Source organism: Wujia sp. (genome assembly GCF_056872695.1).
In genome coordinates this window covers 1-57671 of sequence record NZ_DBMFCD010000013.1, presented here as the reverse complement: position 1 = coordinate 57671, position 57671 = coordinate 1, and the positions used below count along the sequence as shown (strand labels likewise).

43 protein-coding genes and 1 other annotated feature (1 of these 44 running past the window's edge) are annotated in these 57671 nt (G+C 44.6%); of the genes, 36 read left to right on the top strand and 7 right to left on the bottom strand.

The window, feature by feature from the left end:
- Positions 1-792, bottom strand: partial view of an AraC family transcriptional regulator gene (locus ACZQK9_RS11600; protein WP_483270666.1) — the 5' portion only. Its footprint begins 96 nt before the window's first position; the window shows 792 of its 888 coding nt (coding positions 1-792); its start codon is at positions 790-792; its stop codon lies beyond the left edge, outside the window.
- Between the two features lie 135 nt (positions 793-927).
- On the opposite strand from ACZQK9_RS11600, the gene ACZQK9_RS11595 reads away from it, so the two are divergent.
- The 22 genes from ACZQK9_RS11595 (at position 928) to ACZQK9_RS11490 (ending at position 29742) form a co-directional block, all read left to right on the top strand.
- A complete protein-coding gene (locus ACZQK9_RS11595; protein ID WP_483270665.1) occupies positions 928-3186 on the top strand; it encodes a glycogen/starch/alpha-glucan phosphorylase in 2259 nt (752 codons plus the stop codon).
- 239 nt (positions 3187-3425) lie between these two features.
- On the top strand, positions 3426-4757 hold the full coding sequence (locus tag ACZQK9_RS11590) for an ABC transporter substrate-binding protein (RefSeq protein WP_483270664.1): 1332 nt from the start codon (positions 3426-3428) through the stop codon (positions 4755-4757).
- A 98-nt stretch (positions 4758-4855) separates the two neighbouring features.
- Positions 4856-5698, top strand: coding sequence for a carbohydrate ABC transporter permease (locus tag ACZQK9_RS11585; RefSeq protein WP_021984042.1), 843 nt, complete (start codon positions 4856-4858; stop codon positions 5696-5698).
- Positions 5698-6531 carry a carbohydrate ABC transporter permease gene (locus ACZQK9_RS11580; RefSeq protein WP_021984043.1) on the top strand — a complete coding sequence of 278 codons (834 nt, stop codon included), beginning with the start codon at positions 5698-5700 and terminating at the stop codon, positions 6529-6531. The genes ACZQK9_RS11585 and ACZQK9_RS11580 overlap by 1 nt, the downstream gene beginning before the upstream one ends.
- Before the next feature lie 32 nt (positions 6532-6563).
- On the top strand, positions 6564-7568 hold the full coding sequence (locus ACZQK9_RS11575) for a LacI family DNA-binding transcriptional regulator (RefSeq protein WP_483270663.1): 1005 nt from the start codon (positions 6564-6566) through the stop codon (positions 7566-7568).
- A gap of 32 nt (positions 7569-7600) precedes the next feature.
- On the top strand, positions 7601-9097 hold the full coding sequence (gene malQ / locus ACZQK9_RS11570; RefSeq protein WP_483270662.1) for a 4-alpha-glucanotransferase: 1497 nt from the start codon (positions 7601-7603) through the stop codon (positions 9095-9097).
- Positions 9098-9306: 209 nt separating this feature from the next.
- The gene (locus ACZQK9_RS11565) at positions 9307-10116 is read left to right on the top strand and encodes a TIGR02452 family protein (RefSeq protein WP_483270661.1); all 810 of its coding nucleotides are present in this window, start codon (positions 9307-9309) and stop codon (positions 10114-10116) included.
- Positions 10117-10212: 96 nt separating this feature from the next.
- Positions 10213-10728 (top strand): hypothetical protein, encoded by a 516-nt coding sequence (locus ACZQK9_RS11560; protein ID WP_238298052.1) that lies wholly within the window; start codon positions 10213-10215, stop codon positions 10726-10728.
- 567 nt (positions 10729-11295) lie between these two features.
- The gene (locus ACZQK9_RS11555; RefSeq protein WP_483270660.1) at positions 11296-12336 is read left to right on the top strand and encodes an alpha/beta hydrolase; all 1041 of its coding nucleotides are present in this window, start codon (positions 11296-11298) and stop codon (positions 12334-12336) included.
- 153 nt (positions 12337-12489) lie between these two features.
- On the top strand, positions 12490-13446 hold the full coding sequence (locus ACZQK9_RS11550; protein WP_483270659.1) for an L-lactate dehydrogenase: 957 nt from the start codon (positions 12490-12492) through the stop codon (positions 13444-13446).
- A 14-nt stretch (positions 13447-13460) separates the two neighbouring features.
- A complete protein-coding gene (locus ACZQK9_RS11545) occupies positions 13461-14228 on the top strand; it encodes a hypothetical protein (RefSeq protein WP_483270658.1) in 768 nt (255 codons plus the stop codon).
- Positions 14229-14384: 156 nt separating this feature from the next.
- Positions 14385-14768, top strand: a complete 384-nt coding sequence (locus ACZQK9_RS11540) for a hypothetical protein (protein ID WP_216507281.1) — start codon at positions 14385-14387, stop codon at positions 14766-14768.
- A 359-nt stretch (positions 14769-15127) separates the two neighbouring features.
- Positions 15128-16684, top strand: a complete 1557-nt coding sequence (locus ACZQK9_RS11535) for an ABC-F family ATP-binding cassette domain-containing protein (RefSeq protein WP_483270657.1) — start codon at positions 15128-15130, stop codon at positions 16682-16684.
- A 28-nt stretch (positions 16685-16712) separates the two neighbouring features.
- Positions 16713-17666, top strand: a complete 954-nt coding sequence (locus ACZQK9_RS11530; protein ID WP_483270656.1) for a hypothetical protein — start codon at positions 16713-16715, stop codon at positions 17664-17666.
- A gap of 307 nt (positions 17667-17973) precedes the next feature.
- On the top strand, positions 17974-19236 hold the full coding sequence (locus ACZQK9_RS11525) for a substrate-binding domain-containing protein (protein WP_021985018.1): 1263 nt from the start codon (positions 17974-17976) through the stop codon (positions 19234-19236).
- A gap of 92 nt (positions 19237-19328) precedes the next feature.
- Entirely contained in the window at positions 19329-20837 is a 1509-nt protein-coding gene (locus tag ACZQK9_RS11520) for a sugar ABC transporter ATP-binding protein (RefSeq protein WP_117781477.1), read from the top strand.
- 18 nt (positions 20838-20855) lie between these two features.
- A complete protein-coding gene (locus ACZQK9_RS11515) occupies positions 20856-22508 on the top strand; it encodes an ABC transporter permease subunit (RefSeq protein WP_483270655.1) in 1653 nt (550 codons plus the stop codon).
- An 864-nt stretch (positions 22509-23372) separates the two neighbouring features.
- The gene (locus tag ACZQK9_RS11510) at positions 23373-24977 is read left to right on the top strand and encodes a response regulator (protein WP_483270654.1); all 1605 of its coding nucleotides are present in this window, start codon (positions 23373-23375) and stop codon (positions 24975-24977) included.
- Positions 24978-25055: 78 nt separating this feature from the next.
- Entirely contained in the window at positions 25056-26897 is a 1842-nt protein-coding gene (locus tag ACZQK9_RS11505; RefSeq protein WP_483270675.1) for a cache domain-containing sensor histidine kinase, read from the top strand.
- Positions 26884-27858, top strand: a complete 975-nt coding sequence (locus ACZQK9_RS11500; RefSeq protein WP_483270653.1) for a substrate-binding domain-containing protein — start codon at positions 26884-26886, stop codon at positions 27856-27858. Before ACZQK9_RS11505 ends, ACZQK9_RS11500 begins: the two co-directional genes overlap by 14 nt.
- Positions 27851-28894 (top strand): galactose ABC transporter substrate-binding protein, encoded by a 1044-nt coding sequence (locus ACZQK9_RS11495; protein ID WP_483270652.1) that lies wholly within the window; start codon positions 27851-27853, stop codon positions 28892-28894. Before ACZQK9_RS11500 ends, ACZQK9_RS11495 begins: the two co-directional genes overlap by 8 nt.
- 233 nt (positions 28895-29127) lie before the next feature.
- A complete protein-coding gene (locus ACZQK9_RS11490; RefSeq protein ID WP_483270651.1) occupies positions 29128-29742 on the top strand; it encodes a DUF6553 family protein in 615 nt (204 codons plus the stop codon).
- Positions 29743-29749: 7 nt separating this feature from the next.
- Here the strand turns inward: ACZQK9_RS11490 and ACZQK9_RS11485 are convergent, their stop codons facing one another.
- A complete protein-coding gene (locus ACZQK9_RS11485; protein WP_483270650.1) occupies positions 29750-30613 on the bottom strand; it encodes an AraC family transcriptional regulator in 864 nt (287 codons plus the stop codon).
- A 246-nt stretch (positions 30614-30859) separates the two neighbouring features.
- Between ACZQK9_RS11485 and ACZQK9_RS11480 the strand changes: the two genes are divergently transcribed.
- Complete coding sequence (locus ACZQK9_RS11480; protein ID WP_483270649.1) at positions 30860-33898, top strand: glycoside hydrolase family 2 TIM barrel-domain containing protein; 3039 nt, start codon at positions 30860-30862, stop codon at positions 33896-33898.
- A 71-nt stretch (positions 33899-33969) separates the two neighbouring features.
- Here ACZQK9_RS11480 and alr read toward each other — a convergent pair whose 3' ends face one another.
- On the bottom strand, positions 33970-35139 hold the full coding sequence (gene alr, locus ACZQK9_RS11475) for an alanine racemase (protein WP_483270648.1): 1170 nt from the start codon (positions 35137-35139) through the stop codon (positions 33970-33972).
- 177 nt (positions 35140-35316) lie between these two features.
- Here alr and ACZQK9_RS11470 point away from each other — a divergent pair, with 177 nt between their 5' ends.
- From ACZQK9_RS11470 to ACZQK9_RS11460, 3 genes are read left to right on the top strand one after another with little or no spacing between them, the layout of a single operon-like run.
- The gene (locus ACZQK9_RS11470; protein WP_021985030.1) at positions 35317-35613 is read left to right on the top strand and encodes a hypothetical protein; all 297 of its coding nucleotides are present in this window, start codon (positions 35317-35319) and stop codon (positions 35611-35613) included.
- Between the two features lie 4 nt (positions 35614-35617).
- On the top strand, positions 35618-36814 hold the full coding sequence (locus tag ACZQK9_RS11465; protein ID WP_483270647.1) for an exonuclease SbcCD subunit D: 1197 nt from the start codon (positions 35618-35620) through the stop codon (positions 36812-36814).
- The gene (locus tag ACZQK9_RS11460) at positions 36801-40061 is read left to right on the top strand and encodes an AAA family ATPase (protein ID WP_483270646.1); all 3261 of its coding nucleotides are present in this window, start codon (positions 36801-36803) and stop codon (positions 40059-40061) included. Before ACZQK9_RS11465 ends, ACZQK9_RS11460 begins: the two co-directional genes overlap by 14 nt.
- A 183-nt stretch (positions 40062-40244) precedes the next feature.
- Here ACZQK9_RS11460 and ACZQK9_RS11455 read toward each other — a convergent pair whose 3' ends face one another.
- From ACZQK9_RS11455 to ACZQK9_RS11440, 4 genes are read right to left on the bottom strand one after another with little or no spacing between them, the layout of a single operon-like run.
- On the bottom strand, positions 40245-41138 hold the full coding sequence (locus tag ACZQK9_RS11455; protein WP_483270645.1) for an aldose 1-epimerase family protein: 894 nt from the start codon (positions 41136-41138) through the stop codon (positions 40245-40247).
- Positions 41139-41150: 12 nt separating this feature from the next.
- Positions 41151-42122, bottom strand: a complete 972-nt coding sequence (locus tag ACZQK9_RS11450; RefSeq protein ID WP_483270644.1) for a DUF3137 domain-containing protein — start codon at positions 42120-42122, stop codon at positions 41151-41153.
- Positions 42123-42146: 24 nt separating this feature from the next.
- Complete coding sequence (locus tag ACZQK9_RS11445) at positions 42147-42779, bottom strand: DUF3137 domain-containing protein (RefSeq protein WP_483270643.1); 633 nt, start codon at positions 42777-42779, stop codon at positions 42147-42149.
- Entirely contained in the window at positions 42776-43036 is a 261-nt protein-coding gene (locus ACZQK9_RS11440; protein WP_483270642.1) for a hypothetical protein, read from the bottom strand. The genes ACZQK9_RS11445 and ACZQK9_RS11440 overlap by 4 nt, the downstream gene beginning before the upstream one ends.
- 199 nt (positions 43037-43235) lie before the next feature.
- Between ACZQK9_RS11440 and feoB the strand changes: the two genes are divergently transcribed.
- The 10 genes from feoB to ACZQK9_RS11390 all read left to right on the top strand — a co-directional run bounded on the left by feoB (position 43236) and on the right by ACZQK9_RS11390 (position 57437).
- Positions 43236-45620 (top strand): ferrous iron transport protein B, encoded by a 2385-nt coding sequence (gene feoB / locus ACZQK9_RS11435; protein ID WP_483270641.1) that lies wholly within the window; start codon positions 43236-43238, stop codon positions 45618-45620.
- A gap of 149 nt (positions 45621-45769) precedes the next feature.
- Positions 45770-46068: a binding site (T-box leader), on the top strand.
- A 113-nt stretch (positions 46069-46181) separates the two neighbouring features.
- Positions 46182-47870 carry a carbon starvation CstA family protein gene (locus ACZQK9_RS11430; protein ID WP_483270640.1) on the top strand — a complete coding sequence of 563 codons (1689 nt, stop codon included), beginning with the start codon at positions 46182-46184 and terminating at the stop codon, positions 47868-47870.
- Between the two features lie 327 nt (positions 47871-48197).
- Positions 48198-49172: a choloylglycine hydrolase gene (gene bsh / locus ACZQK9_RS11425; RefSeq protein WP_483270639.1), complete on the top strand. Its 975-nt coding sequence runs from the start codon at positions 48198-48200 to the stop codon at positions 49170-49172.
- Positions 49173-49557: 385 nt separating this feature from the next.
- Positions 49558-50172 (top strand): TetR family transcriptional regulator, encoded by a 615-nt coding sequence (locus ACZQK9_RS11420; RefSeq protein ID WP_181985605.1) that lies wholly within the window; start codon positions 49558-49560, stop codon positions 50170-50172.
- A 161-nt stretch (positions 50173-50333) separates the two neighbouring features.
- Positions 50334-51035, top strand: coding sequence for an ABC transporter ATP-binding protein (locus ACZQK9_RS11415; protein ID WP_483270638.1), 702 nt, complete (start codon positions 50334-50336; stop codon positions 51033-51035).
- 1 nt (position 51036) lies between these two features.
- Positions 51037-53766 carry an FtsX-like permease family protein gene (locus ACZQK9_RS11410; protein WP_483270637.1) on the top strand — a complete coding sequence of 910 codons (2730 nt, stop codon included), beginning with the start codon at positions 51037-51039 and terminating at the stop codon, positions 53764-53766.
- A 94-nt stretch (positions 53767-53860) separates the two neighbouring features.
- Complete coding sequence (locus ACZQK9_RS11405; protein ID WP_483270636.1) at positions 53861-54661, top strand: SDR family NAD(P)-dependent oxidoreductase; 801 nt, start codon at positions 53861-53863, stop codon at positions 54659-54661.
- Between the two features lie 100 nt (positions 54662-54761).
- A complete protein-coding gene (locus ACZQK9_RS11400) occupies positions 54762-55643 on the top strand; it encodes a sodium ion-translocating decarboxylase subunit beta (RefSeq protein ID WP_483270635.1) in 882 nt (293 codons plus the stop codon).
- A gap of 169 nt (positions 55644-55812) precedes the next feature.
- Positions 55813-56721, top strand: a complete 909-nt coding sequence (locus ACZQK9_RS11395; protein ID WP_021985046.1) for an NAD-dependent epimerase/dehydratase family protein — start codon at positions 55813-55815, stop codon at positions 56719-56721.
- 47 nt (positions 56722-56768) lie between these two features.
- Positions 56769-57437 (top strand): hypothetical protein, encoded by a 669-nt coding sequence (locus ACZQK9_RS11390; RefSeq protein WP_117781657.1) that lies wholly within the window; start codon positions 56769-56771, stop codon positions 57435-57437.
- Positions 57438-57671: the final 234 nt, after the last annotated feature.

Sequence of the window (57671 nt, the reverse complement as noted above, 5' to 3'; positions counted from 1 at the left end):
AAGAATCGAATCATTGGTAGATGTGAGCATTGCACGTGCTTCTGTGACACGGAAGTCATTCACATATGAGATAAAGCTCATTCCGGTATGGATCTTAAAAAATTTCATAAAATGCGATGGACTATAGTGGCAGAAATCTGCAATTTCTTCGATGGATATATCTTCATAATAATGTGTGGAGATATACCGGATGATACTTTTCAATTTCTCTTCATGCTTATCACTTTGCGCAGTCTCGTTTACTTTTGGCGGGTGCGTAATCAGCAGGTATATAATCTGGATAAGCCCACCCTTGATAAAAAGCTGATACGCGTAGTCTCTTTCATCGCTTTTTTCATCTAATAAATCAATAATAGTACTGATTTCCTTGTATAACGTGTGCCCGGGTGTCAGATAATGACGAATCTGGATTTCTCCGTTAAAAAAAGGATCGATAAATTTTTGCTGTGTCACGTCATCTGCACCAAAGGCAAGAAAATGCTTTGAAAAAAGTATATTTTCATATTCCATCGTTGAATTTTGTTTACCTTCAATGGAATGAAGCATTCCGGGAAGAACGATGACGATATCCCCGGATGAAACCTTATATCTCTGAAAATTGAGGGTAACGTATCCGCGCCCCTTCTTGATAACGATCATTTCGAACTCGTCGTGCCAGTGAACTGGTACACTTGCAAAATCCATCGGAATCGAACATATATAGGTGTTATATTGATATTCATTTTGAAAGTGAATCTTGTTTTCATTTAATTCGATATTAGACGCAGCGTCTGGATTTATAATCTCCTTCATGGCAAATACCCTCCTGATTGATAGAATAGTATCATATTATGATACTATTTTGCAAGAGAAACGTTTCCAATTCGTGATATTGTATTATTATAAAAGAGCGTACAAAAGCTCAAGTGAAAACGAAAGGGGTATACGATGAAGGTAAAACAGGAACTTGAAAAACTGCTTGGAAAAGAAATCGCACAAAGCAGCAATGAAGAAGTATATTACGCATTGCTCAACCTGACAAAGCAGTTAGCAGATGACCGCCGCATGGAAGAGACGAAAAAGAAGATTTATTATGTATCGGCAGAATTTCTGATTGGAAAGCTGCTCTCGAATAACATGATCAATCTTGGAATCTATGAGGACGTCAAAAAAGTACTTGCCGAAAGCGGAAAGACACTTGCGGAGATTGAGGAGATTGAGGAAGAGCCATCCCTTGGAAACGGCGGTCTGGGGCGACTTGCTGCATGTTTCCTTGATTCAATCGCAACACTTGGATTATCGGGTGCGGGTATTGGATTGAATTATCACCTTGGCTTGTTTAAGCAGGTGTTTGAAGACAGAATGCAGAAAGAACAGATAAATCCATGGATCAAGGATCAAAGCTGGCTTAGAAAAACAGATGTGACATACCCTGTTACATTTGGAAAATGCACGGTGCAGTCAAGATTGTATGAGATTGATGTAACAGGTTACAATAACCGTACCAACAAATTATGCCTGTTCGATGTAGAAACGGTGGATGAGTCCATCGTAGATGCAAATCATCAGTTTGATAAAACAGACATAGAGAAGAACCTGACATTGTTCTTATATCCGGATGACAGCGACGAAGATGGAAGAAAGCTTCGTATCTACCAGCAGTATTTCATGGTAAGCAATGCCGCAAGACTCATTATTGATGAGTGTAAGGCGAAGGGAAGTAACCTTTATGATTTGTTCGACTATGCAGTAATCCAGATTAACGACACACATCCAACCATGATCATACCTGAGTTGATTCGTCTGCTTGTAGCGGAAGGGATGAACATGGATGCGGCGATTTATGTTGTAAGTAAGACCTGCGCATATACAAACCATACAATTTTGGCTGAGGCGCTTGAGAAATGGCCTAGACATTATCTGGCAGAGGTTGTTCCGCAGCTTGTCCCGATTATTGAGATTCTGGATGATAAGGTAAGAAGACGGTTTAGTGATGAGAGTGTGGCAATTATCGACCGGAATGATCTCGTTCACATGGCGCACATCGATATTCATTATGGATTTAGTGTAAATGGCGTTGCGTATCTTCATACAGAGATTCTGAAGAATTCGGAGCTTAATAATTTTTACAAAATATATCCTGAGAAGTTCAACAACAAGACAAACGGCATTACATTCCGCCGCTGGCTTCTCTATTGTAATGAACTGTTATCTGATACGATCACGGAGTGGATTGGGGACGGATACAAGAAAGATGCAATGGAATTAGAGAAATTACTTGCATTTGTAAACGATGATGACAAGCTTGAAAAGCTCCTTGAAATTAAGCATCAGAACAAGCTTCACGCCAAAGAATATTTCAAGGAGACACAGGGAATCGAATTAAATGAAAACTCGATTTTTGATATCCAGGTAAAGCGTCTGCATGAGTACAAGCGTCAGCAGTTAAATGTACTTTATGTGATTCATAAGTATCTGGAGATCAAAGCGGGCAAGCTGCCGACTACACCGGTTACGGTTATATTTGGAGCAAAGGCTGCACCTGCATACACAATCGCGAAGGATATTATTCATTTGATCCTGTGTCTTCAGGAATTGATCAACAACGATCCGGAAGTAAGTCCGTATTTAAATGTTGTTATGGTAGAAAACTACAATGTTACGCTTGCAGAGAAATTAATTCCTGCCTGTGATATTTCGGAGCAGATATCTCTTGCGTCAAAAGAAGCAAGCGGAACCGGAAATATGAAGTTCATGTTGAACGGCGCGGTTACTCTCGGAACAGAGGATGGTGCGAATGTTGAAATCCATCAGCTTGTTGGCGATGACAATATCTATATCTTTGGAGAGTCAAGTGATGCGGTGATTGATCATTATGCGAAGGCGGACTATGTCTCAAGAACATATTATGAGAACAATCCGGTATTGAAGGAAGCCGTTGATTTTATTATCAGCGACGCGGTGATGGCACTTGGAAATGCGGAAATGCTGCATCGTTTGTATAATGAGCTTCTCAACAAAGACTGGTTCATGACATTTATTGATTTCGATTCTTATGTTGACGCCAAGGAACGTGCCTATAAGGAATATGAGGACCGTAAGGCGTGGGCGCAGAAGATGATGGTGAATATTGCGAAAGCAGGATTTTTCTCATCCGATCGTACAATTGCTGAATATAATAACGATATTTGGAAAATAATAAAATAGAATCCATTAATAGCAAATGCACCAGAAAATAGTAATAAGTAACAAAAAAAATTCAAAAACACTGTGTAATTTGACCAAATAAACAAAATATTGACTTTTTTGATTGCAAAAAGGTTATAAATGTTGTATCATTGACTCATGAAATGGAAACGTTACCAAAAACGATACAACAAACGTTTCCAAAGGACGTATACGTAACTATAAACAAAACAAATGAAATGATTAGAGGAGGAAAAAGCATGAAGAAGAAATTAGCAGTTTTAGGATTAGCTGCAACAATGATGATGTCACTGTTTGCAGGTTGTGGAGGAAAGGGAACTTCAGGAGGAAAGAATGCATCGGCGGATAAGGGTTCGGTATATTACTTGAATTTTAAGCCGGAAGCAGATGCCCAGTGGCAGGAGCTTGCCAAGATCTACGAAGAGGAGACAGGCGTAAAGGTAACCGTTGTTACAGCCGCATCCGGTCAGTATGAGACAACTCTTAAGAGTGAGATGGGTAAATCAGAATGCCCTACATTGTTCCAGGTAAATGGTCCGGTCGGCTTAGCATCATGGAAGGATTATTGTGCAGATTTGTCTGACACAGAAGTTTACAAGCAGCTTACTTCAGAGGATTTCGCTTTGAAGGATGGCGATAAGGTAGCAGGTATCGGATATGTTATTGAGTCCTATGGTATCATCTGCAATAAGAAGCTTCTTGCCGAGGCAGGTTACTCCATGGATGACATCAAGAACTTTGCAGATCTGAAGAAGGTAGCAGAAGATATTACAGCAAGACGTGATGAGCTTGGATTTGATGCATTTACATCCGCAGGTATGGATGGTTCATCAGACTGGAGATATAAGACGCACCTTGCAAACCTTCCTGTATACTATGAGTATCAGGCAGACGGAATCAACAACACAAAGGCAATCAAGGGCACATACCTGGATAACTACCGTCAGATCTGGGATCTGTACATTAATAACTCAACAACAGATCCTAAGCAGCTCAGTGTTAAGACCGGTGATGATGCAGTCGCTGAGTTCGTAGCAGAAAAAGCAGTATTTTACCAGAATGGTACATGGGCATACTCAGATATAAGCTCAGTCGGTGATGAGAATCTCGGAATGCTTCCGATTTATATCGGTGTAGACGGAGAAGAGAATCAGGGACTTTGTACAGGTACAGAGAACTACTGGTGTGTAAATGCTAAGGCTTCCGAAGCAGACATCAAGGCAACAGAAGATTTCATGGCATGGCTTTCTACAGACGATACAGCACTTAAGGCAATCTGCGGTTCACAGGGTGCAATGCCATCCGGAGCAGACGGAATGGGATTTGTTACTCCATTCAAGAAGAACCTTGAGTCAGATAACCTTCTTGTGAATATTGCAAGCCAGTATGTGGCAGATGGCAAGACACCTGTAAGCTGGAACTTCACAACAATGCCTTCTGAGACATGGAAGAACGAAGTAGGATCAGCTCTTACTGTATATGCTTCCGATCAGACAGATGCGAATTGGGATCTTGTAAAGAAAGCATTCGTTGAAGGCTGGGCTACAGAGAGTCAGGCAGCAGGAAACTAGGATCAGGAAGCCTGATAAAACAACCTGTAATTAAAAAGGGAGGAGACAGTTCCTCCCTTTTTTAGAAGGTAATTGTTCAAGGGCGTAGGAGGTATAAGATGGAAAAGGCAGTAAAAAAATATTGGCCAATATTTTTGTTACCGACTATGGCTGCATTTTTGATAGGATTTATTATTCCTTTTATTGAAGGTATTTACTTGTCTTTCTGTAACTTTACAACAATCAAGGATGCAAAATTTGTCGGAATACAAAACTATATAGAAGCATTTAAAGATTCAAATTTCCTTGGATCATTTAAATTCACTACGTTATTTGCAATCGTTTCACTTGTGTTGATCAATGTACTTGCATTTTTGGTTGCTCTGGCGTTGACACAGAATATCAAAGGAAAGAATATTTTCCGTACAGTGTTTTTTATGCCAAATCTGATCGGAGGAATTGTATTAGGTTATGTATGGCAGCTGATTTTTGATGGTATTTTCGTGAAGTTTGATACAGCCCTGAAGTTGAATGAAACATTAGGTTTCTGGGGACTGGTTATTCTTGTAGGATGGCAGCAGATTGGTTACATGATGATCGTATACATCGCGGGACTTCAGGCGATCCCCGGAGATATTCAGGAAGCGGCTATGATCGACGGAGCTACCAGAATGCAGAGATTGTTTAAAATTACAATTCCGAACATGATGCCATCGATTACAATTTGTACATTCCTGACGATTACGAATTCGTTCAAGTTATTCGATCAGAACCTTGCTCTTACAGGTGGTGAGCCACTTCATAAGACAGAAATGCTTGCCCTGAATATTTATAGCACATTCTATGGCAGAGTAGGAGCTGAAGGGGTTGGACAGGCGAAGGCGGTTGTGTTCTTCATAATTGTAGTTGCGATTGGATTGTTACAGTTAAAGTTGACAAGAGATAAGGAGGTGCAGCAGTAATGAAAAAGAAAGTGATGGGAATACTTGCAACATTATTTTTTACACTCGTTTCAATTGTATTTGTTGCTCCAATCTTTATCGTATTGATTAACTCGATGAAGTCGAAGACGTTCATCAACCTTGAGACATTTAAGCTGCCTACAGAGGAAAGCTATGTTGGACTTGAAAACTATAAGACAGCAATTACCCAGTATGATTTCCTGAAAGCGGTAGGCTGGACATTGTTTATTACAGTTTTTTCAGTTGCGGTTATCCTGATCTGCTGTTCCATGACAGCCTGGTTTATAACCCGTGTTAAGAATGTTTTTACAAAAATGATTTACCTCTTATGTGTATTTTCTATGGTTATACCGTTCCAGATGGTTATGTTTACACTTTCCGGAACGGCAGACTCTCTCCATCTGAATACACCTTGGGGAATCGTAATTGTGTATCTCGGTTTTGGTGCCGGACTTGCGGTATTCATGTTCACAGGATTTGTAAAATCAATTCCGGTAGAAGTGGAAGAAGCCGCAATGATTGATGGCTGCTCACCACTCCGGACATTCTTCTGTGTAGTAGTTCCTATGATGAAGCCTACATTCATTTCCGTAGGTATTCTTGAAGCAATGTGGATCTGGAATGACTTCCTGCTTCCATACCTTGTACTTGATATTAAGGAATTCAAGACAATTTCCATTGTCATCCAGTACATGAAGGGAAGCTACGGCCGTGTTGATATGGGCGCGATTATGGCATGTCTGATCATGGCAATCATTCCGGTTGTTGTATTCTATTTATGCGCTCAGAAATATATTGTCAAAGGGGTTGCGGCTGGCGCTGTTAAGGGTTAATATATAATCACATTTTTTACAGGAGCGATTATATGACAATCAAAGATATAGCAAAATTATCTGGATACGGTATAGGTACCGTATCCAGAGTAATAAACAAACAACCGGGTGTAAGTGAGAAAGCGCGGGAAAAGATACTAAAAATTATCGAAGAGAGCAATTTTGAACCAAACGGAAATGCCAGAAAGCTGAAACGGTGTGGCGGAAATACAGTTACAATTATCATGAAAGGACGACACAATAGTTTCTTTATGGAGATTCTTGACCGGATTACGCTTTTGCTGTCAGAACTGGACGAGGTCGTATCCTGCCAGATTATCGATGAAGATGGGGACGAGGTTGCAGAGGCATTAAAATTCGTACGTGATAAAACCTCAAAAGCGATTATTTTTCTCGGCGCGAATTTAGCTCTTTTTGATGAACGTATGAATGAACTTGAAATCCCCTGTGTTGTTGCAACTACGAGTGCAAAGGAGTTAGCGTTCGACAATGTTTCTTCCGTATGTGTCGATGATGAGGCTGCAACCATGGAGCTCGTGCAGTATTTAATAGGCTACGGACACAAAGATATTGTCGTAATGGGGGGCGAGATTTCAGATAAACAGATCAGTTTCTCGCGTTATCTTGGGTGTAAAAAAGGCTTTGAAAAAAGTGGTCTGGAGTTTGATCCGGATAAGAATTATATGGCTTGCCGGTATTCGTATGAGGCAGGTTATGAGACAACAAAAAGGTTACTTGAAAAAAACATACATGTGACAGCGATTGTTGGGCTGTCAGATACAATTGCGGTTGGCGCAATTCGGGCAATCGAAGATGCCGGGAGAAAAGTACCGGATGATATATCGGTGGTAGGCTTTGATGGTACAGTCATATCGAGATTTTACACACCGAGAATTACAACAATGGGTCAGGACATAAACAGCATTGCGAAGCGGAGTGTGGAGCTTTTGATGAAGCATATACATTACACACTGGGGTGTGAACATGATTATGCCCCACACAATCTGATCGAGGGCGAAAGCGTACGCAGAGTATAATTGTTTTGCCTTGACGTATATGGAGGACATATATGGATAAAACAGCAGGAATATTGTTCGCGATTTCCAGTCTGCCATCAAAGTATGGAATTGGCTGCTTTTCCAAAGAAGCATATAAATTTGTGGATTGGTTAGTGGAAGCTGGTCAGACGTTCTGGCAGATTTTACCTTTGGGACCTACCGGATATGGAGATTCTCCATACCAGTCGTTTTCCACATTTGCCGGGAATCCGTACTTCATAGATCTGGAAACATTAATTAGCGAAGGTTTATTGACAAGAGAAGAATGTGATAGTGTTGACTTTGGAACAGACGAACAGTCTGTTGATTATGAAAAACAATATAATGGACGGTATGTATTGCTCCGCAAGGCTTGTGAGAGAAGCGGGCATAAGAACAGTACAGAATATAAGGCGTTCTTAGAGAAGAATGAAGCGTGGGTGTATGACTATTGCTTATATATGGCAGTAAAAAATCATTTTGGCGGAATGAACTGGACTGAATGGCCGGAGGCAATTCATAGTCGTACAGAAGAAGGTTTACGTGAATATAAGGAGAAGCTGGCAGACGAGATTGATTTTCAGTTATTTATGCAATTCCAGTTTTTCAACCAGTGGTATAAGCTCAGGGCTTACGCCAATAAAAAAGGAATTAAAATTATCGGAGATATTCCGATTTATGTATCATTGGATAGTGCAGATGCATGGTCGCATCCGGAATTGTTCCAGTTAGATGAACAATGTACACCGAAGGCTGTTGCGGGATGTCCGCCGGACGGATTTTCGGCGGATGGGCAGATGTGGGGAAATCCTCTTTATGATTGGGATTACCACAAAAAGACAGCGTATGCATGGTGGATCGAACGGCTTTCATTCTGCTTCGAGTTATATGATGTTGTACGTATTGATCATTTCCGTGGTTTCGATGAATATTATTCCATCCCATATGGGGATAAGACCGCGGTAAATGGCAGTTGGAAGAAAGGTCCGGGCATGGATTTGTTCCATACAATCGAAAAGAAGATTGGCAGAAAATCCGTGATTGCGGAGGATCTTGGCTATATAACGGATACCGTCCGTAAGCTTGTTGCGGATAGCGGGTTCATGGGGACGAAAGTGTTGGAATTCGCATTTGACACAAGAGATACGGGTTCGGCGAGGGAGTATTTACCTCATAATTATATTGAGAATTGTGTAGCTTATACAGGCACGCATGACAATGAGACACTGGTCGGCTGGTGGCAGGAGGTCGATGACGAAGGCAGGAAAAAAGCAAGAGATTATCTGTGTGATTACTATACACCGGCAGATAAAATGTATATTCCGCTCATTGGCGTAATCATGCGAAGTAATGCGAAAATCTGTATTGTTCCAATTCAGGATTACCTTGGCTTAGACAACAAGTCGAGAATGAATACGCCTTCTTCGGTTGGCAGCAATTGGAGATGGCGGGTAGACAGCAAAGCGTTAAATAAGACTTTTGCCAAGGAGATAAAAGCGATTGCGGTTCGCTATGAACGCTGTAACTAATTGATAACTGACGATTTATTGAATGCGCCCCGGGTTTTATGTTACCTGGGGCGTTTTTCATAGATATGCCGGATAAGCAGAAAAGCCTGCAGGATTATCTTAATATGGCGGACCAGTCTATGTATGAGAATAAGAGAAAAAAGAGGAAAACATAAAATAAATTCATCGGAGTAACAGTATCAGCGCGTAGCGGAATGGAGGAACGTTAAATGGGAAGAAATACAAATGTAGAGGTGTTTGAGGATACAGAGAAGATGTGCAGGGAACATACACGGTTGGTGGAAGGTGTGAAGAAATCCAGGGCAGGGCAGAAACTGATCCTGGAGAAGGAACCATTCCCCACACCAAAGCTCAACATCTATGAAGAGAAAGCACACGTTGTTGTATCGAAGAAACGTAGTCTGGAAGCTGCGCGTGCTTATAAGGGCACGAAAACGGCCGTGCATAATTTTGCATCGGCGAAGAATCCGGGCGGCGGAGTTGTGAATGGTGCCAGCGCACAGGAGGTATGCCTGTGCCGGTGTTCGGATCTGTATTTCTGTCTGAATACAAGTGAGATGATGGACAGCTTCTACCATCCGCACCGTGCGATGTCGAGCCTGCTCTATAACGGCGATGTCATCTATACACCGGATATCATCGTATTCAAAAGCGATGATGCGTCCCCGCGCACGATGCCGGAGAAGGACTGGTACGAGGTTGATATAATCACCTGTGCCGCACCGAATCTGCGCCACGGAATTCCCGGCGGAAACACAAGTTTAAGAACCATTCATGAGACACGCCTGCGCCGGATGCTGGATATCGCAGTGACAAAGGGCGTGGAGTCGATTGTGCTGGGTGCTTTCGGATGTGGTGTATTTATGAATGATCCTGCTATTGTGGCAGATGCTTCGAAGCGTGTGCTGAAGGATTACTTATATGCATTTAAGAATATCGAATATGCAGTATATTGCAGCCCGAAGAATGACTCGAATTATCAGGCATTTCGCCGGACACTCGCGGAGTATTGTGGGTGATTGAACTACCCGTTCAATGACACGCCCGGATTCCTGCGGTAGACTGCAAATATGAAACAAAAAGAAAATGCAGTGAATGAAACGGAGGAATGAACGATGCAGAAAATGACATCCGCTTATGCGAACAAGATGCTTCGCAGTCTGGAAGAAGATAAGAATTATTGGCTGAAGAAGGAATCGGAATCAAGCACGTATGTGGCCGCGGTGGACGAAGAGCCGGTGATTCCGGATTACGATTATGCTACGGTTGCTGCAACGATTGCGGAGATTGATGCGAAGATGGCAGTCATCAAGCACGCTTTGAATCTCGCAAATGCAACCGCGAAGGTGCAGGTTGGCGACACGGAAATGAGCGTGGATACGATCCTTGTGAAGATGGCGCAGTTGAACAGACGTAAGGCAGTTCTTGATTACATGCGGAAACAGCTTCCGAAGTCAAGAGCATCGCAGGGAGGATACTTGTCCAGAAGCACGTCGCCGGAGTATCGCTATATCAACTACGATCTCGATACCGTGAAGAAGGACTATGAGCAGGTCGCGAAGGAGATTCTGGATATGCAGATGGCTTTGGATATGCACAATCAGACGATTCAGTTTGACGTGGATCTGTAAGAAGGATTCCGAAGCAGGACAGACAATATACGTGCATGTATATAAAAAATAGAATGGTTATTGTTCAAGGTAAATGCTTATCTGTTATCCGTTATCTGTTATATGTTTTTTGTTCATGGATATAATAAATAAGGGATGTCTGACAAACAATTTACTTATCTAACATTTTAATTGTTCTGCTTGAAAACCTGCGGGAAACCGCGTGCGGAGGTTCGGTTACAGGCACATAATCTGATTGAATACGATAATTTGGAAGAGAGGACTGGGAAGGGGGCTCTCTTTTTTGCAATAAGCCGTCATGATAAAAGGCGTGGAATAGGAGTCTTTTGCTTGAAAATTATACAACAGCTACAATGACACGAGGGCACAAATGGGGTAAAATGAATAATACCATGTTCCATGATAGATATATTATTCTGGATTATGGAACAAAAAGTGAAAAAGTCTATCATTGCGGAGCATCATCAAGAGATGCTGGGAAGACAACTTGTACTTAAATAAGACAGAGAGACGCTCCTTTTGCCCCCAGTATTGTGACAAAAGAAACGTCCCGAAAGGAGAGCAGTTATGATGAATGTAGCAGAGATTATGAAGCGAGGAGCGGAGAACAAAGAACTTCCGCCATGGGTGAATATGCGCCATGCGTGGATGGTGAATGACGGATTGCGCGACAAAGATCTGGAATATCCGGAAAATGTTGTACAGATCAAAAATTTAGATTATAAGAAGAAATTGGATGCAGATCGGTTTGCTGCGATTTTGGATAGCTGGAAGATGGATAAGCAAAGGGAGATGTTGTATGCATCATCCGGGGATGCGTCGGACATTGATTCCGATAGCTATGTATCGAACAGTCTGTTTGATCTTTGTGTGCCGGCATCCTATATGGGAGCCTCGGATAAAGCATATCCGGTGATCGTCAGTGTGCATGGTGGTGGCTGGTTTTATGGAGATAAGGGACTGTATAGCTATTATTGCTGTCATTTGGCACAAAGCGGATTTGTAGTTGTGAATTTTAATTATCGTTTGTCACCGCAGAATAAATATCCGTCTGCTATAGAGGATGTGGCATATCTTGTAAAATATATTGATGATTATGCGCGGGTGTTTGGGCTGGATATGAATCGGTTTTTCATGTTGGGAGATTCGGCGGGAGCACAGCTTACTGCGCAGTATTGTATTGCTGCGTCAAATCAGGAATATCGGAAGAAACTGGATTATTTTACCTATGATAAACGACCAGCCAGAATCTGCTTGAATTGTGGTGCATACGATATGGGAAAGCGGGATGATACGATCTCAAACTGGTATCTCAGAAAAGAGAATTCACTTGTTGTTTCCAAAGAACAGTATCAGTTGTTTATGGAGCAGTTAGCTTATATGAATGTAGATTTCCCGGAAACATATCTGATGTACAGTGAGAATGATGATCTGCGGTTTCACACGATAGAACTGGATAAGAGGATGAATGATATTGGTGTGGCGCATGTGACGCGGGCATTTGGCGCTGGGCATCCGGAAAGTGGTCATGTATTTCATCTGAATCTTCGAAATTCGGATGGTGTACAGTGCAATGAGGAAGAGTGTTCTTTTTTCAAAAACAAATAAAACAACAAGTTAAATGATTAGTAGAAAAATACGCAGGTACAAAGTGCTTGCGTGTTTTTTTATAAATACAAATTGACAAATTATAGAATTATTATTATACTAAAATAGTAATAATTACTATTATTAAAAGTTAAAACAAAGGGGGAACCTGTTATGGAAAATAATAAAGTGAATGCAAAAAAAGCGGTTATGATCGGCTGTGGATTTGTGGGATCGGCATCCGTCTTCGCTTTGATGCAGAGTGGATTATTCACAGAGATTGCATTGATTGATGCAGACAGGAACAAAGCGGAGGGGGAGGCAATGGATATCAGCCATGGAATTCCATTTGCTTCACCGATGCGGATCTATGCGGGAGATTATGACGATGTTGCGGATGCGGCAATCGTGATTATCTCCGCGGGAGCCGGACAGAAACCGGGGGAGACAAGACTGGATCTTGTGAACAAGAATGTAGCTATTTTCAAGTCCATCATCCCGGAGATTGCAAAGCGGAATTTCAATGGAATCCTGCTTGTGGTAGCGAATCCGGTCGATATTCTGACACAGGTGGCAATCAAGTTGTCCGGACTTCCGGAGCAGCGGGTGATCGGTTCCGGCACAGTGTTAGACAGTGCCAGACTGAAATACAAGTTAGGCGAACATCTGTCTGTGGATAGCCGGAGCGTGCATGCATTTATCGTGGGCGAACATGGCGACAGCGAAGTCGTTGCGTGGTCGTCTGCGAATGTCTCCGGTGTGGAGTTAAGCGAGATGTGCGAGATGCGTGGACATTACCAGCATAAGGAAAATACGCGGGAGATCGCAGATGCGGTAAAGAACAGTGCATATGAGATCATTAACCGGAAGCATGCAACGTATTATGGAATCGCGATGTCTGTAAGGAGAATCTGCGAGGTGATCATGCGGGATGAGAAATCGATCCTGCCGGTTTCGCACATGATACATGGTGCGTATGGTATCGAGGATGTGGTGCTGAGTATGCCTGCGATTGTCGGTGCAGATGGTGTGGAGACAGATATTCCGATCAAGTTAAGCGGCGAAGAGGCTCTGAAATTAAAGGAATCGGCAGATGCATTGCAAGAGATTCTTGCATCGCTGGAGTTATAGAAGGAGGAATCGTCATGGATTTACGGGTTGGAGTGTCCGCGGTTGCTATGAACTGGCTGATTATGTTATATTTCATTATTTTATTTGCGGAACGTGTACAGAGCATCGTGCGTTCCATAAGGGATAAAGATTTGAAACTGTTCGGAAGCGGCTTCGATAGTTATGTGTATCTGGCTGTGCTCTTATCGCTCGCTGCATTTCTTGTTTTATTGGCAGTGGGGAATGCAGCGTTCCTGCAATCATTATTTACGATGGATATGAACGTGTATCGTTCCATTGATTACCGGATGCTTTCCATAACCGCAGGAGTCATTCTTGTGTCCGGAATGGTACATACGGAATATACGATTCCGGGAATCCAGTTTGCATCTTACGGAATGCTGATTGTGGCTTTGATTATCAAGACGGCATGCGTAAACGCACAGGCGAAAGACAGTGTATTGTTATGGATGTCACTGATCTATCTGATATTATTTTCCATGGCAATTCCAGTTATGTATCATTCGGAAATTGAGAAAGCCACACTCTTTCATGTGATAGAAGCGGTTGTTTCACTTGCACTTGTTGCCGCGTTTGCAGTCTTGATGTACAAAGTGATGATAGGAAATGCAGTCAATCTGTTCTATGTAATTCCGATTGCTATTGCCGTAATCGGAGATACAATCATCGTGGCAATGCGCTGGAAAGAAAAGGTAAATGGCTTTGTTTTGATATTCCTGATCGCAGCGTCGGTCATGTGGATTGCCGGAAGGATTGCGGCCGCGGTGCGCCTGCATGGATAGAATATAAAAGTTGTTGATAAAGATAGAATGAAACTGTTGTCAATGTTAAGTTATGCAAACATTGACAGCAGTTTTTGTGTGTACAGCTTTGTCGAAGTATGATAAAATCAAACATAAGTATGTAATCATTTTCTAAGAGAAAACAGGGAGGAACGAATGAAAGAATTATTGCAGTTTTTATTAGGAATCGTACTTACAATTATCGGCGTGATTATCTTCTTGCAGAACGTCGTTGTGAGCAGCTTCACGCTATTTTTCCGGATGGGACGCGTGAATGTTGGAGGTATTCTGATTGTACTCATCGTTGTGGCATTTATCACATTTATCGTGAAGCCGAACATGCTGACCGGACTTTCACTGATCGGTTTGTGCATTGCATTTTTTGTATGCCTTGTCATTTCGCTGAACGTATCTATGCGTTATATGACAGGTCTGGAGCTGGCACTGATCCTCGGCACGATCGGCGTCGGTGTCGGATTCATCATCAAGGGTCTGCTCGGTGTAAACAAGGCAGACAAGCAAAACAAGAAAAATAAATAATTTGGCTGGACTTTTACATCTGGCAACAAGGTAAAAAGAATGGTTCAATAAAAAAATAGAGGAGAAACTTGCAAAACGTATTGTGAATTGTATATATATGGAAGTGCCACATTCTGATAATATAAATATGTTTGAAACGTAGAAGTACTTGATGTTCTGTAAGTAAAATAGCAATGTTTGAACACGATGTTCAAACAAACCGCCACTGAGCCATGGATGGCGAATTGGCGGTGGTTGCGTTCGGTATCAGAAGGTAAATCAGAACATCTAGAACTTCTTGGTTTCAATACATTTTATATTATCAGAATGTGGCACGGACATATACACAATTCACAATATGTTTCGCAGAACAAAGACAGATGATTTTAAATGTTGAGAACTTAACGCACGGTTTTGGTGACCGTGCGATCTTTAATAATGTATCGTTCCGCCTGCTTGCGGGCGAGCATATCGGCCTGGTCGGCGCGAATGGCGAAGGAAAAAGTACGTTCATGAATATCGTGACCGGTACACTCGCACCGGATGAAGGAAAAGTAGAATGGAACAAACATGTGCGGGTTGGATACTTAGACCAGCATGCCGTGCTGGAGAAGGGCATGACGATCGAGGATGTCCTGAAGTCTGCATTTTCATATCTGTTTGATATGGAGCAGAATATTAATGAAATCTATGAGAGCATGGCAGATGCGACGGACGATCAAATCGCGGAGATGATGGAAGAGGTTGGTACGCTGCAGGATATGCTGACGAACCACGATTTTTATATGATCGATGCGAAAGTCGAACAGGTGGCGCGGGCGCTCGGACTTCTGGAACTGGGGCTTGACCATGATGTGATGGATTTAAGTGGCGGACAGCGTACGAAGGTACTGCTTGCGAAGCTGCTTTTGGAGAAGCCGGAAATCCTGCTTCTGGACGAGCCGACGAATTATCTCGATGCGGAGCATATCGAATGGCTGAAGCGGTATCTGCAGGAATATGAGAATGCATTTATCCTGATCAGTCATGATATTCCGTTCTTGAATGATGTCGTGAATATCATTTATCATATGGAAAATCAGGAGCTGAACCGCTACGTCGGAAACTATGATAAGTTCTTGGAAGTTTATGAGGCGAAGAAGGCACAGCAGGAGGCTGCCTACCGGAAACAGCAGCAGGAGATCAATGAGCTGAAGGATTTTGTGGCAAGAAACAAAGCACGCGTTGCCACAAGAAATATGGCGATGTCGAGACAGAAGAAGCTTGACAAGATGGATGTGATCGAGCTTGCCAAGGAGAAACCAAAGCCGGAGTTTTACTTCAAGGAAGCCCGGACACCGGGTAAGATGCTTTTTGAGACGGAGGATCTCATCATCGGATATGATAAGAATGCACCGCTTTCCAAGCCAATCAATCTGCGGATGGAGCGCGGCGAGAAGATTGCGATTATCGGAACAAATGGAATCGGTAAAAGCACATTGTTAAAAAGTCTGCTCGGGATCGTACCGGCATTATCCGGTAAGGTGGAACTGGGCGACTATCTGTATAAGGGATATTTCGAACAGGAGATGGCAGGCACGGACAATACCTGTCTGGAGGAGATCTGGCAGGAATTTCCGGGATATTCCCAGTATGAAGTACGATCCGCATTGGCAAAATGTGGCCTTACAACGAAGCACATCGAGAGCAAGGTGCGTGTCTTGAGTGGTGGAGAACAGGCGAAGGTGCGTCTGTGTAAGCTTATCAACCGGGAGTCAAACCTGTTGATCTTAGATGAGCCGACAAACCATCTGGATGTGGAAGCGAAGGACGAGTTAAAGAGGGCTTTGAGGGAATATCATGGTTCCGTGCTTTTAGTTTGCCATGAGCCGGAATTTTATTCGGATATTGTGACGAAGGTATGGAATCTGGAAGAGTTCAGCCGTCTGGCTGTGTAAGACGGAGTATAGGGGAGGTACAAATCAAATGGCATCAAATAAGAAGATTCTAAAGAAATTAGCAGAGGAACTGCAGATCCCATTTACAGGGAAAGACAAAATGCTGCACGGGGGTTATCGCGGTTATACCGTTGCGTTAGAACCACACCAGACTTCCTCGACACGGGTAATGCTGCTTGCGTTCTCGGTTGCAAATGAGTCCGGACCGGCACCGTCGGAAGTGTGGGAAACCATGCGGGCAGTGCTTCCGCAGGGAGGGAAGATCTCAGCGAAGAAATACAGTGTCTGCCTGGTGATACCGGTGACTGCGAATGCGGCAAAGAGTGTACAGCTACTAAAAAATATCATAGATGGCATGCTTGCGAAGTTTTCCACGTATGGGTATTATAACTGTGACGCGAGAGGCGTGCAGGGACCGACAGATGTCTATCAGGTGGAGGACGGATTTGCATTTCTTAATTCGGAGTCCGCGGTTATGATGCAGCAGTCATTAGACAAACACCGGGAAGATGCGTATGTTGTACGGGAGAATTATGCGTTCGGTCTGCTCGGAGCAATCGGCGGTGGCGTTCTGGGCGCGCTGCTGATCTTCCTGATTGCACGCATTGGATTTGTGACGACTTATGCCGGAATTGCGATGGGAGCCGCGGTGATCTATGGATATAAGTGGAAGGGCGAAAAGCTTTCGCTCATAAGCTTTCTGTTATGTGTTGCGGTATCAGCGGCATGGATTTATCTGGCATTCCGGGTAAACATGGCAATGGTAATACAGGCATCTGAACTTTCAGACCATTACTATAGAGCTTCTTCGTTCCAAAGCTGTTTTGTACATGCGAAGGAGCTTATGAAGTGGTCTGGCAATCTGGATACCTATTATGAAAGTCTTATCAAAATGATGGCGTTTGGTATGGTCGGCGTTCTGGCATTTGGCTTTACAGAAATACAGGGACAGCGGAAAAAATATAAGATGAAAAAAATGTAGAATACGATAGAAGAAAGACGTGATTCGAAAAGAGTTGGCAAATATGCTTCAAAATCATGAGAAAAACGGAATTTTTTGTGCAATTTCAAGGTGGTTACGGACAGATTCGTCAAAATTCATATAAAAAATTCATATAATCAAAAAAAATTGCTAATATATCCAAAAATATTCTATTCTTTCCGAACCTCATTCTAAATATAATGAATTTAGTCAATGAGACAGGGAATGATTCAAAAAAAATGTACAAAATGAACAAAAAGTACGAAGGAACATTTCAACAAGTATTTCATTCATAGGAGGAAAGAGTATGAAGAAGAAAAAAATCTTAGCTGTAATCGCAGCAGCAACAATGGCACTGTCAATGGTAGGATGTGGATCATCAGGTGGTGGTTCTTCATCAAGCGGAGTTGCAAATAAGGATAAGCCGCTTGTATGGTACAACCGTCAGCCTTCCAACTCATCAACAGGAGAGCTTGACAAAACAGCCCTTAACTTTAACAAAGATACTTACTATGTAGGTTTCGATGCGAATCAGGGTGCTGAGCTTCAGGGTGAGATGGTACTTGACTACATCAAGAAGAATGCAGCAACCATCGACCGTAACGGTGATGGCGTAATCGGATATGTACTTGCTATCGGCGATATCGGACATAACGATTCCATCGCACGTACAAGAGGTGTTCGTTCCGCACTTGGAACAGGCGTTGATGCAAATGGCGCAGTTGATTCAGCACCAGCCGGTACAAACGTAGATGGATCTGCAAAGGTTGTTCAGGATGCAACACTGGAAGTAGATGGAAAGAAATACACAATCCGTGAGCTTGCTTCACAGGAGATGAAGAACTCTGCAGGTGCTACATGGGATGCAGCAACAGCAGGTAACGCAATCGGTACATGGACAGCTTCTTTCGGTGATCAGATCGATGTAGTTGTTTCTAACAACGATGGTATGGGAATGTCAATGTTCAATGCTTGGGCAAAGGACAACAAGGTTCCTACATTTGGATACGATGCAAACAGCGATGCAGTAGCAGCTATCGCAGAAGGCTACGGCGGAACAATTTCACAGCATGCAGACGTTCAGGCTTACCTTACACTCCGTGTTCTTCGTAACGCACTTGACGGTGTAGATGTAGACACAGGTATCGGTACAGCAGATGAAGCTGGCAACAAGCTTGACGAGGGTGTTGATTACAGATACTCAGCAGAAGAGAGATCTTACTACGCATTGAACATTGCAGTAACAGCTGATAACTATCAGGATTTCACAGACTCAACAAAGGTTTATGACAAGGTTTCTAAGCAGCTCGACTCTAGCAAGAGCCCAGAGAAGAAGGTATGGCTTGATATCTACAACGCTTCTGATAACTTCTTAAGCTCAACATACCAGCCACTTCTTCAGAATTACGATGATCTTCTGAATCTGAAGGTTGATTACATCGGTGGTGATGGTCAGACAGAGTCTAACATCACAAACCGTCTTGGTAACCCTGGTGAGTACGATGCATTTGCAATCAACATGGTTAAGACAGACAACGCAGCATCTTACACATCAATTCTTAACAAGTAAGAGAACTGATTGAACGAACGGTAAATGATTTAACCAAAGAAGGGTGTCACCTAAAATTGATACCCTTCTTTTTAAGAAAGGGAAGTAGAGATATGGCAGATGATAAGAATAAATACATCTTATCGATTCATGGCATGAGTAAATCATTCGGAAGAAACAAGGTTCTTAACCACATTGATTTGAATGTGAAGCCAGGATCCATCATGGGACTTATGGGTGAGAATGGTGCCGGAAAATCGACAATGATGAAATGTCTCTTCGGAACCTATCAGAAGGACGAAGGAACAATCGTATTAGATGGCAAGGAAGTTAATTTCTCTGGACCAAAGGATGCACTCGAAAACGGAGTTGCAATGGTACATCAGGAATTAAATCAGTGTCTGGAAAGAAATGTAATTGATAATTTGTTCCTCGGTCGATACCCAAAGAATTCGCTTGGCGTTGTCGATGAGGGCAGAATGAAAAAGGAAGCATCTGATCTGTTCAGAAAGCTTGGAATCACAGTGAACCTTACGCAGCCGATGAAGAAGATGTCTGTATCAAAACGTCAGATGTGTGAGATTGCGAAGGCAATTTCGTACAATTCAAAGGTAATTGTACTTGATGAGCCGACTTCATCCCTGACAGCACCGGAAGTAGCAAAGCTCTTCAAGATGATGCGTCAGCTTAAGGACCAGGGAATCTCCCTGATCTACATCTCCCATAAGATGGACGAGATCTTCGAGATCTGCGACCAGATTTCCGTATTGCGGGATGGCAGCCTCGTAATGACGAAGGACAGCAAAGATACAAACATGAACGAACTCATATCAGCCATGGTAGGCCGTTCTTTGGATAACAGATTCCCGCCGGTTGATAATACACCGGGAGAGACGATTCTCTCCGTGCAGAACCTTTCAACAAAATATGCACCGAAGCTCCAGAATATCTCCTTCGATGTGAAAAAAGGCGAGATATTTGGTTTGTATGGATTGGTCGGTGCAGGTCGTACAGAGCTTCTTGAGACGATATTTGGTATGCGTACAAGAGCAGCCGGAAACGTTATATATGATGGTAAGATGATGAATTTTGCATCTCCGAAGGACGCGATGAATCATGGATTTGCCCTCATTACAGAGGAACGTAAGGCAAATGGTCTGTTCTTAAAAGCAGATATTACATTTAACACAACCATTGCAAATATGAATCATTATAAGAGTGGACTTGCACTCTCACATGATGACATGGTGCGGGCAACCGCAGAGGAAATCAAGGTCATGCATACGAAATGTATGGGACCGGATGATATGATTGCAAATCTGTCTGGTGGTAATCAGCAGAAGGTAATCTTCGGTAAATGGTTGGAGCGGTCTCCGAACATCTTTATGATGGACGATCCGACAAGAGGTATTGATGTTGGAGCAAAATATGAGATTTACGAGTTGATCATTAACATGGCAAAGCAGGGTAAGACAATTATTGTTGTTTCTTCTGAGATGCCGGAGATTCTCGGAATCACAAACCGTATTGGCGTTATGTCGAATGGCCATCTGGCAGGTATTGTCAATACGAAGGAGACAAATCAGGAAGAATTATTAAAGCTTAGTGCGAAATATTTGTAATAGAGAGGAGTTTTGGCGATGGCAGATAAAAGTATGATCCTTTCGGCAGAAGCGGAAGCAGCGCTTTTGAAACCGATTGATGAATATGTAGGAAAAATACAGAAGCAGATCGATGCACTTCGTGTAGATGGATCTGACAAGGTTCGAAGCTTAAAGAACCATATCGCAATTGCGAAGGAAGATAAGAATTTAACAAAGGAAGAGAGAGCAAAGATTATTGCGAAGGATAAGGCAGATTTAGAAAAAGCAAAATCCGTAGAATCTGCAAACAAGGATAAGGTATCCAAGCTCATTTCCGATGCAGAGAGCTATCTCTCCAAGCATTATAAGAGTGATTATTATGAGAAGGTTGTTGCAAGTTGCGAGGCAGAAAAGGCAGCTGAGAACGCTTCTTATGAGAAAATCGTAGCAACGATCAAGACAGAGCACGAGCAGGCTTTGGCAAAGCTTTCTGATTCTGAGGAAATCAAGGATGAGAAGTATGTATATCGTAACCGCCTGTTTGATGCACAGATGACACATGAGTCTAAATTGCAGGAAATCAAGGATAGAAAGCACGATGCATTTGCTCATAAGTTCCATTTGATTGATCTGCTTCGTATGTCTAAGTATACATTTGGACAGAAGCAGTCACAGAAGGTGGAAAACTACAAGTACACATTCAATACAACACAGTTTTTGTATAAGAATGGTCTGTACATTGTAATTTTACTCATCTTTATTGCATTGTGTATCATCACACCGATTGTAAAGCATACACAGCTTTTGACACTGACAAATATCCTGAATATTTTGCAGCAGGCTTCGCCTCGTATGTTCTTAGCCCTTGGTGTTGCCGGTCTGATTCTGTTAACAGGTACCGACCTTTCCATCGGACGTATGGTAGGTATGGGTATGGTAACCGCAACCATTATCATGCACAGTGGTGTAAACACCGGTGGCGTATTCGGACATATCTTTGATTTTACAGGTATTCCGGTAGCGGGCAGAGCCATTATTGCACTTGTTGCATGTATTATACTTACAACCGTATTTGCAAGTATTGCCGGTTTCTTCATGGCGAAGTATAAGATGCATCCATTCATTTCAACCATGGCGAACATGCTGATTATCTTCGGACTTGTTACATACGCAACAAAGGGTGTATCCTTCGGTGCAATTGAGTCAAGTATTCCGAACATGTTTATTCCAAATCTTGGTGGATTCCCAACCATCATTATCTGGGCAGTTGTAGCAATCATCGTTGTATGGTTCATCTGGAACAAGACAACATTTGGTAAGAACCTTTACGCAGTTGGTGGTAATCCGGAAGCAGCTTCTGTATCTGGTATTTCCGTATTCAAGGTAACAATGGGAGCATTCATCTTAGCAGGTATCCTTTATGGATTTGGTTCATGGCTTGAGTGTAACCGTATGGTTGGATCCGGTAGTGCCGCATATGGACAAGGCTGGGATATGGATGCAATTGCAGCCTGCGTAGTAGGTGGTGTATCCTTCACAGGTGGTATCGGTAAGATCTCCGGTGTTGTAACTGGTGTACTGATCTTCACATCCCTTACATACTCTCTGACAATCCTTGGTATTGATACAAACCTTCAGTTTATCTTCGAAGGTATTATCATCCTTGCAGCTGTAACACTTGACTGTCTGAAGTATGTTCAGAAGAAGTAATCAAAGGAATCAAATAAAGTTGTAAACGAAGGAAGGGTCGCCTTGTCTATCGAAGAGGATGGAGAGGCGGCTTTTCCTGTATATTGTATATAATGTCAGAAGGCAATAAAACCAGTATATATAGCACTGTTTAATTGGAACAATATAGGATGTATTGTAACTAAGAAGTTCTAAATGTTCTGATATATAGAATTGGAGTAGGAAGCAAGCTGGTTGGAGCAAAAACTTGAAAATGAGGGAAAATCCCCCAATAAGGCAGGACTAGGAAGCAAGCTAGTTGGAGCAAATTCCCGAAATAGAGGAAAAATCCCCAATTGAGCAGGAATAGGAAGTAAGCTGGTTGGAGCAAAAACTTGAAAATGAGGGGAACTCCCCCAATAAGGCAGGAGTAGGAAACAAGTCAGTTGGAGCAGACTCTCGAAATAGAGGAAAAATCCCCAATTGAGCAGGAGTAGGAAGCAAGCTAGTTGGAGTAAATTTCCGAAATAGAAAGAAACTCCCCAATTAGGCAATAGACGGAAGCAACCAGCCAGATATTTAGGTATCTTTATAGTGATAACTTTGGTATAATAAGGATAGTAAAACAACAAAGAACAAAAAGAATTGCCGGGTAGTTCGGAAGCATTCTAATATGTGGATGGAGTTGCCAGGGAATAACGATTTAAATGCAGACCATTGGAACACGCCAGCACTTAACGAACAGCGCTACCGATTCGAAGAATGGTAGAGCTGTGAGTTTAGTGTCTGTTGCGTGTGGAAGTGAGCGGGAGCGCGTCTGCGTGGAATCGTTATTCCCTGCAACTCCTAACCCAAGACCAGATGCTTCCAAACCTACCCGGCAGGTGATAACAAGTGGGGTGCTACATGGAAAAATATAAAGTGCTTCTGGTGGATGATGAAGCAGAAGTCATCGAAGTAATTGAACAACGCATACAATGGGACGACCTTGGATTTACCGTCGTTGGTAACGCAACCAACGGAGTGAAAGCACTTGAACTGGTTGAGAAGCTTCAACCGGATGTCGTAATTACAGATATCAAGATGCCATATATGGATGGATTGGAGTTATCCCGTCGTTTAAACCGGGACTTTCAGAATATTCACATTATAATATTTACCGGGTTTGATGAGTTTGAATATGCAAAGGAAGCGGTGCATCTGGAGGTTGAGGAATATATGCTGAAACCGATAAATGCAACGGAACTGTCTGATTGCCTGAAACGTCTGAAGGACACGCTGGACCGGGAACGGGAAGAAAAACTGAATGTAACACGTCTGGAGAATTATTTCAATGCAGCACTTCCGGTACTGCAGAATAACTTCTTTGTATCTCTCATTGAGGGACGGGTAACAGAAGAAAACTGTGGGAAATTTTTTGCCGCGTATCAGATTGATATGAAAGGACCATATTATGGATGTGTAATTTTCCACACTTCGGAACATCATGTACCGGACGGTATGAATCCGTTGCTGCTTGCGATGTCTGTTGAACATGAGATCAAGGAACGGCTTGCGACAGAGTGGAAGAGCCGGGTATTCTCTTATCTTGGCAATACACTGATGCTGATAGAACTCGCCTCGGAGGACGCGATTGTGCAGTTTACGGATTCATGTGACCGCTTCTGCAAATGGGCGTATCGTGTGATGGGGGCAGTAGTTACGGCAGGTATCGGTCGTGTATGTGACAATATGGCAAATATTAAAACGTCTTACGATGGTGCCAGAGAGGCAGTATCATACAGGGTACTGTATGGAACGAAACGCGCGATCAATATTGCCGAGCTTGCACCGAAGGAACAGGAAACAACCTTGCAGCCGGAAGATACAAGAATGCATGATTTGTTCAAAGCTATTCATTTAGGGTTAAAGGAAGAGATTGAGAAGGTCGTTGTAAATGAAATAGAAAAGCTGCACAGCAATGCACAGACGGTCAGTCAGTATAATCTTGCAATCATGGAGATGGTGGGAGCATTTTACCGGTTTTGTGCAAATAATTTCCTTGATTTTAATGATCATCTGCATGGAATCCAGAATCCTTACGAGACGATTCCGCAGATGGATGAGAGTACACTTACCGCATGGATGCAGGAAGTTTCGGTAGAGCTTGGGGAACAGCTGAAAAATGCCCGAAACAGTACATCGAGACGGCTTGTGACTGATGCGCAGAATCTTGTACGTGAGCGTTATATGGAGCCGGATTTGTCATTGGACACGATCTGCTCTGTGCTCGGGGTATCGAATTCGTATTTTTCGTCGGTGTTCAAGAAGGAGACGGGAAAAGCGTTTATTACGTATCTGACGGATTACCGGATGGATCATGCGGCAACACTGATACTGGAAACAAATGAGAAAAGCTATCAGATTGCCGAGCGGGTGGGATATCTGGATGCGAATTATTTCAGTTATGTATTCAAGAAACGATTTGGCGTGTCACCGTCGAAATACCGGGCACAGCATACGAATCAGTAAGAAAAAAATAGGGGAAATGGATTGAAAACAAGAGAGATGGGAAAATTGCAAAAGAAGGAAAGCTGGCTTCAAAGGTGGATGAAAAAGCAGGGCTGGACACATCATAGGAGATTTATCGGACTGGATATCCAGTCAATCATTATGGCGGTTCTTACTGCACTTACGTTGATTACGACAATTACAATTGGTCTGCTGCTGTATAATCGTTTTAAAATGGCGATGAAGCAGACGGCTGTGTCGAACGCAGAGAGTATGGTCGAAAGCACGGTGGATAAGCTGGATGCGGAATTGTTGAATGTCCGTCAGATAATGAATGCAGTGAATTACAATATCATTCAGGAAAATGATATCTCCAGTGATGATTTTAACCGCCAGTTCAGCCTGCTTTATGAAATCAACACAGATAAGGTTCAAAGCATGGCGCTGTATGACAGCGATGGTGCACAGCTTGTGGCAGAGCCGGTTTCAGAACGCAAGAAGGGCGTAAAGGCATCCGAACAGGACTGGTATACAAATGCAGAGGAGGAGATTGAGAATGTGCATTTCTCCCTGCCGCATATCCAGAATCTGTTTGAGGACGGCACATACCGGTATTACTGGGTTATTTCCCTTAGCCGTTCCGTGGATATTAACGATGGGGAAAAACCGCGCAGCGGTGTCCTTCTGGTAGATATGAAATATTCTGTGATATCCAATACGATGAAGCGGATCAATGAGTCCTCAAATGGTATTTATTATTACCTATGCAATCGGGACGGACAGATGATTTACCATCCGAGACGTGCAGACATCGACCGTGGATATTTTTCAGAAAACTGTGAGAAAACATCGCAATTAGAAGACGGAACGTATGAGCTTTCCCTGAATGGAAGACCGGGAAATGTTGTTGTGAGTAGTGTGGCATATACCGGCTGGAAGCTGGTCGGTGTGATTCCGGATCGTGTACAGACCGCAAATATCAACCGGTTCCGGTATTATATTATCACAGCCATCCTGATTTTGATGATGATGCTGCTCGAAGTAAACCGGATCATATCAAGAAAGATTTCTCGTCCGATCCTGCGGCTGAATGAGTCGGTCAAGGCGTATGAGACAGGCGGAGATACGGATATTTATATTGGTGGTTCCTCGGAGATCAGGCATCTTGGATATTCGGTCAAGAAGTCCTATGAACAGATAGAGAATCTGATGCAGGAGATTATCCGGGAACAGACTGAACGCAGAAAGAGTGAGATGGATGCACTGCAAAGTCAGATTAATCCGCATTTCCTGTATAATACGCTCGAATCGATTACATGGATGGTTGAGGCACAGAAGAATAAGGAAGCGGTTCTCATGATTTCAGAGCTTGCCAGACTGCTTCGAATCAGTCTGTCAAAGGGCAGAACCGTAATCCGGATCGCGGATGAGCTGCAGCATAGCCGAAGCTATATGAATATCCAGCTTGTGCGCTATAAAGAACGGTTCCGCGTGGAATTTGATATTGATGAGGAAGTCAATGATTACTGTACGGTCAAGCTCATCGTACAGCCGATTCTGGAAAATGCAATCTATTACGGGGTTGGAAATATGGATGAGGATGACGGCGGAATGATTACGATACGCGGTGAGAAAAAGGGAGATGATATCTATCTCTCTGTTGAGGATAATGGCATGGGTATGAGTGAGGAGACGGTTGAAAATATCCTCAAGGATAACAATAAAGTGCCAAAACATGGTTCCGGCGTAGGACTTATCAATGTGCACAACCGGATTCAGTTGATGTTTGGTAACGAATATGGTCTTCTTGTTTACAGTGAGCCTGATGAAGGAACGAAGATTGTGATACACATTCCGGCAATTCCGTTTACGGAGGAGAACCGGCAGCAACTCGAGGCGCAGAGTTATAGAAAGGGGAGGGCTACAGATGAAACGAGATAAATTAACGTTCCTTATTGCAGAGCTTATTCTGATTGTTCTCGCAGCCTTCTTCATACATAAAATCTTCCGGGAGGATGTTGCTCAAAAGCGTGTAGCGGTTATCCTGCAGAATTCCGGCGACACCCGGTGGGAAGGTGTGATCAATGGATTAAAGCAATCTGCGAAAACCAATAATCTTCATCTGATCATCTGTAATACAGATGATATTGTAAGCGCGCAGGACGAGCGGGAGCTGATCGAGGAACAGCTGGAGAATGATGTGGATGCATTTATCCTGTGTCCGGCACCGGGGGCAGATACAAAGGAGATGCTGGACTGGCTCGGCGAGCAGAAGAAGCCATTTGTACTTCTGACAGAAGATGTTTATACCGGTGAACAGCCAGAGGCAAGCGGGTATGCGACAGTGAAATCGGATAATTACCAGATTGGATACGCACTTGGCACGCAGCTTATTACGCAGGACGAAGATGGGCTGAAAGGAAAAAGGATTGGCGTGATTGCCGGACGATCCAAGACGGAGGCAAGTGTGAATCGTATCCAGGGACTGAAGGACGCATTGGAGAAACAGGATTGCGAGATTGCATGGGAGTATAATGAAGAAAGCGACACTGATATCTGTGCGGTTGTTGATGCACAGGAGTCCGTCGATTATATGGTGGTAATGGATACGCAAGCCTTGGATACGCTGGGTGAACACGCGGAAAATGGTGTGTATAAGGATGCGAAGATCTTTGGCGTTGGTACGAGCATGAAATCGATTGCACTGCTCGATGCAGGACAGGTGCAGTGTCTGGTAATCCCGGATGGATACGGGATTGGTTATGAGAGTGTCGAGGAAATTGAAAAAGAACTGACACGGACATTTTACACGTTGAAGAGCCATGAGAAGGAAGTAAAAGTTATTTATAAAGAAGATTTGTTCTCGGATGAGATAGAAAGGTTTTTGTATTCGTATGAGTAGAAGAAATGCAAAGAAAAATATTATAGCATGGTTGTGCGTGTGGGTATTTTTGATTTCACTGACAGGCTGCGGAAAGCAGGACACAAAAGCCGATCATACGTTGCGTGTTGGTGTCGTGACATATACACCGGACGACCCGTTTATCAATGCAATGACAGATATTATAAAGAGCAATCTGAAGGCGAAAGAGAGCAATACGATGAAGGTAATCGTATCTGTAAGAAGCGGTGACAATGACCAGCAGGAGCAGGACGAGATCGTTGAGGAAATGATTGACGCCGGATGTGATGTTTTGTGCGTGAATCTGGTTGACCGGACAGCCCCGTCGAATATTGTCCGTATGGCTCGGCAGAATGATATTCCGGTTATTTTCTTTAACCGGGAACCGGTACAGGAGGATCTTCTTCAGTGGGATAAGCTTTTCTATGTTGGCTGTGATGCGGCACAGTCCGGTGAGATGCAGGGCGAGATCGCTGCGGAATATATTAAGAATCACCCGGAGGTCGATAAGAATGGCGATGGCAAGATCCAATATGTGCTTTTAGAAGGGGAAGCCGGACATCAGGATGCGATCAGCCGGACAGATCTGTCGGTTAAGACGATGATTGAGAATGAAATAGAACTGGAGAAACTCAGTTATCAGTTTGCAGACTGGAACCGGGCACAGGCAGAAAACCGGGTGAGTCAGTTGATCGATCAGTATGGTTCCGAGATTGAGTTGATTTTATCGAACAATGATGAGATGGCGCTGGGGGCTGTAGAGGCGTACAAAAATGCCGGTTACAGGCAGGTGGAGCGGCCGATTATTTTCGGCATTGATGGTCTGACCGATGCATTAGAGGCAGTGGAACATGGTACGATGCAGGGAACGGTCTATAACGATAAGGAAGATCAGGCGAGGATGATTGCACTTTTGACGGTCGCATTGTTTCAGGAAAGCGATATCGAAGGGTATGGTCTGGAGGATGACATCTATTATATGTCACAATATCGTAAGGTAGACGCGGACAACGTCGATACATTCCTTGGAAAGTAAGGAAGGCTGCAACTGGAATTATGCAGAAAATGAATGCACGGATGAATGGATGTATGACTGAATGCGCTGCAGACTAAATGCGTGGATGAATGGACGCACGGATGAATGGATGCGTGGATGAATGGATGCGCGGATGAATGGATGCGCGGATGAATGGATGCGCGGATGAATGGATGCGCGGATAAATAGATGCAGATGTTGATCGGTAGTATAAAAAGAAACGGAGAACAGCTATGCAGGAGACATGGTTAGAGCAATTTTACAACGAAATGGACGCGGAGAAGCGGCTGGACATATTGAATACGAATGCAGATAAAACTGTGAACGCAAGTGAAATGGCAAATCATTCCGCAGAAAATCCGGAAGAAGTGGATGTGGCGTTTATAAAGAAACTCTGGGTGGCGCGTTACGGAAAGCGCAAACCGAAGACGGATGCATTCGTCGGGTATCTGATGCAGCTCAAATATATTTCGGAGAGCGGGGCAAATGATATCGGTGGACAGAAGCGCAAGCAGGCAGTTGAGACCGTCTCCGGACTGTGCCTGTTTGATGCAGACAAGCGGCCGGAAGCCGAACAGGAAATCCTGCTGTCTGAGATGACGCATGCATTCCGGAAGTTTATTGATGTAAGCAGAAACGGCAGAGGGTTTACGTCGATCGTTTTCGGTATGGGGCAGTTATCCGATGAGGGTGTGGCGAAGAAAATCGCAGAACAGATCAGCGCGATTGCATTTACGGCGCCGCACATGCTGCATATGGAGAAGGAATTCGCATTGCTGCAGGAGGCCGCGAAGCGGGCATTCCGGGCGGAATACCCGAACCGGGAGCATTTCCTGAAGAAATTGTAATCTGAAATTAGGCAAGGGGTTGTCTCTTTCTGTATTGGGAAGGAGAGACTCCTTTTTGTTTGCGGAATAACCGGCTGAAATAGAGCTGGTCATCGTAACCGACGATCTTCGCAATCTCATAGATCGAATAATTGGTCTGCTCCAGAAGAATCTGTGCATTGTTGACGCGCAGCGATACGATAAACTGCATCGGTGTCATGCCGGTGTATTTCTTGAAGTTCCGGATAAACCAACTCACACTCATGCCCCTTGTCTGGGCGTAATTTTCTATACTGATATCCTGATTGTAATTCTCATTGAAATAGGTAACAGCACTGTGCATCTCCCGATCCAGATATTCGTTTTTCAGAATATGCACGCGTGTGAGTTCCCGCTGAAATACAATAAGCAGATGGCGAAGCAGCAGGGCAAGCATTTCCTCGTAGTGTTCCTGACATCGCTGTAATTCCTGAATAATCTGTTTGAAAATCTGTTCGTATTCGAGAGAGGAACCGACCGGAAATACTCTCTGGTTATCTTGCAGACCATAGCTTCGCAGAATATTTTTTACATCGGAACCCGTGAAGTGAATCCAGTAAACTTCGGTTTTATCTTCGCCATAATATTCGTATTTCTGTAATTCCTTTGGACGGAACAACACCATATTTCCGGCAGGGACGATCGTCTCATTTTCCGGTTTATCGAAATGAAAATGTCCAAGCCCGGACGAGATATAGATAATCTGATAATCCAGACGTCCCTTTGGACGGTAGGTCGGCATCTTCGGATCGTCGGTCAGACGATAGATGCCACAGCTTCCGACGATGAGCGGGCGGCTCTTGTCCTTGAAATCCTGATGAGAGTGATTTAAGTAACCGGTATTGATATACATAGGGACACCTCCTATTGCTCATTGTATCATGTCGCCTGCGGCTCCATGTTTGTATTCGCATTATGCTGGTATGTGCAAGCACATCCCATCGCAATGCTCATTGTATCATTTCGTCCATATTTTGTCCATTCCTGTTCATAGACTTTTTATACGGAAACCAGTATTATAATATCAGACAATACGGAAAGACAGAAAGTATGAACGGTTCATAGATAACAAAAAAATACATATATAGGAGGACGATTTATGATTGTGCCACGTTATTATGAAGATTTGGATTTCTTACATGAAAATACAATGCCGCCAAGAGCGTATTATATACCAGCTTCCCACCGAATGGAGGATCTGGTAGAGCATCGGGAGGCATCCGACCGCGTACAGATGTTAAACGGTATGTGGAAATTCCGGTATTTTGAGAGCATCTATGATGTGAGGGATGCATTTTATGAGAGCGGTTATGATACGTCGGATTTTGATGAGATTCCGGTGCCTGGTGTCTGGCAGATGGCAGGCTATGACACGCATCAGTACACGAATTTCCGCTATCCATTTCCGTTTGATCCGCCGTATGTGCCGCAGGATATTCCGTGTGGCGCGTATGTGCATACGTTTTCTTATGCGAAGGATGAGAAGGCTCCGAAGGTGTACCTGAACTTTGAGGGCGTGGATAGCTGCTTTTATGTATGGGTGAATGGCACCTATACCGGATACAGTCAGGTGTCCCATGCAACGAGCGAGTTCGATGTGACAGACGTGATAGAAGAGGGCGAGAATACGATTGCCGTACTTGTCTTGAAATGGTGCGATGGTTCGTATCTCGAAGATCAGGATAAGTTCCGGATGAGCGGTATCTTCCGGGATGTCTATCTTCTGAAGCGGCCGGAAAAGGCGGTGCAGGATTATCGGATCACGACGGAAATCACGGAAGCGTGTGCGAAAATTACATTGGATATCAGCTACTATCAGGAGACTCCGGTTACCGTATCCGTGGAGGATGCGGCAGGAAATGTGGTTGCACAGACGGAAATCAGCAAGGCTGGAACTGTGACATTGGAAATTGCAAACCCAGAGCTTTGGAATACGGAACATCCGTATTTATACACGATTATCCTGCAAAGCGCGGATGAGACGATCGTGGATGCGATTGCTTTGCGCACGGTAGCGATACAGAACAGGGTGCTATATTTCAATGGACAGGCAATCAAGCTGCGCGGTGTGAACCGGCATGACTCGGATCCGGTCACAGGATTTACAGTTGATGTTGCAAAGATCAAGAAGGATCTCACTTTGATGAAGGAGCATAATTTCAATGCGATTCGTTCGAGTCATTATCCGAATGCACCGTATTTTTATCAGATGTGCGACCGCTATGGATTCCTCGTGTGCGATGAGGCAGATATCGAAGCGCATGGACCATTTATGCTGTACCGCAAGGAGGATACAGACTACAACCGCTTCAAAAAATGGAACGAGAAGATTGCAGATGATCCGGCATGGGAGCAGGCGATTCTTGATCGCGTGAAGCGTATGGTTGCGAGGGATAAAAACCGCTTCTGTATCATTTTCTGGTCGATGGGAAATGAGAGCGCCTATGGATGTAATTTTGAAAAGGCGCTTGCATGGACAAAGAAATACGATCCATCCCGTATCACGCAATATGAGAGTGCGCGGTATCGGAATTACGATGTGACGTATGATTACTCAAATCTTGATCTGTACAGCCGGATGTACCCGGCACTTTCCGAGATCGAAGAGTATCTCGAGAAGGATGGCAGCAAACCGTTTCTGCTTGTGGAATATTGCCATAGCATGGGGAACGGGCCCGGCGATCTGGAGGATTATTTCCAGATAATCCAGAAGGATGCACGGATGTGTGGCGGATTCGTCTGGGAGTGGTGCGATCATGCGATTGCGCACGGACAGGCGGAAAATGGAAAGACGAAATATTATTATGGCGGCGATCACGGCGAGACAATCCATGATGGAAATTTCTGTATGGATGGACTGGTGTACCCGGATCGTACACCACATACCGGATTGCTTGAATATAAGAATGTGTACCGTCCGGTGCGTGTTGTATCTTATGATGAGAAGACCGGCAGACTTGTGTTGCATAACTATATGGATTTTGATGATATAAGCGACTATGCAGACATCTTGTATGAAATAACTGTGGATGGTCTGTGCGTGCAAAAGGGTGTGCTGGATGAGGTATCAATCGCACCGCACAGCGACGGTGTGATGACGCTCAAGTTGGACATTCCGCAGAGCGGCAAGGTGTATCTGAAGCTCCGGTATCAGTTGAAAAAAGAACTTCCATTGCTTCCGGCAAAGCATGAATTGGGATTTGATGAGGTGCTGCTTGCCAATGTCGATGGCAGAAACCAGACGGCAGTCAAATGGCTGGCAGAAGCGGAAGAGAAAAATGAGATCAGCGTCAGCGAAACCGATACAGAGATCACATTAAAGGCGAGCGATTTCACATATGCAATCAGCAAACGAACCGGACTTTTTACGAAGCTTCAATATGCAGGACGGGACTATCTGAACCATCCGATGGAACTGAACATCTGGCGGGCACCAACGGATAATGATATGTATATCCGCGCAAAATGGGAAAACGCACATTTTCACGAGGCGTACACAAGAGCGTATAAGGTGGAGACAATTCAGAACCAGTACGGCGTGATTGTGATGAGTCATGTCGGCGTTGTAGCACCAACGGTACAGAAGATTCTGGATGTCGAGCTCGTGTGGAAGGTGGAAAGTTCCGGAAGAATTACCGCATCCATGGAGGTAAGCAAGGATGCAGAGTTCCCAGAACTTCCGAGATTCGGTGTGCGTGTATTCTTCAACATGAATCTTTCTGAGGCTTCGTATTATGGCATGGGACCGCAGGAGAGCTACCGTGACAAGCACAGAGCTGCGAGTCATGGATTGTATCGCAGTGCGGTGAAGGATCTGCATGAGGATTACATTATGCCACAGGAAAATGGCAGTCATTTCGATTGTGATTATGTCGAACTGTACAACGGCCGGTATGGAATCGCGGCAGTGTCTGAGACACCATTTTCATTTCAGACGTCAAACTACACACAGGAAATGCTGGCACAGGCAAGGCACAATTATGAATTGGAAGAATCGGACAGTACGGTATTATGTATCGATTATGCGTTAAATGGCATCGGCTCCAACAGTTGTGGACCGGAGGTACTTGCGGCACATCGATTTGATGAGAAGAAATTTCAGTTTGGGTTTACATTCGTTCCGTATGTGAAGGGATGATTGAAGGCAAACAAAAAGCTGGGACTTTTGTCTCAGCTTTTTCATGTCTATGTAATTACCTGCACAACAAATTACCCACGCAACAGCAATTCTTTCTCAATCATTTTTCCATTCCGGTAGTAGAATCTTGGAACTCGCTTGCTGACAGCACAGGTTAATTCGTACGGAATCGTGTTTGCCAGAGCTGCCATGTCGTTGATGGAGTTCTTCTTTCCGAAGATTTCAATCTCACTGCCGACATCGACCTGCATCTTATCCGTCAGATCAATCATGCACATATCCATGCAAATCTTTCCGCGCTGGTAAACCGGACCTTCCTCCGACATCAGGGTGCAGCGGTTGGAGAGCGCACGGAAGAATCCATCGGCATAGCCGTAAGGGATAACGCCCATACGTGTCGTTTTGTCCGTTACATAGATGCCGCCGTAGCTGATTGCGGTACCGGCGGGGTAGGTCTTGATCGTGCTGACAGTTGTCTTTAAGCTCATGACTGGCTGGAGTCCAAGCTCATCTGCGAATTCGCCATAGCCGTATAACAAAAGTCCCGGTCTTACCATATCGAGCCATGTTTCCGGATAGCGTGCAACCGCACCGGTATTGGCACAGTGGCGGATGGCGAACCGTCTGCCGAGCTTTTCCTCGACGCTTTTGATCACATCGGTAAATAACTGGAACTGATGCTCCGTGTAGGCTTTGCATGCATCACCAGGCTCATCGGACACAGCAAAATGTGTAAAGATACCTTCGGCGTAAAGCCCGGGAAGCGAGCAACCCTCACAGATACCTTCCACGCCGGTATCAAAATAATCACCGTCGCACAGATAACCAAGTCGTGACATTCCGGTGTCAACCTTGATATGAATCTTCAACGTACCACCGCATTTCACAGCTTCTTCACTGTATTCAAGTGCCTTCGCCTTACAGGTAACAGCCTGTGTAATGTTGTACTCAATCAGACGGCTGACCTGCTCCTTCGGCGTATGTCCAAGAATCAGAATCGGCATCGTAATGTCATTTAAACGAAGTTCAATCGCTTCATCAATGCTGCTGACCGCCAGATAATCAGCACCTAGCTCCTGCAGCAGGCGGCTTACCTGTACGGAGCCGTGTCCGTAGGCATCGGCCTTAACAACACCTAAAAACTTGACATCCGCACCAATCCGGTCGCGCAATGTTTTATAATTATGAGCAAGGGCATCCAAGTCAATTTCCGCCCATGTCCGCTTCAATGTGGAATCCATCTTTCGCACCTCGATTATGCAATATTTTGATACCTATTCTAGCACAAACCGACAAGAGATTCCATAGATGGATGCAGGAAAATGAATCAGTTTCTTTTTTGTTTAGAAAATATGCTTCCGTATGCTATAATGATAAAAGTATAATTTATAAGAACGAAACATATGGGAGGAATACGCGTGATTACAGGCGATGTGATATTTGATTTACCATTTTATAATGCAAAAGGAATTCTGACGGGGGGCGATATTTATGGACCGCGGTACCGGATCGCAAAGCTCACGGTCGAGCATGAACCCGTGGAGGAAGGTGGCGAGACGACTTCCGAGAATTTCTTTGAAGTGTGTATATGGCATGCAAGTACCTGCTATGAGAAGACACCGGAGGAGCAGATCACAAGGAAAACATTTCCGTTTGATGCAGAGGGAAGGGAAGCTGTGCTTGCATGGTTGAATGAACAGATACCGGAGAGGTGAGAGTATGAAGTTTTTACATTTGGCAGATTTACATCTGGGAAAAACATTGGGGGATTTTGATCTGAAGGATGACCAGCGGTACATCCTGCAGCAGATTTTGGAAATTGCAGAGTCAAAGCAGGTGGATGCAGTTTTGATAGCCGGGGATGTGTTTGATAAGACGGTTCCAAGTGAAGGGGCAGTGCAAATTTTAGATGAATTTATCCGGGCGTTAGTCAAACATCATTTGCAGGTGTACATGATCAGCGGAAATCATGATTCGGATGAACGGTTGAATTTTGGAAGCAGCTTATTTGAAGCAAACGATGTGCACATTGCAGCAAAATATCAGGGGGAATTATTTCATTATGTGGCAGAGGATGCTTATGGGATGGTGCACATTTACCAGCTTCCGTTTGTGAAAGCATCCCAGGTGAAGCGTGCATTTCCTGATGCGAAGATCGAGACATATGAGGATGCCGTGCGGGAGGTGCTGGCACACGCAGAAATCGATCCGGCGCAGAGAAATATTCTGGTAGCACATCAGTTTGTGTCCGGAAAGGGGAAGGATCCAACGCTGGGAGGTTCCGAAGGTGCGCTGACACAGCATGTTGGAACGGTAGAGAAGATCGGGTATGACAGCTTCGGTGCATTTTGTTATGTGGCACTCGGACATATCCATTCTTCACAGAGTGTTGGTAGAGAGGAAGTGCGGTATGCAGGTTCGCCACTCAAATATTCCCTTTCAGAGGCTGGTTCGGTGAAGCAGATTCCTAGTGGCGTGCGTGAACGGGATGGCGCAAAGCAGGTGCCAATCGTGACAGTGGATGGAGAAGGCCAGGTGACGATCGAGCAGGAGAAGCTTGTTCCGATGCGGGATTTAGTCCATATCAGAGGAGCTTTTGCAGATATTGTAAAGGACGAGAATCTCATAGAAAATACGCAGGACTTTGTCTACGTGACGCTGACCGACGAGGACGTTATTCCGGATGCGATGCGAATCATGCGGCAGTATTATCCGAATACGATAAAGCTGGATTATGATAATTCCCGTACGCGGGAGCTTGCACATGTGGATGTGGTGCAGGCAACGCAGAGCCGGTCATATGAGGATCTGATTGCTGACTTTTATAAGCAGATGTATGGGGTGGAGATCAGCGAAGAGGAAATGAATATGATGAAGGACGTGGCAAAGGAGGTGGGAATCTATGAAGCCGACTAAATTGGTAATGCAGGCATTTGGTGCGTATGCGGAGCAGACAGAAATTGATTTCACGCAGTTTGAGGAGAAAGGTTTGTTTCTGATCTGTGGAGATACCGGGGCAGGAAAAACAACGATCTTTGATGCAATCAGCTATGCACTTTATGGCGAGGCAAGTGGAAGCTATCGCGATACAAAGAATCTGAAAAGCGAGTATGTGGATAAGAAAGTGGAGAGTTTTGTTGAATTTTATTTCACACATCAGGGCAAGGACTATCATGTGTGCAGAAAACCGAGCTTTAAATATACCAACCGAAATGGGAAGCCAGATGAACAGGCAGAAAAGGTGATTTTCTATCAGGCGGATGGAACAACGCTGGAAGGTGCTAAGAACGTTGATGGAACGAAAGAGAAGCCAGGCGCGATTCCACAACTTCTGAATATGGATGCGGGACAGTTTATGCAGGTTGCAATGATTGCACAGGGAGAATTCTGGAAGCTGTTAAATGCAAAGACGAACGAACGGACTGACATCCTGCGTACGATCTTCCAGACCGACGCCTATAAGAAACTGGAACAGAAATTGGAAAATCGCAAGAAGGTAAGTTATTTGGCACGTAAGGAAAAGGAGCAGAGTATTTCCCAGTCGTTCCGAGAGGTAAAGGTGGAGTCTGCCGGGATTTCGGGAGAAGCATCTGGAATCCTGGCAGAAAACTTGACGTTGACGGAGAATTCAGAGGAACAGCCGCTGTCCGTGGCGCAGCGCATCTGTAATTTGCAGGAGAAGCTGCAGGATAGCAAAGCGGTATGGAATATCGAGGAGATGCTTACGCTGTTGCAGGCAATTATTGAGGAAGATATGGAAAAAGCAGGCCAGAAGGAGAAAGCGCTTGCACAGGCAGAGGAGGAACTGCAGAATTTGCAGGGTACGCTTGTATCAGCGAAGGATAATAATGCGATATTGGAGCGGTACATACGGACGAAGGAAGAACAGCAGGTATTAGAAGCACAGAAGGAACCGTTTGTGCAGCGAAAGATACAGCTTGATCGCAGGAAGCAGGCAACCTATAAAGTAAAGCCGGAGTACGATGCGTGGATTGCCAAGGAACGTGAATGGGAACGGACAAAGCAACTTATCAATGAGGGAGAACAGGCACTTGCAGATTGTCAGATGCGTGCCGGCAAGGCAGATGCTAAGGTAAAAGATACGGAGATGTTGCGTCCCGAAGTGGAGCAATGCCAGAAGCTTGTCGATAAAGTGCGTGAGGAAGAGCCACGTTATAAAGAGCGGGAAACGTTGCAGCATGAACTTGGACAGATCCAGTTACAGCTTGCGGCACAGGAACAGCAGGAAGCGGCGCTTGGAACAGCCGAACAGACATTGCAGAAGAGGATTAGAGAGCTGCAGGAGCAGCAGGCAATGTGGAAGGAAGAACCACAACAGCTTGCGCAGGCGCAGGCAGCATATGACAAACAGCTGGACAGCCAGAGAAAAATGGAGGCCATTGCGAATAATCTGATTCCTGCATGGAAACGGAAACAACAGGAATTGGAGAAAGCCCAGAAACAATACCGGGAAAAGCAGGCAGCGTATGAGGCAGCGAAGGAGGCATATACGCATGTAGACAGACTGTATCGCGCAAATCTGGTAGGAATTCTGGCAAGTGATCTGGCAGAGGGTGAGCCGTGTCCGGTATGTGGAGCTACACATCATGAGAAACTTGCGACACTGGTCGAGACATCTGTGACAGAAGAACAATGCAAAGAATTAAAGGCGGCGGAAGAGGAAAAACTGGAAGCATTTAATCAGGAAACAGCCAGAGCTTCGTCTTTGCGGGCAGATGTGCAGGCAAAGGAGCAACAGATAAAAGAGGAGATACAGGGATGCGTGCTGCCAGAGTTTAGCGGTGGTGTTGAGGTATTAGAGGAACTGATCGTAATCTTCGAGCGGCAGCGAGCAATGCTGGTAGATGCAGTTGCACAAAGTGTGGAAAATCTGGAGCAGCTGCAACAAAACTGTGCAAAGCTTGGAGAAGTCGAAACAGAGCTTGTGCGTGCACAGGGGGCGGAAACGACACAGCTTGCAGAGCGGAGAAAGGCGCTTGCAGAGGAGAAACAAGCACTGGTAGCAAAGCAGGCATCTTCACAGGCAACCTTTACAGCGTTACAGACGTTGTCGTATCCGGATTGGAAATCAGCCAGCCTGGCAGGAAATCGTGCAATGACCCGCGTAACAGAGCTTCAGACCGCCATAGAGTCTGCAACGAAGGAGAAGAAAGCAGCAGATGAGGCGGTGGCACGCGTACAGGCATCCATTGCAACACAGAAGCAGGCACTTGAACAGCAAAAGACCGATGCACAGATGTTAAAACAGCGGATGGATGGAAAGCTGTCTGCCAGTCAGTTTGCATCTGTCGAAGAGATGCAGGCACAGGTAGCAACGGATGCCGAGATACATGCAGAGGAAAAGAAACTGACGGACTATGACAAAAAGGTGACAGAGGTTACTGCCAGACTGGCACAGCTGGAACAGGAGCAGGATGCCAGACATCGCACGACAGTTGATCTTGAACAGTTACAGCAGGCATATACCGGGAAGCGTACACAGGTGGAAACACTTCGGACAGCATTGCAGGCCGTTATGTTCCGCATACAAAATAATCGGGAAAAACAGCAGAATATCCGTGTACAGCAGACCGCATATGAGAAGGCAAAACAGGAAAATGACACAAGCTACCGGTTGTACCATCTTGTATCCGGGCAGACCGGAAATGGAAGAATCACGTTTGAACAGTATATTCAGGCAGCAGGCTTTGACAGCATTCTTCAGGCGGCAAACCGGCATCTGCTTCCGATGAGTGACAACCAATTCCAGCTGTACCGGCAGACAAATTCTGTTGGAAAACAGACCAATACATTTCTGGATTTGGAGGTTCTGGATATCAATACCGGAAAACGCCGTCCGGTTGGAAATCTGTCAGGCGGTGAGAGCTTTAAAGCCTCATTATCGCTGGCACTTGGCTTGTCGGATACGATCGCGGAAAATCGAGGAGGTATCCAGATGGATGCACTGTTTGTTGATGAGGGATTTGGCACGTTGGATTCGAAGTCGCTTGAGGAGACAAAGGACGCGTTACTCAGCATGTCAGGAGAAAATAAACTGGTTGGTATTATCAGCCACCGGGATGAACTGATGGATATTCCGCAGAAGCTGCGTGTTACAAAGGGCAGAGGGGGCAGCCGGATTCAGATGGAGACAGCGGTTTAAGAGAAAATATAGAACCAATATAGAACCAGGGACAGATATTGAGATGGCAAAGTTGCCTGCTCAATTGTCTGTCCCTGTTTATGTGTTATGCTGATGCGGAAAATGCACGCATTTGTGCTGTGCATTTGACGACTGCTAATCAGAACGTAGGTTGTATCTGTTAATCAACGCAGAAAGGTAAGTTTAGCCGTGGAATTCGATCGTGTAATGGAACCTGGATTCAGTGTTTGCATCCAGTCTCTGCTCGCCTGGTTTCTCAGCCAAATCTCCGGTGAAATCCATGTTATCGGTACGTCCGATCCAAGGCTCTAAGCAGACATACGGACCATCCGGTTTTGACCAGATACCAACATATGGGAAGTCCGTGCAGGTAAGTGTGACAAATGGCTTCTTGTCCGCATCGACGAGTCCGACACTTGGAAGCTGTCCGTTCTCGAAGATCAGCGCGTCCTTGTCGAACAGGGTATCTGTGACAGGAACGTAAGCGTTGCCTGCGTCGTTGAATGGATAACGCTTGCTCGTATCGGCAAGTCCGGAACCGGCTGCATCAAGCAGGAGATAGTGTCGAGGTTTTGCATCCGGCAGGACGATGGAGTATTCGCTCCGTGCATGTCCCGGTGCAATCTGGAAGCCCGGATGTCCGCCGATGGAATATAGCATTTCGCTTGAACCAAGATTTTTCACTGTCCATGTGACGTGCAGGAGACGTGGATTTTCTGCATCGAAGCAGTGTGAGATCAGCAATTCAAATTCAAATGGATAGATCGCTAGTGTCTCGTCCGAATACACAAGCTTGTGTGTGATCGAATCCGTGGTTTCTGCAATGCAGGTGAATTCCGCATCGCGCGCGAAACCATGCTGTGTCTTCATGGTATAGGAGTTTCCGTTGTAGTGGTATGTATTGCTATTTACCTTTCCGACAAATGGGAATAGAACAGGTGCATGTCGGTTCCAGACTGCCGGATCGGCACACCAGATCCGTTCGAAATCCTGTGCCTTATCGTAGACACTTGTGAGCTCGGCACCATGGTCAGATACCGTGACTTTTAAATAATCATTTTCAATCGTATGTAACATGTGTGATACCTCCTAAAACAAATTCTCTTTCGTCAACATCTCGTCGACAATTCCCAGAATCGAATTAAGCTCATAGCGGAACCGCTGGCGTGCCTCGTCAAGGAAATGCTCGTTCTTTTTATATTTGCCAAGCTCAAATGCATCGGTTCCGTTGTTCAATGCAAGCGTCACGATTCCCTGATTAAACTCGATATTCGTATAGCCATTTACAATCATATCCGCCTGTACGATATGTTCCATGAACTGCGGTGTCAGTACATAGAATGCAAGCTGTGGGTCGGATGTGTCGACCTTGAACTGCTGGTTGAACTGTGCATTTTCCGTCTCAACCGTGTTTCGGTCGATGTTGAACAGATCCGCTGCACCGTTTATGATACCGGAGAAAAATCCCTTCTCCTTGCGCGGATTCTTGCGCTCGCGGATGCGGACATAACCATTTAACGGCTGGCGCAGTGCCAGATTGATGACGGGACCGCGGAACACCGTGTAATAGGAAGTGGTTGTGTTGCCGTCGCTGTCGGTGCTTTCCTGCTCGACTTCGAGATGCAGGTCACAATAGGTGATCAGTACACCGCGATAAGTTCCGCTGATATAGTCGGAGCCACTGGAACGATCGTAGTTTGGAAGAATGCTGCAATGCTCGAGGAAATCTTTGTTAAAATACTGGTTTGGATTGTACTGCTCAATCGCGATGCGTTCTGCGAGGATTTCTCTGACAACGGACTGACCGACCAGATCCTTCATCTTATTCTTCTGATCGCTCAGATGTTCAAGATATTTCGCGGAAAGGATGAACGCAACTATACCGACCAGAATGATGCAGATGCCAAGTGCAGTATTGCCCGACTGGATCGTCGAGATCCCAGCCATAATGATTCCCATGGCAATGAAAAATAAAATGGGAGTCAGGATTAATCCACCCCGTTGTCTTTTCTGGCTGGATGCGATCTGGGATAGAAGCTGTTTATCATTTGGATTTGCCATAGTATGTAATATACCTCGATTCGTCTAAAATAAATTATCCTTCGTCAGAATCTCGTCGATGATGCTTAGGATATTCTGGAATTCATCGCGGAACCGCAAGCTGGTTTCATCCAGACGGGATTTGCTCCAAAGTGTCTTAGTGAGTTCGAAAGAATTTTTCCCGTTATTTAGTGCCAGCGTGACTCTGCTGTTCGCAAATTCAATCTTCGTATAGCCGTCGACCTTCTCATCTGCAGCAACAATATGTTCCATGAATTGTGGCGTGAGAATATAGAAGGCAAGCTCGTCATCGGAAGTGATTACCTTGAACTGCTGGTTGAAAGGATCGCTCTCCATCTCAACCTTGTTCTGGTTCATGCCGAGAAATTCTACTGCACCGCTGACGATACCGGAGAGAAAACCATTTTCTTTGCGTGGATTCTTGCGCTCACAGATACGGACAAAACCATTGATATTGGTCTTCGTATCAAGTGTGATGACATGTCCGAGGAAGTTCGTGCGGTAGCGGGTCCTTTTCCGTCCGTTTTTATCCCGGTAGGTATCCTTATACTGCAGATGCAGATCGCAGAAGGTGAATGGAACGCCGCGGTAAGTACCGAATACATAATCTGAGCCGGAGATACGATCGTAGTTTGGAAGAATGTTGCAGTTTTTCACGAAGTCCGGGATTTGATTTTCCGTTCCAATGCATTTACAGACTTTCCGAGTACGACCAGAAATGGGATACAGAGCAGACCAAGGATTACGAAGAAGATTCCTTTCCCTATATTTCTGTCCCAATTTGCAACCCCCCAAAAAATCGCTGCAGGCATGGCAATAAATAGAAGTGGATGAATAAAGTTCAGAAATTGAATCATCCGCTGCTTGCCGGAAATCTGCGATACAATCTGTGAATCGGATAGTTTTGAATCCATAATGTACACCCCCACTTATTTTGCATTATTATACATGGAAAAAACGAGGAATGCAATGGAACTGACCGGTCGGATGCTGTATTATTTTTTGTTCTGCCTGTAATTATGTTTGCGTTGATGGTGATTGGGTTGTATTATGTAATTTGGATTGTAAAATATGTAGAAATATAAGAGATGTTTGAGATGGAGATGATGATAGATGACAATGGATGAATTACAGCCGGGACAGAGTGCTTATATCACGGCGGTCGGCGGAGAAGGTGCCTTGCGGCATCATCTTCTGGATATGGGACTGACGCCGGGAACGGAAGTCACTCTGCAGAAGATTGCACCGATGGGTGATCCGGTACAGATGAAGGTGCGCGGATATGAGCTTACGCTGCGCCTGAGTGAGGCACAGAAAATAGATGTGGATCATGTGCATGAAAAGGAAGCGGAGGCGCCAAAACAGAATGTGCGTTATGAATCGATTGAACACCCGGGGGTTGGTGAGTTAGGACAGGCGGATCCTACCCATATACATGATGAGAAGACGGCAGTTCCGAAAGGCGGTAAGCTGACATTTGCGCTTGCCGGCAATCAGAACTGTGGCAAGACGACACTGTTTAACCAGCTGACCGGAGCCAATCAGCATGTCGGGAATTTCCCCGGCGTGACGGTTGACCGGAAGGATGGTACGATCCGGAATCATCCGGAGGCGACGGTGACAGACCTGCCGGGTATATATTCGCTTTCCCCGTATTCGAGCGAGGAGATTGTGACGCGGGAATTCCTGATTGAGGGTAAGCCAAGCGGCATTATCAATATTGTGGATGCGTCGAACTTAGAACGGAATCTGTGTCTGACGATGCAGCTCATGGAGCTTGGAATCCCGATGGTGCTTGCACTGAATATGATGGATGAGGTGCGGGCGAACGGCGGTACGATCCGTGTAAATGAACTCGAGCAGATACTTGGAATTCCAGTGGTGCCAATTTCAGCTGCGAAAAATGAAGGTATCGATGAACTGGTAAGCCATGCCATGCATGTGGCAAGATACCATGAACCGCCGGGAAGAATCGATTTCTGTCCGGACAGTAAGGATGACAAAGATCCGGTTGGAGCGGTGCATCGCTGTATCCATGCGGTTGCGCATATGATTGAAAATGATGCGAAGGAAGCCGATCTTCCTGTGCGGTTTGCTGCAACAAAGCTGATCGAGAAGGATACACCGATCGAGGATGCACTGCAGCTTGCAGAAGATAAGAAGGAAGCATTTGAGCAGATCGTGTCAGTCATGGAGAAGGAAACCGGACTTGACCGGGAAGCCGCAATTGCCGATATGCGGTTTCAGTTTATCGGGAGATTGTGCGAGAAGACGGTTGTGCGTCCGCATGAGAGTAAAGAACACCGGAGAAGCGTAAAGATAGATAAGCTTCTGACAGGAAAATATACAGCGATTCCGTGCTTTATCGGGATTATGGCGATTGTTTTTGCCATGACCTTCAGTCTGCTTGGTGCGTGGCTGTCCGATGTGATGGCACTTGGCGTTGATGCGGTCATTGGATGGATCGACAAGGGACTTGTCGCTGCGCAGATTAATCCGGTGGTACGTTCTCTTGTGGTGGATGGTATCTGTCAGGGTGTCGGAAGTGTCATCAGTTTTCTTCCTACGATCGTAATCCTGTTTTTCTTCCTGTCGATTCTGGAAGATACCGGATATATGGCGAGGGTTGCATTTGTCATGGATAAACCGCTTCGTAAGATCGGATTATCGGGCAGAAGCTTCGTGCCGATGCTGATTGGATTTGGATGCTCCGTGCCTGCAATCATGGCGACACGGACACTCTCGAGTGAACGTGACCGGAAGATGACGATCCTGCTGACGCCATTTATGAGCTGTAGCGCGAAGCTGCCAATCTATACACTTATGATCAGTGCATTTGTGCAACGGCAGTATCGTGTGTTTGCGATGGTCGGACTTTATCTGATCGGAATCGTGTGTGCAGTGATCTACGCACTGATTCTGAAGGTAACGAAATTCAAGGGTGAGCCGGTTCCTTTCGTGATGGAATTGCCGAACTACCGGCTGCCGTCTGCAAAAAGCGTGCTGCATTTAATATGGGAGAAGGCAAAGGGATTTATCCAGAAAGCATTTACGATTATCTTCCTTGCCTCGATCATTATCTGGTTCCTGCAGACCTTCGATCTGCGGTTCAACGTAGCTGCATCGGCAGACCAGAGTATGCTTGCCTTAATCGGAAGCCTGATTGCTCCAATCTTCAAGCCGCTTGGATTCGGGGACTGGAGGGTATCAACGGCGCTGATCACAGGATTTACTGCAAAAGAGAGTGTGGTATCGACGCTTACGGTTCTGCTCGGTGGTGATGTGACGAGCGTGGCAACGTTATTCACTCCGTTTACGGCAATGGTATTCCTGATCTTTACGCTGCTTTATACACCATGTGTGGCTGCGATTGCTACTGTGAAGCGGGAAATGGGCGGCACGAAAGCAGCAGTGATCACGGTTATTGTGCAGTGTCTTATCGCATGGGTTGTTGCATTCTTAGTCCATGCAGTTGGACTGGCATTTGGTATTGCGTAATTCCTCCGGGCATTTGTACATACAAAGCGGAAATGCTTCCATGTGGGAAAAGCGCTGTTAACCGGCTGGGGAAATCGTAATTGATAAATAATATCAAAAAACCGCTTGACATTCATTTTCAATAGGACTAGTATGTCGGTAAACAAAGAGCAAATGCTGAGAACAGAACAAGATTTTCGAAAGGAAATACTTCAGAGAGCTGTCGGCTGGTGTGAGACAGTGTAGGATTTCGGGAATTATCCTCTGCGAGCAGTGCACTGAATTCCTTTTTAGGACATTAGGTGTCACCGGTTTTCTACCGTTACATAGAAGCTTATTTCACAGATGACATGTTGAGATGATGCAAAAGCTGCAAATATATCGATATGCGGTCTGTAAGATGAGAATGAGTGGTCGCATATGCGGCAAATAAAGTGGTAACGCGGAAGTTTAAACCTTCGTCTTTATGTAAGACGGAGGTTTTATTTTTTGTATGCCGATGAGATTTTTCGTCTGGCTGCAGGATGTATTTACTCTTTGCAAATATTCAGAAGGGAGCCGCCGCGTGGCGGGTGAGGAAGTATGAATGGTTTAGTAATTGTTTTAATCGGAATTGTAGTGTTGTTCGCGGGCTATCTTTTCTATGGCAGATGGCTTGCAAAGAAATGGGGCCTTGATCCGAAGGCTGAAACTCCGGCAGTGAAGTACGAGGATGGAGAGGACTATGTTCCATCATCCAAATTCACAGTGTTCGCACATCAGTTTTCATCCATCGCAGGCGCAGGCCCTGTAACCGGACCAATCCTTGCATCTGTATTCGGATGGGTGCCGGTATTGCTCTGGCTGTTGATCGGTGGATTGTTCTTCGGAGCCGTACAGGATTTCGGAGCTTTGTATGCATCTGTGAAGAACGAAGGAAAATCGATGGGTATGATCATCGAGAAGTATATCGGTAAGGCAGGAAGAAAGCTTTTTATGCTGTTTTGCTGGTTGTTCACATTGCTTGTTATCGCAGCATTTACGGATATGGTAGCCGGAACCTTTGTTGGTAAGGGTGTTGCAGATATGGCGAAGGAGACAAGCTACGCAAATGCATCCGCCGCTTCTATCTCTATGTTGTTTATCGTAGCAGCAATCGTATTTGGTGTAATTCAGAAACATGTAAAGAATATGAACGAAGGCGTCAGAGCGGTCATTGCAATCGCACTTTTGGTAGGTATGTTTGCACTTGGTATGCATCTTCCTTGGTATGCTACAAAGACTGCATGGATCTACATCGTTATGGCATATCTGTTTCTTGCATCGGTTATGCCAATGTGGTTACTGATGCAGCCACGTGACTATATGACAACATTCATGCTGCTTGGCATGATCATCGGTGCGGTTGTCGGTGTTGTCGTAGCACATCCGACGATGCAGCTCAATGCATATAACGGATTTAATGTCGGTGGGAATTATCTGTTCCCAACATTGTTTGTAACAATTGCCTGTGGTGCGGTTTCAGGATTCCACAGTCTGGTATCTTCCGGCACATCATCGAAGACGATCCGCAACGAGAAGGATATGCCGATGGTTGGTTATGGCGCCATGATTGTAGAGTCATTGCTTGGTATCATCGCATTGGTAGTTGTCGGTGCTGTTGCAGTCAATGGTACGAAGCCGGAGGGAACTCCGTTTGCAATCTTCTCCAGTGGTGTTGCAGGATTCCTGGAGAAGCTTGGTCTGCCGGTTCAGCTCGCAACTGTATTTATGACAATGTGTGTATCTGCACTTGCACTGACATCGCTTGATTCCGTTGCGCGTATCGGACGTATGTCTTTCCAGGAGCTGTTCCTCGGCGATACAACCGATACATCAAAGATGCCTGTATGGCAGAAAATTTTGACTAACAAATATTTCGCAACTGTGGTAACATTATTCTTTGGATATTTACTGACACTTGGTGGATATACTAATGTATGGCCTTTGTTTGGTTCTGCAAACCAGTTGCTTGCAGCACTTGTATTGATTGCGCTTGCAGTATTCTTGAAGACAACCGGAAGAACCGGCTGGACACTGTATGCGCCAATGTTCATCATGCTTGCCGTAACATTTACTGCATTGGTACAGAAGACAATCGCACTTGTAAAGAACATTGCCGGCGGAAATGCAACGATGCTCGTCGATGGACTGCAGTTTATCGTCGCAATCTTGCTGATGGTACTTGGTGTGCTGGTAGCATTTAGTTGTTTGAAGAAACTGTTCACGAAGAAAGCAGAGGCTGAAAATTAGGAGAATTGCGAATTAATATAATAAAAATCGTACGTATATTACATATCAGATTTGTATAATAATAGGATGTATTGAAACTAAGAAGTACTAATGATGTTCTGATATAAGTTTTGATAACGGACGCAAACGCCGCCGATTCGCCGTCCATGGCTCAGCGGCGGCTTGTTTGAACATCGTGTTCAAACATTGCTGGATATTTACAGAACATCAAGTACTTCTATGTTCCAAACATATCTATATTCCACAAATCTGATATGTTTATATACGTACGATATTTACAAATAGGTTTCGCAATGACAAATTTTTAACTTTGAAAGGAGATACAGGATGTGTACAGCAGCGACGTATAAGACGAAGGATTTTTATTTTGGACGGACGCTCGATTATGAGTTTTCGTATGGCGATGAGGTGACAGTGACGCCGAGAAATTATAGTTTCAAGTTTCGGCATATGGGCGAGAGAAAGTCGCACTACGCGATGATCGGTATGGCGTATGTGGCAGATGATTACCCGCTTTATTATGATGCCGTAAATGAGAAGGGGCTTGGTATGGCAGGCTTGAATTTCGTTGGGAATGCGAAGTATCAGGACGTGCAGGCAGGTCGTGAGAATGTGGCACAGTTTGAGTTTATTCCATGGATTTTAAGTCAGTGTGCAACAGTGTCTGAAGCACGTAAAGCGTTAGAGAAGATGAATCTCGTTGGAACACCGTATAGTGAGAAGCTGCCATGTGCATCGCTTCATTGGATTATCGCAGATAAGGATGCCGCAATCGTGGTAGAATGTGTGGAGGATGGCTTGCATGTCTATGACAATCCGGTCGGAGTGCTGACCAACAATCCGCCATTTCCGGTGCAGATGTTCATGCTGAACAATTACATGCATGTATCACCAAGTCAGCCGGAAAATCACTTTGCGAAGGAGCTTCCGCTTGCGACATATAGTCGAGGCATGGGTGGACTTGGACTTCCCGGCGATCTTTCGTCGGCGTCGCGGTTTGCGAAGGTCGCATTTACGAAGATGCATGCCATCTCCGGAGAGTCAGAGGCGGAGAGCGTGAGCCAGTTCTTCCATATCTTAGGTTCGGTAGAGCAGCAGCGTGGCTGTTGTGAGGTGGAACCTGGGAAGTATGAGATTACGATTTATACGTCCTGTGTCAATGCGGACAAGGGAATCTATTATTATACAACTTATGAGAATCATCAGATTCAGGCGGTTGATATGCACCGGGAGGATCTGGATGGAACTACACTTCGCCGGTATCCGCTGATCAACGAAGAGCAGATTCGTGTGGTGAATTAGTAGTCAATAGTCATGGTTATAGAAATAATCTAATTTTTGTGGAAGTTAGAGTTTGAGGCAGTCGATGAATGTCGGCTGCCTTTTTTATGTTAGTTTGAGTGGTAAATTGGGGGAAAAGTTGGAAAATCGGGAAAATCCCCCAACCGGAAGCTGTTGGGAAGCAAGCAGGTTGGGGGAAAAGTTGGAAAATCGGGGAAATCCCCCAAATTAAAAAATAAGGGTTGACAGTTGGCGCAATATACGCTAACATAACGGTGTTATGTAAGGAGTCTCCTACAGGCGAAGCCTGTATTAGGATGGAGGCGACGACCTGCCGCATCACGAAGTGATGGGGTGAAAACCATGAGAAGCATATATCAGGATGGAGCGAAAAGGAGCAAGTAAAGTGGAAAAGGAAACAAGGGAGTTGCTGTTGGCGAGTGCCAAGCAGGAATTCTTGGAAAAAGGATATCAGGGAGCCTCGCTTCGATCAATCTGTAAGAATGCCGGGGTGACAACCGGTGCGTTGTATTTCTTCTTTCAGGATAAGGAAGATTTGTTTGCGGCAATTGTGGAGCCGGTTTTGGAGAAGCTAAAACATATGCTGCAACAGCATATGCGTCAGGAACTCATGGAACTGCAACAGCTTCCGGATGCAAGGGAAGATAACATGCAGGATGATATGTTTGCAAGCGCGCAGATTATTCATCTTCTATATGCGAACTATGATATGTTTACCTTGATTTTGACGAAGAGCCAGGGGTCTCGGTTTGAAAACTGCGTCGATCAGTTTGTTGAGATACTGGAACAGGGATATCGCGTATTTGCAGATGAACAGGCAAAGCAGATGGGGGTAGATCCGCCGGATGCCTATACGATCCATTGGGTCTCTCATGTACAGATCAATGCATTTACCCATTTGCTGCTGCATGAGAGAGATGAGCAGAAAGCGCTACAGCACATGGAACACGTCCTGCCGTATCTGGTTGGCGGCTGGTACGCAATGTTCCAAACCAAATAAAGTAAATGAGCTATGCCATGCATAGCTTTTTATAAGCCCGAAACATAACAGTGTTATGCAAGGGCAAGATAATTCAAATACATACAGGGATTATCGAAATAGGCGAATCTGTCGTTGGAAGCGGATGATTATGTAGATGAGAAAAAAGGAGGACAAAGAAGATGTATGTAGAGGTATCAGATGTAAAGAAAAGCTACGGAGAGGGTGGCAGCTATATGCAGGTGTTGAAGGGCGTGTCGGTAGGTATTGAAAAAGGAAAGATGTGTGTGATTCAGGGAACGAGTGGTTCCGGTAAATCCACATTGCTAAACTGTATCGGTGGACTGGATGTGGTAGATTCCGGTTCGATTCAGGTCGACGGACAGGAGATGGTAGGCCTTAAGATGGATGCGCTCTCCGATTATCGTAGAGATTATCTCGGATTCATCTTCCAGTTTTACAATCTGGTTCCGAACCTTACGGTGCGCGAGAATATTCAGGTGTGTGAGTATCTGACGGATCAGCCGTTGGATATGGATGAGCTTCTGGAGGTGCTTGGACTGACCGAGCATCAGAACAAATTTCCATCCCAGTTGTCCGGTGGGCAGCAACAGCGTTGTGCGATTGCCCGTGCACTCATCAAGAATCCGAAGCTTCTGCTCTGCGATGAGCCAACCGGAGCGCTGGATTCGAGAACTTCCCGGGATATCCTCATTTTGTTAGAGAAGATCAATGCGCAGTATGGAACAACGATGATCATCGTCACACACAACAACGCAATCAAGGATATGGTTGATCAGGTGATCGTCCTGAAGGACGGGCAGATTAAGAAGAATTACTACAACGAGACGAAGGTGCCGGCAGCAGAATTGGAGGATTTGTAAGATGCAGAAAGTATTACGCAAACGAATTTTCAGAGATTTCAAAGAGAATCTGCCGCGCTATCTGGCACTCGCATTTTTGCTGATTCTCAGCATGTATATGGTTGTGAGTATTGTTGGAGCAGCAGAGACAGTTATGCGTGGCGCAACAACCGAGGCGAAGAAGCAGAACGTCGAAGATGGTCAGTTTTCCCTCTTTGTTCCGATGAAGGAGAGTGAGTGGGACGCATTGACGGATAAGGGAATTACATTGGAGAAAATGTTTTTCTTAGATTATGATGTCGATGGGGATAAGACACTTCGTGTGTTCAAGAATCGTACCAAAATCGACACGATTGCGATTCATGCGGGCAAGCTCGCTCAGGCAGACGATGAGCTTGTGCTTGAGCGGCAATATGCGGAGAAAAACGATATACACGTAGGAGATACAATTGTTCTTGGTGACCGTACATATAAAGTAAGCGGTATCGGCACGGTGCCGGATTACGACAGTCCATCGAAATCACTCGGCGACACAGTCTGTGACAGTCTGAACTTCGGTCTGGCATTTGTGACAGATGAGGCGTACACGATACTTCAGAAGGAAGGCAAGAGTGAGAAGTCCGAGGAATATTATTATGCATACAAGTTAAATGATGCGATGACCGATGACGAATTAAAGGAAGAGTTAAAGCAGCTTTCCTTCTCCTCCGACGATGTGGATGATGCGTATTTTCAGGAGTATTGGGACCGGACGCTCGGCAGGGAAGAGGAATTTCGTGATGGAATTAACGAGCTTGCCGATGGGGCAAAGGAGCTTGCGGATGGATTGTCAGAGCTGACAGACAATAATCACGATCTCCAAAAAGCATCCGACCAGATATTTGCAGCCTATCTCGAACAGGCAAACAGTAAGCTCTCTGCCTACGGAGTTGAGATTTTGACCGCAGATAATTTCGAGGAGGTATTAGATAAGCAGATTCGGTCCACAAACAATGCAATGCTGCAGCTTGGGCTTGTGAATGCGAAGAGCGAATTGCAGAAGCTGAAAGCATTTTCGGATGGTATCTATGAATATACAGATGGTACTGCGGACGCAGCCGACGGTGCAGCTGATGTACAAGATGGCGTGCAGGAATTAAAGGATGAGACAGAGGATATGCTTGATGAGATATTCAATGCTGATGCGAATAATCTGCTGTCCTTCGTAACTGCAGAGGACAATGTGCGTATCCATGCAGCCAGTGATGATGTGGAGATGAACAATACAATCGGTATGATTGCTGGCGTTTTGCTCCTGGTGCTGATTGCTTATGTGCTTTCTGTATTCGTGGTACATTCCATCGATCAGGAGAGCGCTGTGATCGGAGCCCTCTATGCACTCGGTGTAAAGCGAAAGGATCTGATGAGGCATTACATCCTGCTTCCGACCTTGATTTCCCTGATCGGAGGTGCAATTGGAACAGCACTCGCTTACACAAAGATTGGCGTGCGGTACCAGATGCAGGATACATATTATTATTATTCCCTGCCGGATATAGCGGTACAGATACGGCCATATACAATCGTATATGGTGTTGCAATTCCGCCAATCATATGTCTGGTCGTGACAAGTCTTGTTATCCGCAAGCGCCTGTCCCGTCCAGTATTGACATTGCTTAAAAATGAGCAGAAGGCTGCAAAGGGCAAGGATGTGAAGCTTGGCAACATGAAGTTTATGAAACTGTTCCGTATCCGCCAGATCCTGCGTGAGAGACGGACTGCACTTACCGTTGTATTCGGTATGTTTGTTAGTATCCTGCTGCTCGTTATGTCAATGGAAATCTATGTATACTGTCGTGCTGTACAGGATGATTATGTCGCAGATACAAAATTTGAATATATGTATACCTATAAATATCCGGGCGAGGAAGTGCCGGATGGTGGCTATGAAGCTTATGCCAAGACGTTGAAGAAGGAAATCTATGGATATAACTTTGATGTAACGGTGCTTGGTATCAAGGAGAACAATCCGTTCTTTGATGTGACACTTTCCGATTCGGCAGACAAGGTAACAATCAGCTCATCCATTTCCTATAAATACGGACTGAAAAAAGGAGATGTGATTACTCTGAAAGACGAGGAAAATGGAAAGATTTATGCATTTGAGATCGAGGCAGTGACACAGTATGCGCCAAGCTTTATGGTGTTCCTTCCATATGATAAGGCGCTTGACCTGTTCGGTGAGCAGGATGATTATTATAATGTCGTATTTGCCGATCATGATCTGGGTGTGGAAAGTGGACGTCTGTATTCGACGATGACACGTGACGATGTGAAGAAAGCAGCCGGAATCTTCTCTGACCAGATGCGTTCGATGATTATTACGATCGGCGCGGTATCTGCCCTGATCTTTGCGATTGTCCTGTATCTGATGATGAAGGTTATGATCGATCGTTCTTCGTTCAGCATTGCGTTGATCAAGATCTTCGGTTACCGGAATAAGGAAGTCAAGAAGATGTACTTAGATGGAAACTTCTATATCGTTTTGCTCGGTGCGCTTGTTTCGATTCCGCTTGCGAAGGTACTGCTCGATGCGGTGTACGAGCCGCAGTTCGTACCGAATATCGCGTGTGGTGTCGACAAGTCCTTCTCGGCATGGCTGTATCTGGCGATGTTCGCAGGTGTGCTTGTATTGTATTTCATTATCAATCATTTACTTGTGCGGAAGATCAAGCAGATGCTGCCGGCTGAAGTGCTTAAAAATCGCGAGTAAAATGAGAAAAAAACGCATGTATTTCCATTGAGAAGCATGCGTTTTTTTGGTACAATATACATATCTGAATTATGATACGAAAGGGGATTATGACATGGGATTTTTAGAAGGTAAAGTAGCAATTATCACAGGTGGTGGACGCGCGGTATTAAGCGACGGAAGCTGCGGTTCAATCGGATATGGAATCGCAACTGCCTATGCGAAGGAAGGCGCGAACCTTGTCCTGACCGGACGGAACGTACAGAAGCTAGACGATGCAAAAGAAGAAATCGAACGCAAATACGGCGTGAAGGTGCTTCCGGTACAGGCAGATGTAAGCGCCGGCGTTGACAATGAGGCAGTCGTGGCAAATGTTGTAAAGCAGACGATCGATACATTTGGAAGAATTGATGTACTGATCAACAATGCGCAGGCTTCTGCTTCCGGTGTGACGATCGCCGATCACACGACCGCACAGTTTGACCTTGCGATTTATTCCGGATTGTATGCAGCATTTTATTATATGAAAGCATGCTATCCATATCTGAAGGAGACGAAGGGCTCCGTGATTAATTTTGCATCGGGCGCAGGCTTGTTCGGAAATTTCGGACAGTGCGCTTACGCCGCAGCGAAGGAAGGTATCCGTGGACTGACAAGAGTCGCAGCAACCGAGTGGGCTGCCGATGGCATCAATGCGAACGTCGTATGTCCGCTTGCATGGACCGCACAGCTTGAGAACTTCGAGAAAGCATATCCGGACGCATTCAAGGCGAATGTCCACACACCGCCGATGGGACATTTCGGAGATGTAGAAAAAGAAATCGGCCGTGTCTGCGTACAGCTTGCGTCACCGGACTTCAAGTATATGAGCGGTGAGACACTGACACTGGAGGGTGCGCTTGGTCAGAGACCATAATCGGTTAAAAAAAGGAAAATAGAAATTGACAGTTGCCACATAATTCGCTATGATTTGTCATTGAAGAAACGAGTTCCAACGAGGAGTTAAGTATGAGACGATGTGCAGATCACAAGCGAATCATTGTGGCAATTTTAATTGCAGCCTTAAGTATTCTGTGTGCAGTATCTTAGATCTTTTCCAGGGTATCGGTACGATGTTTGCGCAGTCACCACAGATTGCAATTGCGCGTGCGATGGGACTTGATGCCGGTTCTTCGGCAGCCGTTTCCATCATTGGCGGTGCGGATGGACCGATGGTGCTTTTTGCTTCGCTGAAGCTGGCACCGGAGCTTTTCGTCCCGATCTCGATTGTTGCGTATCTGTACTTAAGTCTTACTTATGGTGGCTATCCATACCTGATCAAACTTCTGATCCCGAAAGAAATGCGTGGAAAGCAGATTCCGAAAGAGAAGAAGGTGAGCAAGATCCGTCCAAAGGAGAAGATTGTATTTGCAGTCATTACAAATGCGCTGCTTTGCCTGTTGTTCCCGGTTGCGGCACCGCTGTTTTTGAGCTTCTTCGTGGGAATCGTAATCCGTGAGACCGGAATCTCTGCGTACATCAAGATGATCGGAGAAAATTTCCTGTATTTTGCAACGTTCTTCCTGGGGTTGATGCTTGGAGTTCTGTGTGATGCAAGCACGCTTTTGGATGCAACGGTTGTGAAGCTTCTGATCCTCGGTATGCTGTCGTTATTGCTGTCCGGAATCGGCGGTATCATTGGCGGCTATGTTGTATATTTCTTCAAGAAAGGAAAGTTCAATCCGACGGTCGGCATCGCAGGCGTGTCGTGTGTGCCATCTACGGCGAAGGTTGCACAGAAGGCTGCTGCAAAGGCAAATCCGGCAGCATTTATTCTGGATTATGCTCTCGGCGCGAATATCTGCGGCGTTATCACAACGGCAATCCTGACCGGTATCTATATTACGTTACTTAGTTAAATCAAAATCCCCTTCTGTGCCGGAAGCAAGCGAAATATGCTCTGGTGCGGAGGGGATTATTTGGTTGAGATTGAGTTTTGTTTGACATAAAATATGATACATAATAGAATTGGTTTAAGAGATAAAAAGAGGTTAACAAATCGGTATTTTTAGAACTAAGGAGGAATTTATGAAAAAGATACTAGTAACAGGGGGAACAACTTTTGTAAGTAAGTATGCAGCTGAATATTTTGTGAATATGGGCTATGAAGTATATGTACTTAACAGAAATACTAAGTCACAAGTTCGGGGAGTAAAACTCATTGAAGGCGATAGACATAATTTGAATGGTATATTGAAAAACCTCTCTTTTGATGTTGTGGCTGATATAACAGCTTATAACGAAAAAGACATTATTGATTTTGTTAAGGAATTAGGTTCTTATGGACAGTACATTATGATTAGTTCAAGTGCTGTGTATCCAGAGTATGGAGTTCAACCATTTCTTGAAGAATCAGAAAAAGCCGCAAATATCTTTTGGGGTACATATGGAACTGATAAAATAGCAGCTGAAAAGGCATTACTTGAAAGAGTGAAAGATGCGTATATATTAAGACCGCCATACCTATATGGACCTATGAATAACGTTTATAGAGAGGCGTTTGTATTTGATTGTGCCTTAGCAGATAGAAAATTCTATTTACCAAAGGATGGAGATATGAAATTACAATTTTTCCATGTGAAAGATTTGTGCAGGTTGATGGAAGTGATTATAAAGGAAAAACCAGAGGAGCATATTTTAAATGTTGGTAATGCTGAAGCAGTATCTATAAAAGAGTGGGTTACAAAATGTTACGAGAGTTTAGGAAAAAAGCCGACTTTTGTAAATGTCTATGAGGAAATTGAACAGAGAAATTATTTTAGTTTTTACAACTATGAGTACTATTTGGATGTGTCTCGTCAAGGCGAGATATTCTCGGAAACTACAACTTTAGAAGATGGATTGAAGGATGCAGCTGAATGGTATCTTGAACATAACACTGAAGTTAATAAGAAACCATATTTTGAGTTTATTGATGAAAACTTAGTGGAAAGTTAAATTCCAGTTTATAGAGTTAAAAAATATAAGTTAAGGAGGCATGTATTATGAAAAAAGTAATCTATCTGCTTGTATTATGTATGGTGCTGGGAATGGCTGGATGTGGAACGAATCAAGAAAATAAAGAACCTGTGTCTGGAAATGTGTCCGTAGAAACAGAAAATAAAGAAAATGATGATGTAGTACAAAATGAGCAAATAGCAGATACTGGCTCATATCCTCCATGTGTTATGGTTGATGGTGTTATATATAAAGACACAGGATATGTAGCGTCAATGCCTGGTTGTGGAACAATGGATGGAGAAATTGTGTCAACAGTGGCAGGGACAGAGTTACCATCTGAAAATAATCAATCAAATTTCGGAAGCGGATATCATTATCAAAGGAGTTCTGAAGGTCAGCTCATAGTAGTCATTGATGACGAACGAATCATATTTAGAGATATTGAAAAAGATGATACGTCTATTCCAATAGAGGTTATCAATTTTAATGCAAAAGTAAAAGAAATTATCGATGATGGAGAACTTCTTGTAACGCATGTGAGTACAGCTGAAGGCTTTTGTCAGATGAATGATGGAGAGTATTATGTATCGGCAGAAAATTTAGCGGAAGATGTTCAGGTGGGAGATATCGTTACAATATGGTTTAATGGAATGATTAAAGAAACATACCCTGCTCAATTGGGGGTAGTTTATAGAATCATTAAAACACAATAATTAGTCAGATTCCAGCTTATGAGGATAAAACTTAGAGAATACAAAACGACTGAATATGAGCAATTGAAGCAATTATTTTATAATACGGTACATATTGTAAATGCCAAGGATTATACAGAAAGAACAGGAAGTTGATATGATAAAAATTGTGTGGTCAATAAATGATATAAATAAATATCAAACAGGAAGCTTGCCGGATGACGCAGTAAAGATAGAAACACCGCAGAGTGTTGG

Coding starts and splice junctions, on each gene's coding strand:
- ACZQK9_RS11525 (WP_021985018.1), top strand. CDS start 17,974: ATGAAGAAGAAAAAAATCTTAGCTGTAATCGCAGCAGCAACAATGGCA.
- ACZQK9_RS11565 (WP_483270661.1), top strand. CDS start 9,307: ATGGGAAGAAATACAAATGTAGAGGTGTTTGAGGATACAGAGAAGATG.
- ACZQK9_RS11535 (WP_483270657.1), top strand. CDS start 15,128: ATGATTTTAAATGTTGAGAACTTAACGCACGGTTTTGGTGACCGTGCG.
- ACZQK9_RS11555 (WP_483270660.1), top strand. CDS start 11,296: ATGATGAATGTAGCAGAGATTATGAAGCGAGGAGCGGAGAACAAAGAA.
- ACZQK9_RS11410 (WP_483270637.1), top strand. CDS start 51,037: ATGCAGAAAGTATTACGCAAACGAATTTTCAGAGATTTCAAAGAGAAT.
- ACZQK9_RS11540 (WP_216507281.1), top strand. CDS start 14,385: ATGAAAGAATTATTGCAGTTTTTATTAGGAATCGTACTTACAATTATC.
- ACZQK9_RS11460 (WP_483270646.1), top strand. CDS start 36,801: ATGAAGCCGACTAAATTGGTAATGCAGGCATTTGGTGCGTATGCGGAG.
- ACZQK9_RS11440 (WP_483270642.1), bottom strand. CDS start 43,036: ATGGATTCAAAACTATCCGATTCACAGATTGTATCGCAGATTTCCGGC.
- ACZQK9_RS11485 (WP_483270650.1), bottom strand. CDS start 30,613: ATGTATATCAATACCGGTTACTTAAATCACTCTCATCAGGATTTCAAG.
- ACZQK9_RS11575 (WP_483270663.1), top strand. CDS start 6,564: ATGACAATCAAAGATATAGCAAAATTATCTGGATACGGTATAGGTACC.
- ACZQK9_RS11450 (WP_483270644.1), bottom strand. CDS start 42,122: ATGGCAAATCCAAATGATAAACAGCTTCTATCCCAGATCGCATCCAGC.
- alr (WP_483270648.1), bottom strand. CDS start 35,139: ATGGATTCCACATTGAAGCGGACATGGGCGGAAATTGACTTGGATGCC.
- ACZQK9_RS11390 (WP_117781657.1), top strand. CDS start 56,769: ATGAAAAAAGTAATCTATCTGCTTGTATTATGTATGGTGCTGGGAATG.
- ACZQK9_RS11505 (WP_483270675.1), top strand. CDS start 25,056: ATGAAAAAGCAGGGCTGGACACATCATAGGAGATTTATCGGACTGGAT.
- ACZQK9_RS11480 (WP_483270649.1), top strand. CDS start 30,860: ATGATTGTGCCACGTTATTATGAAGATTTGGATTTCTTACATGAAAAT.
- ACZQK9_RS11550 (WP_483270659.1), top strand. CDS start 12,490: ATGGAAAATAATAAAGTGAATGCAAAAAAAGCGGTTATGATCGGCTGT.
- feoB (WP_483270641.1), top strand. CDS start 43,236: ATGACAATGGATGAATTACAGCCGGGACAGAGTGCTTATATCACGGCG.
- ACZQK9_RS11465 (WP_483270647.1), top strand. CDS start 35,618: ATGAAGTTTTTACATTTGGCAGATTTACATCTGGGAAAAACATTGGGG.
- ACZQK9_RS11490 (WP_483270651.1), top strand. CDS start 29,128: ATGCAGGAGACATGGTTAGAGCAATTTTACAACGAAATGGACGCGGAG.
- ACZQK9_RS11530 (WP_483270656.1), top strand. CDS start 16,713: ATGGCATCAAATAAGAAGATTCTAAAGAAATTAGCAGAGGAACTGCAG.
- ACZQK9_RS11395 (WP_021985046.1), top strand. CDS start 55,813: ATGAAAAAGATACTAGTAACAGGGGGAACAACTTTTGTAAGTAAGTAT.
- bsh (WP_483270639.1), top strand. CDS start 48,198: ATGTGTACAGCAGCGACGTATAAGACGAAGGATTTTTATTTTGGACGG.
- ACZQK9_RS11515 (WP_483270655.1), top strand. CDS start 20,856: ATGGCAGATAAAAGTATGATCCTTTCGGCAGAAGCGGAAGCAGCGCTT.
- malQ (WP_483270662.1), top strand. CDS start 7,601: ATGGATAAAACAGCAGGAATATTGTTCGCGATTTCCAGTCTGCCATCA.
- ACZQK9_RS11545 (WP_483270658.1), top strand. CDS start 13,461: ATGGATTTACGGGTTGGAGTGTCCGCGGTTGCTATGAACTGGCTGATT.
- ACZQK9_RS11590 (WP_483270664.1), top strand. CDS start 3,426: ATGAAGAAGAAATTAGCAGTTTTAGGATTAGCTGCAACAATGATGATG.
- ACZQK9_RS11455 (WP_483270645.1), bottom strand. CDS start 41,138: ATGTTACATACGATTGAAAATGATTATTTAAAAGTCACGGTATCTGAC.
- ACZQK9_RS11400 (WP_483270635.1), top strand. CDS start 54,762: ATGTGCAGATCACAAGCGAATCATTGTGGCAATTTTAATTGCAGCCTT.
- ACZQK9_RS11520 (WP_117781477.1), top strand. CDS start 19,329: ATGGCAGATGATAAGAATAAATACATCTTATCGATTCATGGCATGAGT.
- ACZQK9_RS11585 (WP_021984042.1), top strand. CDS start 4,856: ATGGAAAAGGCAGTAAAAAAATATTGGCCAATATTTTTGTTACCGACT.
- ACZQK9_RS11430 (WP_483270640.1), top strand. CDS start 46,182: ATGAATGGTTTAGTAATTGTTTTAATCGGAATTGTAGTGTTGTTCGCG.
- ACZQK9_RS11500 (WP_483270653.1), top strand. CDS start 26,884: ATGAAACGAGATAAATTAACGTTCCTTATTGCAGAGCTTATTCTGATT.
- ACZQK9_RS11560 (WP_238298052.1), top strand. CDS start 10,213: ATGCAGAAAATGACATCCGCTTATGCGAACAAGATGCTTCGCAGTCTG.
- ACZQK9_RS11595 (WP_483270665.1), top strand. CDS start 928: ATGAAGGTAAAACAGGAACTTGAAAAACTGCTTGGAAAAGAAATCGCA.
- ACZQK9_RS11495 (WP_483270652.1), top strand. CDS start 27,851: ATGAGTAGAAGAAATGCAAAGAAAAATATTATAGCATGGTTGTGCGTG.
- ACZQK9_RS11510 (WP_483270654.1), top strand. CDS start 23,373: ATGGAAAAATATAAAGTGCTTCTGGTGGATGATGAAGCAGAAGTCATC.
- ACZQK9_RS11405 (WP_483270636.1), top strand. CDS start 53,861: ATGGGATTTTTAGAAGGTAAAGTAGCAATTATCACAGGTGGTGGACGC.
- ACZQK9_RS11415 (WP_483270638.1), top strand. CDS start 50,334: ATGTATGTAGAGGTATCAGATGTAAAGAAAAGCTACGGAGAGGGTGGC.
- ACZQK9_RS11580 (WP_021984043.1), top strand. CDS start 5,698: ATGAAAAAGAAAGTGATGGGAATACTTGCAACATTATTTTTTACACTC.